Source organism: Nocardia sp. NPDC055165, assembly GCF_053606985.1.
Genome location: NZ_JBSGSS010000010.1, coordinates 1 through 57,110 on the forward strand (window position 1 = coordinate 1; position 57,110 = coordinate 57,110).

The window sequence follows — 57,110 nt, forward strand, 5'->3', positions numbered from 1 at the left end:
GGCGCCGCGGAATCGCTCCTTCGTCGCATCTCCGCGGCGCCTAACCGGCGGCCCGGCCGCGGACCGGCCACTTCGTGGCCGCCGCTCCCTAGGGGTCGCGGGGGCGGGGTTGGGAGTGCGGTCATGGCGGACCCGGGGTGCACGGTGTGGCTGGTGGTGTGGCGGACTTTGGGTGGAGGGCGTGGCTGGGGTGCGGTAGCGGGTCAGAGGCACGAGGCGGGTGTGGCTGTTTTTAGTGCGGTAGGCGCCTGGTTGGGGGCTGTGCGGAGGTGGTGGGGGTTGGGTGGCGGGGGTGACCCGCTGATCACGTGCGGACAGGGGTAACTCCGCAGCCACCTCCCAGCCGATACGCACATGACGTAAGGCCGAGGGCTGACGGTCGAGCTACCGGACGACACGCTGAAGACTCGGGGAAGGCGGCCCAGGCAGCCGAAAAGGCCGGTAGCGGGAGTGCTACCGGCCTTTTCGGGGCTGCTCTGTGCCTACATGGTGGTGATCAGTTGGTGCGGACCGACAGACCGGGGTTGTCCGAGAGGACGACGGTCAGGGGCTGGGCGAACAGCTGGGGGGTGTCGCCGGTGATGGCACCGATGATGTTCGGGATCTCGCAGATCGGGAAATCCGCGACCGAGGAGGCGCTGGAGATGCCGAGGGCCAGGCGGCCGGTGACGATGGCGCCGCCGGAGTCGCCGGGGAGGGCGCAGATGTTGGCCGAGAAGCTCTGGGTGAGCTGGCGGTCGCCGACCTGGACGGTCTGGTCGACACCGTTGATCACGCCGCAGCTGAAGCCGGTGCGGGCACCGGACTTGCAGACGGGGGCGCCGACCACGGGGGTGGCCACGCCGTCGACGGGGATGGGGGCCTGGCCGGGGATGCGGACCAGGTTGTTCTCGAAGCGGGCGCGCGCGTTGTCGTTGACGCGGATGATCGAGTAGTCCTGCTCGCCGAGCACCGACTTCTGGAAGGTGCCGAGCTGGGCGCCCGCGCGGTCGCCGTTGACCTCGTACACGGCGGCGGCGTTGCCGGTGCCCGCCGACTCGATGTCGGGGTTGCAGTGGCCCGCCGAGATGTTGATGACGTTGCCGGAGCGGTCGGTGCCGTTGAAGCCGAGCGAGCAGCGCAGCGAGCTGCGGCCGATCACCGAGGCGTAGCCGTCGCCGCCTGCCAGCGCACCGTTGCCGTCACCGGCGACGGGGGTGGCGGTCAGGTCGACGCGCTCGCCCGCCACCGGCGGTGCGGTGACGATGACGCGGGAGGGGTCGATGAAGCTGGGCAGCGGGAGCCCGGCCTGCTGCACGCGGACCGCGATCGAGTTGTTCACGGTGTCGACGACGACGCCACGCACCAGCGCGGAGATCTCCGGCGGTGCGGCGGCGAGCCAGTTCTCGAAGGCGGTCTTCTCGCCGCGCAGGGTGGACTCGCTCTTGGCGACGTTGCGGACCTCGAAACCGGCCGACTGCGCGGCTTCCCGGGCCTGGTCGGCGCCGGGGCCGTGCGACAGCGCGATGACGGCGTTGCCCTGGTCGCTCAGCCAGGAACCGGCGAAGACCTGCGGGAACTGACGCTGCGCGGTGGTGGAGAACGCGGCGACCTGCTGCGCGACGTCGGCGCGGCGCAGGTATTCGTCGGGGGAGATCTTCAGATCCCGGGTGACCGCCTCGATGAGCTGGGCGGGCAGATCTGCGCGCGCGGGCTGCGCGTCGGCAACCGCCATCGTGGGGCCGAACAGCAGAAACGCCGCCGAAGCGGCGATTATCGATTTCCGAGCTCTTCTCGAGCTTCGCGCGGACGGGGTACGACCCATACGTGGCAGGAGCATGATCGGAACTATATGGGCTCGAGCGACTTATGCCTACTCGGACCGGGCAAGAGATTTCGCTCACCCGGTCCGGTCGGTGATTTGTCCCCGCTCAGCCCGCGTTGGGCTTGGTGCGCACCATGATTCCGGTGCCGAGGCCGCCGCCCGATGTGGCCTCGATGTCGGCCAGGATGGGCCGGATCGGGACGCCGAGCGACGCGGTGCCGCCGTAGGGGGCGAGCTGGGTGTTGGCCTCGGTGCAGTTGGGCGCACCGGAGGCGTTCGAGCCGCTGGTGATGCCGAGGGCGAGCGTGCCGGACACGATGGCGCCGCCGCTGTCGCCGCCGAGGGTGCAGGCGGTGCTGGCGAAGCCGCGGATCGTCTTGCTGACGCCCGCCTCGGTGAACAGCTGGGTCTCCACGTGATCGGCCGAGACGAACCCACAGGTGAAGGTGGAGGACTGGCCGGTCTTGCAGACCGGTGCGCCGGTGACGGGTTCGGCGGTGCCGGTGATCGTCAGGGTGGTGCCCTCGGCGCCGCGCACGCGAGGCTGGTCCATGCCCGCGTTCACCGCGCGCTCGTTGAGCTTGATCACCGAGTAGTCCAGCGAGGCGGGGCCGCCGAGTACCGCGCGGGCGAAGGTGCCGACTTCGGGACTGTTGGGGATGTCGCGCACGTTCGGGACGTAGACCGAGGCCGTGCCGCCGTTGTCGACGTTCGGGTTGCAGTGGCCGGCGGAGATATTGAGCGCGTTGCCCGCGGCGTCGGTGCTGTTGAACCCGAACGAGCAGACGTCCACGCCGCGCAGGTCGGCGTCGTGCAGGTCCTTCTTCGCGGTGATGTAGGTGTCGCCGCCCATCGGCTTGTACTCCACCGGGCCGCCGCCGCCGGGCGAGAGCACCACCTTGATGGTGGCGATCAGGGTGGGCAGGTTGAGCATGTGGCCGGTGCCGGTGTTGGCCACGTTGAGCACGAGCTGACTGTTGAGCACGTCGATCGCGATCGAGCTGATCGGCGCGGAGATCGCGGGCGGCAGGCTGGCGACCCACTGACTCAGTTGCACCAGCGCGCCTTCCAGCCCGCCGGCCGAGATCGGCGCGAGGTGGGTCTGGTAGCCGGCGGCGGTGACGAGCTTGCCCGCCTCGGCATCGGTGGTGGCGACGACGGCCTTGCCCTCGGGCGTGAGCCAGGCGCCGGCGAAGGTGTCGGGGTTCGCGGCACGGAAGTCGGTCGCGTAGTCGCGCAACTGCTGGGCGCGCGCGGCACGATCGAGGTACTCGGTGGGGGTCATCCCGAGGTCACGCGACAGTGCGGTCACCAATTCACCGGGTAACGCATCGGCCGAAAGTTGTAGTGGCGCAGCAGGTTCCGATGACGCGATGCCGGATCCGAGCAGGGGTGCGAGAAGAACAGTCGCGGCGAACCCGGCGGAGGCTGCCTTGACCGCGGCGCGACGCGCCACCAACTTGCGCATGAAATCCCTTCGTCGACAACCAGTGACCGAGAACACCGCCGGCGGCGATCATGTCGGTCAGCGCATCACTCTAGGGCACGCTCGCCCAGCTGGCGCGGTTACCGTCCGGCTGCTGGATTCAGCGCTGCCCCGGGATGGTCAGGGGCGCGGGGAGATAGCCCGGCGGGTAGGTCCCGAAGGGCGACCGGGGCTTGGTGGTGGTGGGGCTCGGTGGGGTCGTCGGCGGGGTGGTGGTCGGCTCCGGGGTGGTCGTCGGCGGCGCCTCGGTGGTCGGCGGCTCCGGTTCGTCGGTCGTGGTGACCGGCGGGGGCGTGGTCGACTCGACGACCGGCGGCGGAGGCGGCGCGGGCGCCGAGGTGGGCGACAGCGTTTCCGGGCTGGCATCGGAAATCGTCGGCGGTGCGACGGTTTCGGAATCGCGGATCAGGACCGAGACCGCGACCCCGCCGAGCAGCAGGCCGATGAGCGCGGCGGCGGCGATCAGCAGCGGGGTCTTGTTGCGCGCGGGTTCGCGGGCGGGCACCACCGCGGGCTCCGCGATCGGGGCGGGCGCGATCGGCGCCATCGCCTTCGTCGGCAGCGGTGAGACCGGCAGCGCCGCCGAGTATGCCTGCGCGGTCACCGCGGGCGGCGGCAGCGCGGGCATCACATCGGTGGCGATCGTGGCGTTCTCGGTGACGATCGGGTCGGGCGGGGTCGCGCCGGCCGGGGTTGCCAGCACCGCGACCAGCGCCGCCTGGGCGGCGGCGTTGGCGAAGGTCTTACCGGGATCGGCGCCGTTCGCGGGCTGGGGCAGCTCGTCCTCGCCGAGCAGGGCCACCGACTTCAAGCCCAGATAGTCCAAAGCCTCGCGTACGCCGCGCACGACCTCGGTCGACCAGGCCGCGGGGTGGGTGGCGTAGAACTCGGCCGGGCCGCTGAGGTGCTCGGTGGTGAGATCGATCAGGCAGAACATCGCCGTCGCGAGGAGGTCTTCGGCACGGTAGGCCTCGCCGCCGTCGACATCGACACCGGCCGGATCCCCGATCGCGCGCACGAAACCGGCGATCGAGTGGGCATGCCCGGTGGGAGCTGGTCCGCCGAGGGCGGCGTCACCGTCGTCGGACATGTGCAGAACCGAAGCACGCTCGATCACCTGAACCGTGCCGTCCTCGGTGACCACCGCGGCGATGCATTCGTCATCGGCGATACGCAGGCCGACCCCAGTGGCCATCGGCGGAACACCCCTCACTTCGGCGTCGACATCGTCCGCGCGAGTCACACCAGCAATCGGCCGTGTCCCATCGCGCGCAGCATTGACAGTAATTCCGATCGTGAGCGCGCGCCTAGTCGACGTCGGATCCGCGCGACGTGATGCTCTACGGTCTTCGCGGAAATGTACAGCCTCGCGCCGATCTCGCGATAGGTCAGACCGAGCAGGACCAGCTCGGCCACCTCGCGTTCCCGGTCGCTCAGTGCGCCGGACTCGCCGGTCAGGGGCGTGGGACCGGCTGCGGGCGGCTGTGGTTGTGTGGTCGGTCGCAGCGGCTCGACCGGCTGGGCTTGCGTGCGCACCGAACGCGCGAGCTTGAGCAAGGCGGTGGCGGTGGTCGAGTCGCTCGCCGCGAGGGCTGCCTCGCTGGCCAGGCGGGCGGCGTCCCAGGTGAGCCCGAGCTCGGCCAGTGCCGAGACCGCGGCCTCCACATCGGCCGCCGCCACCTGCCCCCGCAGCACGAGCACCCAGGTGCGCCCGGCGTCGGCCAGCACGGTGGCCTGCCGGTCACCCGCTTCCGCCGCCGTCTTCAGCGCGTGGGCGTGGGGCAGCAGCGCTCGGGGCGACTCGTCGGCCAGCGCGGCCTGCACGCCGTACCAGTGAAAGGAATTGGTCCAGGCGGGTGCGCGGCCCACTTTGCGGACCAGCACCCTGGCGGCATCGACGAGCGGTTCGATCCGGCGCGCGTCGCCAAGGCGGATACCGGCCAGCCACAGTTCGCCGATCGGCAACAGGCTCAACAGGTCGGCTTCCAGCTCGTCGAACAGTGGGCAGGCCGCGTGCCACGCGCGAGCCAGGGCGGCGTGATCGCCGCCGCGCCGGGCCAGTCCCACGGTCAGGGCGTGGGCGAGGAGTTGATCGCGGGGCGCGAGGGCGGGGATGTCGATCTCGGCGAGAGTGCTCGCGGCACGGCGTTCGTCGCCGCCGAGCAGTGCGGTCCACGCCGTCAGCACCGGAAGTTGCCGGCCACCACCCATGCCCGCCGCCCGGCGCAGCGCGTCACCGGCGCGACGGGGCTCGCCGCTGCCGAGGCAGAGCAGCGTGGCGATCGAGACCGCCGAGCAGGGCAGATAGCGATCGTCGCCGGTGTCGGTGTTGCCCGCCTGGATCAGGGCGGAAATCGCCGCGGCCGTTCCGGTTCCGTGCGGGTCGAGCGATTCGTCGAGCGCGCCCGCGATCAGCCGAGCGCCCGCGTCGGCCTCGGTCGGCGGCCAGTGCTGTGCTGCTTCGGACATGCGCGCGGCGCCGGCCTGTTCACCGGCCAGGGTGAGGACCATCGCCGCGGGCGCCCAGTCGGCGCCGATGCGGTCGGGTCCGAGCCAGTTGTACAGGGCGGCCGCACGGCTCACCAGTCCTCGGCGGATGAGAACGCTCGCGCAGATGCGCACCGCGGCGACGAGGTCGGCGCGTGCGACGTTCTCGGCGGTCAGCAGCGGTTCGGCCAGGCGTAGCGCGGTGTCGGTGTCACCCGCGTGCGCGGCGGCCTCGGCCCAGCGCAGCGCGATCGACTCCATTGCCGCGCCTGCCGCGGCCGCCGCCGCGTAGCAGCGGGTCGCCTCGTCGGATTTCTCGGCTGTGCGACAGAGGAACTCGGCGAGCCGGGCATCGACGACGCCGGACTCGGCCAGGATCAGTGCGGTGCGGTCGCGGAGCAGACCCGCGTCGAGGCGCGCGGTGAGCAGCCTGCGCTGCACATCGACATAGCGACGATCGCCGAGCAACGTCCGCAGCGGACCGACGGCGGGCGCGAGGAGCAGGTCGGCATCGGTGACCAGGGCGCCCGACCTGGCCCGGTCGATCAGGTCGTGGGCGGTGGCGGTGTCGACACCGAGCACCTCGGTGAGTTCTGTCGCGTCCAGTCCGGTTCCGGTCGCCGCGATGACCAGCGTTTCGAGCAACTCGGGTTCGACCGCTTCCAGCAGCGTCCGCGTCCAGACGGTGACGGCTTCGTCGACCGCTGCCTCACAGGTTTCCAGCGACGCGGCGTGGGCGCCCTTCAACGCCGCGACGACACCGCCGGGAATGCCCGCCGTGAGCTGATGGATACGCGCCGCGAGCGGCTGGGACACGGCCACGCCGAGTTCCCTGGCGAACGAGGTGATGTGGGCACTTCCCAGTGCTCGCAGATCCACCGTGCGGCCGTTGCGTGCCACCGCGTCGGCCAGCGCGCGCAGCTGGGGATCGTGTGGCCGAGGCTGGGTGGTCAGCACCACCGAGCGTTGCCCGGTTTCGATGGCCTCGCAGAGTGCGCGAAGCTCGGCGTCGCTGTAGCTGTGGATATTGTCGGCGACGAGCACTGCCCGGTCGGGAACCCCGTTCTCGACATCGTCGGCGGCGGATTCGACCACCGGTATGCCGCGGCGACGCAGGCGTGCGCGAACGGCGTCGAGCAGGAAAGTCTTTCCGGTCCCGGCCCGGCCTCGGATCAAGAGCAGCACCGTCTGCTGGTCGGCGTTGTCGAGATCGCGGAAAATGGTTCGGGCATTCGGGAAGGTGTCGTGGGCGATCTCAGCCACCATTTCCTCCGAGGACCTTGCCGGGCAGTTGCGTACCCGATTCGAGGGTTTCGCCGACCGCGCCGCCCACGTCGTCGAGCAGGCCGCCGGGGTCGACCTTGATGGTGGGGACCTGCGGCCGGGTCGGTGCGGGAGCGGGCGCCGGGGCGGGTGCTGGTGCGGGGGCAGGCGCCGGCGCCGGAGCCGGGGCGGGCGCGGGGGACTGCCCTGCGGGCGGCGCCTGGGCCGGTTGCTGCTCGGTGGGGCCTGGCTGGCCCGCTGTCGCCGGTGTTCCGTCGGCGGGTGCTCCACCGGTGGGTGCTGCGGCGGGTGCCGGAGTTCCCGCCGCGGGCGTGCCGCCAGGAACCCCGGCGTCGGTCGTACCGACCGGGATCGCGCCCGATGGCGCTGGTGTGCCGACCGCGCCCGGCTTGGCCGGGTCGGTGACCACGGAGTTCGTGGCATTCGCCGTGCCGGCCGCACCGCCCGTGCCGGTCGCCGCGGGGGCGCCGGGGGCCGATGGGGCCACGGTGGTCTCGGCGGGTCCGGTGGGTGAGAACTGGGTGGCGCCACCGAGGGCGAGGGTGCCGGTGGCGAGCGCGGCCATGGTCAAGGCCGCCGCCGCGACGATCGCCGAGCGTTTGGCCGTGAACATCTTGGTCCGTACCGGCTCGGACGGTGGCAGTGCGAGTCCCTCGGCAACCGGTGCCGCAGCAGCCGATGCCGGTGCTACCGGCACGACCGGGATGGCCTCGGTGGGCACGCTGATCGCGGCGACATCGAGGGCGATCTCGGCCGCGCCGCGTGCCGTGCAGGTCGCCGGGTCGGCGCAGGCGATCACCGGCACGCCGAATTCGGTCGAGATCAGCTCGGCGACCAGGGGAATCGCGCCACCGCCACCGGTGAGCAGCACCCGGCCGACATCACCGAGGGTGAGTTCGGCGCGGCGCACCGCGTCCTGGAGCAGGCTCATCGAGTCGAGCAGGATCGGGCGCAGCAGATCTTCGAGTTCGCCCCGGGTCAGCCGGACCTGTTCGGTGTGGATCGCGGGGTTGAGCATGCCGACCGGAATCGCCGTCGCGGTAATTCTGGAGAGTTCTTCTTTCGCAATTCTGCAGCGTTCTCGCAATGCCGACAATTCTTCTTCGACAACGGGATCGAATGGATCTATGTCGTTTCCGTTCAGAACATTTGCCAGCACATAGCGCATGGTCAGTAGATCGAATTCGGAACCGGCGATCGCGGTGCTGTGCACCGGGGTGCCGAGCAGTCCGGCCTGCTCGCCGGTGCGCAGGACCGACACGGTCGAACCGCTCGCGCCGAGGTCGTACACGACCAGCGCGCCGTCTTCGAGCTGTCCGTGCTCGATCTCGTATCGGCGCACCGCGGCCAGCGGCTCGGGCACCAGCGTCACTTCGGGCAGGCCGGCGCGGGCCAGCGCGGACCTGGCGGCCTCGACGGTGTGCTCCGGCCACCATGCCGGGTAGCACGCGACGGTGGTGGGCACCTCGGTGGCGACACCGGAGAGTTCGGCGATCAGCGCACGGGTCGCGGCGGCGACCAAATCGGCTGCGTCGTGGGTGGAACCGTCCTCGGCCAGCAGATCCACCGGATCGCCGACCCTGGACACGTAGTCGTCGACGACAACCCCGCGATGGTGGCGCATGGTGTCGGCGAAGCTCACCGATCCGTCGGCGCCGAGCATCAGTGCGCTGCGATGAGTGCGAACGGTGGCACCGGTCCCGTCGGCTGTCGTGGCCGCGGCGGCCGAATTCGCCGCTCCGACAGTGATGCCGAGCGCCAGACGCTCTGTCATTGGACAACCCCGTTCGCAGGACTTCCGGTGGGCCGGTAAACGCTTGTGTACAGCGAGATCGCCGATGGCAGCGTCCCACTCGATCTGTCGGTTGCTAGGGGACAGCTGTTACCTGCGATGGGGCAAGTACGGGGAAATTCCCCTAATCGGTGGTCGGCCCCTAATGGGGTACGCCCGGCGGGACTAGGTATTCGCCCCGTTACCTGTAACGACGGGCCCGCCTAGCGTGAAAGACATTCCAACGACAAACAGATCGGGCATCACCGCCCATGATCTGGAGGAGCTGATCTCGATGACACCGAACGCGATTCTGGAGTTCATCCTCAATCTGCTGCGCGACCCCGAGGCCGCGGCAGGCTACTGCGCCAACCCGTGCCTCGCGCTGGCTGAGGCTGGCCTCGTGGTGACCCCGGAGGACATTTCCGCCGTCGCCCCCATGGTGGCGGAATCCGCGCTGGTCAGCGGCGGCTCCCAGTTGCAGGCGATCGTAGCCGCCGGCGCCGCGGCGAGCACGAGCGCGGCCCTGGCAGGCACGGCCACCGCTGCGGCCGCCGTCACCGCGGCCGCGGCGGCGGATGCCGAACTCGACCTCGGTCTCGACGCCGGCCTCGGCGCTGTGGCCTCGGTCGTCGCCGGCGCCGCCGCTCAGGTAGGCGCCGGCCTCGATGTGGCACTCGACGCCGTCACCGGCGCGAACGTCGATGTGAACGCCGGCCTCGGCGCCGACCTGGCCGCCGGTGTGACCGGCGCCCTCGGCGCGGGCCTCGGCCTGAACGGCGCGATCGACAGCGCCCTCGACCTCGGCGCGAACCTCGGCGGTGCGCTGAACGGTGCGGTGGGTGTTGGTGGTGATCTTGCTGCTGGTCTGGGTGGTGCGCTGAACGGTGCGGCCGGTGTTGGTGGTGACTTGGCTGCTGGTCTGGGTGGTGCTGTGAACGGTGCGGTGGGTGTTGGTGGTGATCTTGCTGCTGGTCTTGGCGGTGCGCTGAACGGTGCGGTGGGTGTTGGTGGTGACCTTGCTGCTGGTCTCGGTGGTGCGCTGAACGGCGCGGTTGGTGCCGGTGTGGATCTCGGTGCGGGTCTCGACACCACGTTGTCCGGTGGAATCGGTGCCGGTCTCGATGGTGCCCTGTCGGGTGCGGTCGGCGCGGGGACCGACCTCGCCGCGGGTCTTGGCGGCAGCCTGGCCGGCTCGGTCGGCGCGGGTGCTGGTCTCGGTGGGGCGCTCACGGGCGCGGCTGGTGTTGGTGGTGACTTGGCTGCTGGTCTGGGTGGTGCTGTGAACGGCGCGGTTGGTTCCGGCGCGGATCTTGGTGCGGGTCTCGACACCACGCTGAACGGTGGAATCGGTGCCGGTCTCGACGGTGCCCTGTCGGGTGCGGTGGGCGCGGGGACGGATCTTGCCGCGGGTCTCGGGGGCAGCCTGGCCGGCTCGGTCGGCGCGGGGACGGACCTTGCCGCGGGTCTTGGCGGCAGCCTGGCCGGCTCGGTCGGTGCGGGTGCTGGTCTCGGTGAGGCGCTCACGGGTGCGGTCGGCGCGGGGGCCGAACTCGAGACCGGGCTGGATGCTGCGCTGGGCGGTGCCGCCGGTGCGGGTGTGGGTCTGGGCGGTGCGCTCACGGGTGCGGCAGGCGCAGGCGCGGATCTCGCCGCTGGTCTAGACGGCGCGGTGGGTACCGGAGTCGGTCTCGGTGGCGAGCTGACCGGTGCGGCCGGTGCCGGTCTGGGTGGCGCGTTGTCGAGTGCGGTCGGTGCGGGCGCTGGTCTCGGCGGGGCGTTGGCCGTGGGCGGCGATATCGCCGCCGACTTGGATGGTGCGGTCGATGTCGCCGCTGGTCTCGGCGGTGGTCTCGATGCCGGTCTGAGCGGTGCGACCACCGCCGCGGGAGGACTCGGTGCCGGCGTCGGCGGTGGTCTCGGTGCCGCAGCCAACGCGGGCACGCAGGCTGCCGGTGGGCTCGGCGCCGCAGCCAACGTGGGGGCACAGGCCGCCGGCGGGCTGGGCGCGGCCGCCACCACGTCGGCGATCACTGGTCTCGACGGCGTGGTCGGCGCGGGCGCGGACCTGGGCACCGGTCTCGAAACCGGGTTGGGCGGCGCAGTGTCGGCGGGTACGGATCTGACCGGTGGCTTCACGGGTGGGGCAGGGTTCGGGGTCGACGAACTGCTCACCGGCGGCGGCTCCGGACAGATCACGACCGGAGTGGAATCAGCGCTGTCCACCACGTCGGGCATCGGGCTGACCACGGGTCTGCACGGCGGCCTCGAGACCGCGACGACTGTCGGCACCGACGTGACCGGTTCGCTCGCCTCGGGTGCGCAGGCAGGAGTGAACGGCGCAGTCGATCTGGCCGGTGGCGCCCACGCGGGCCTCAACGGTGTGGCCGACGCAGGCGCCGGCCTCGCGGGTTCCGCCGTCGGCGGTGCCCAGACCGGGTTGACCGGTGCCGTGGAGACCGGCCTGACAGGTTCCGCGATCGGCGGCGCCGAAACGGGAACCGGTCTCGAGACCGGCCTCGGCGGCCTCGGCGATGCGGGACTGTCGGGCGCGATCACCGGCGGCACCCAGGTGACCGGCGGCTTCACCTCCGCCGTCGACGGCGCGGCGCAGGGCGGCACCGCGGCGGTCGGCGGCCTCTCCGGCGAGACCACGTCGACCTCGACCACCCAGATCGACGCTTCCGGCACCACTCATGGCGCGGTCACCACCGCGGCCGACACCTGGTCCGGCGTCGACGTATCGAGCGCGTTCGGTTCGGGCCTGCACGGTTCCAGCCTCGGTGGTGCCGAGACGTCGCTGTTCGGTGAATCGAGCACCGTCACCGACAGCGGTGCCGACGTGCACACCGACGGACTGTTCCACTGAGCGAAACGGGCGAAGGCATGACTGTTCTCGCACCGAACGTGGTGCCGCTGACGACGGTGTTGTCCGACACCGTCGCGGCGGCCCACGCCGCGGGCCGTGACGACCTGGTCGGGCGTCTGGAGAAGGTGGCCGTGCGGGTGCGCGACCCGCGGCACCGGATCGTCGTCACCGGTCAGCTCGGTCAGGGCAAGAGCAGGTTCGTGAACGCACTGCTCGGGTTGGATGTGTGCCGGGTCGGCGACGACGCGACCACCGTGTTGCCCCTGCAGCTGTCCTACGGTGCGCAGCAGCGGGCGTACCTGGTGCTCACCGCGCCGGGTACCGACGAATCGCGGGTCGAGATCCCGTTCGACGAGATCGGAACCGTCGATACCCGCACGCCACTGGCGCAGGGCAGACAGGTCGTGCGGATCGAAGCCGAGCTGCCCAGTCAGCTGCTGGCCGACGGCATCGTCCTGATCGATACCCCTGGCGTCGGCGGCCACGGAAGTGCCGGCACCGCGGGCGTGCTCAGCCTGGCCGCGGCCGCCGACGCCGTGCTTGTGCTCTCGGATGCCTCCACCGAGCTCACCGAACCCGAACTCACCTTCGTCCGGCAGATCCGCGAAATGTGTCCCGTGGTCGCCGTTCTGCTCACCAAGACCGACCTCTACCCGCACTGGCGGCAGGTGCTGGAGGCCGACCGAGCCCATCTGACTCGCGCGGAAACCGATGTCGCCCTGATCCCGGTATCGGCGCTGCTGCGTGCGCACGCCCTGCGCTTGCAGGACGCGCAGCTGGGCCTGGAGTCCGGTTTCGGCGTGCTGTTCGGTTTCCTGCGCGATCGGGTCGTCGCCCGTGATCAGGCGGTCACGCGGCAGGCCGTGGCTCGGGAATTGCATTCGGCCGCAGAGCATCTGGCGCTGGCGCTGGGCAGCGAGCTGGTGGCGCTGCGCGATCCGGCCGGTGGCGCGGCAGCGGTCAACGAGTTGCAGTCGGCGCGTGCGGCCGCCGAGGAGTTGCAGCGGCGCACCGCGAGCTGGCAGCAGACCCTCACCGATGGCATCACCGACCTCGTGGGCGACGTCGATCACGACCTGCGCGATCGTCTGCGCGGTATCGCCCGCACGGGCCAGGAGTGGATCGACGAGAACGACCCGGGCAGGCATTGGGGCGCGATCACGGAATGGCTGACCGGCTCCGTCGATACCGCCCTCGGCGACAACCTTCTGCTGACCCACCGCCGAGCCGAGCTGCTCGCCGAACGGATCGCGGGCCATTTCGCCGAGGTCGGCGCGGTCGATCTGCCGGAGGTGCACTCCGGGATGGACGACGAGAGCGGCCTGGCCAGTTCGGGTTCCCTGGCCGATCTCGAGCCGGATATCGGCTTCACGAGCAAGGTGCTGGTCGGTATGCGCGGCTCCTACGGCGGCGTGCTGATGATCGGGCTCGCCACGACCTTCGCCGGCCTGGCCATGCTGAACCCGATCTCGCTCGGCGCGGGCCTGATCGTGGGCGGCAAGGCCTATCGCGACGACAAGTCGGCCCGGCTGGCGCGCCGCCGCGTCGAGGCCAACGGTGAGGTGCGCCGGTTCCTCGACGACGTGGCGTTCCAGGCAGCCAAGGACACCAAGGACCGGCTGCACCGCATCCACCGTGCGCTGCGCGACCACTTCGCCGGGGTGGCCGAGCGCAGCCTGCGGTCGATCGACGCTTCCCTGCGGGCCGCACAGGAGGCGGCGGCGATGGCCGCCACACACCGCGCCGAGCGCACCGTCGTGCTGGAACGCCAACTGCACGCGGTGGCCGAGTTGCGCCGCTACGCGGAATCGATGCAGATCGAACTGAGACGGGCCGACGGTACGGTATCTGGGTGACCCACCGTTTCGACACCGCCGCGCCCGGCGACCGGACCACATCGAGGATCCTGGCCGAAGCGCACGAGCTGATCGGCGCGGCGGCGCGGGCGTTCGGCCGCGACGAGTACGTGCGCGCGCTGCTGGCCGACTGCGAATACCGCTTGCGTGAGCCGCTGCGGGTCGCGCTGGCCGGTTCGATCAAGGCGGGCAAGTCGACGTTGCTGAACGCGCTGGTGGGCCAGGCCGTCGCCCCGACCGACGCCACCGAGTGCACCCGCGTCGTCACCTGGTACCGCGACGCCGCTACCCCCACGGTCACCGCGCACGCGGTCGACGGCTCGCGCGCGAATGTGATCGTGCGGCGCGGCAGCGGCGCGCACGGACTGACCTTCGACCTGAACGGTCTGAGCTGGGATGCGCGCGGTCCCCGGGCGGTGGACCATCTCGAGGTCGGGTGGCCGTCGGCCGCGTTGTCGCAGACCACGATCATCGACACCCCTGGCACGTCGTCGCTGTCGCGTGAGGTGTCGCTGCGCACCGCACGACTGCTCACTCCCGCCGATGTCGAGGATGATTCGCGGGCCGCGCCGCTGTCGGTGTCCGGCGCCGACGCCGTTGTCTATCTGTTGCGCCGTCTCGATGCCGCCGACGTGCGTTTTCTCGAGCAGATCGGTGCGGGCGCCGGTGGTTCGGGGCCGCTCGGTGTGATCGGGGTGGTGTCGCGCGCCGACGAGATCGGCTCCGGTCGCATCGACGCGCTGCATTCGGCCCGCGATGTCGCCGCCCGGTTCGCCGACGAGCTGGAGCGAACCGGCCTGTGCCAGGCGGTGATTCCGGTGGCCGGGCTGCTCGCGTTCGCCGCGGCGACCCTGCGACAGCCGGAGTTCGCGGCGTTCGAGGCGCTGTCCACGGTGCCCGCGGAGGATCTCGGGATCGCGTTGCTCTCGGCGGATCGATTCGCTCGCGCCGATGTCGCGCTGCCGGTCGATCCGGAACTGCGTGCGCAGCTGGTCGATCGCTTCGGCCTGTTCGGAATTCGCATGGCCACCATGCTGATTCGGCTCGGCGCCCGCGATTCTTCCGCGCTGGCGGCGGAATTGGCGGCTCGCAGCGGCATCGAGGAACTGCGCTCGGTCTTGGAGGTCCAATTCGGCCAGCGCGCTGAGGAATTGAAGGCGCATTCGGCGCTGAGCACGCTGGACCGGATCCTGGCCGCCTACCCCGGTACCGAAGCCGATCGCCTGCGGCCGCGCGTGCGTGCTCGGCTCGCCGATGTGCACGGTTTCACCGAACTCCGGCTGCTCGGGCGCCTGCGCACCGACGAATTGCCGTTGCCGCCACCGGTACTCGCCGACCTGTACCGCATGCTGGGCGGCGCCGGCGTGGCGGCGCATCTACGCCTCGGACTGCCCGCGGAGGCCGACTCGAATTCGTTGCGTGCCACGGCGTTCTCCGCCGTCCGCACCTGGCGTGCCCGAGCGGCCCACCCGCTGGCCGACCGATCGACCGCCACTGCCTGCCGCGCCGCGGCCCGCAGCGCCGAGGGAATTCTGGCCGAACTCCCTCAGTCGCGGACCACCTAGCCGGTCAGAGGAAGTAGGCGGTTCCCGAGGAGCTTCCGGTCCCGTACCCCAGGCTCTTCGCGAACTCCCGAATCGCGATCAACGCGTTCCCCACCGGCCCCGGGTCACTGCACGATCCCCCGACCGACGAGAACGTGCACCCGTCATCGGCCACGGCGACGCCGCTGTCGGCCACGGCGCTCCCGGCGGAGGCGACCATCCCCCCGCCGGTCAGGGCGGCGATCACGGCCACCCCGCCGAACGCCCGCTTCCACTGAACCTTGCCCATCGATGCACGCATGCTTCCGAAACTAGTGTCCGGCAAGACTGTTCGCAGCCCTATCGTTGCCCCGAATAATCGGGGCAACGAGCGCTGATCACTCACCCAGTGCCGGCATTACCTCCTCCGCGAGGTACTGCTCGATCCCGCGCCCGGCGCGCTGCGCCTGGATCACGGTGGCGCCGTGCTCCTGAGCCGCAGCCGTCAATTCCTTCCGGGACTCGGCTTCCACCCCACCTCCGATCACCAGCAGGCGAACCTGCTCACGCTCGAGGATCGCGAGCGCCTCCTCGTCGGTGGTCGACCCGAGGACGCGATATCCGAGCCCGCCCACATAGCCGAGCGCGGCATCGACAACTTCGCGCCCGCGCCCGACGGTCAGCAGATCGATTGTGTACATGTGCTTCCACCCTTCATATTTCATACTGTGACGATTTCCGGCTCATCATCGAGCACGCGCTGTTCCAGCTTTGCCTCCTTCGGCAGTGCGAAGAATCCGAGACACACCAGCAGCAGCATCCCGGCGCCGTAGAACAGCGTGTACCGGAACGTCTGAGCGAAGTTCACCGCGTTGGCCTCGGTGCCCGCTTCCGCGAGTACGCGCGAAACCGCCGCGTCGCCAACAGGATTCGACTGACAACTAGGGGGTGTCACGGCCGGGTCCTCTTCCGCCGACCGGTCGTGCACGCATGCCGCGAACCCGGCCACGATCTGATCCTGGAGCTGTACCGGCATTCCTTCGAGGGCCAGCTCGGCCCGGATCTCGGGCGTCACTGCGGCCACCCCGAGATCGGAATCCCGGTCCAGCGCGGTGAAGAACAGCACGCCGACCAACGCGACGCCCAGCGCGGTTCCCAACTGCTGTCCCGTGTTCAGCAGTCCGGAAGCCGACCCCGCCTCCCGTACCGGCACTTGACCGAGCAGCAGGTCCAGCGTCGGCGCCACCACCATCCCGAACCCCGCACCGGTGATCACCAACGGCAGCGCCATCTGCCAGGAAGTGAACTCGCTCCCGTATCGCACACCCATCGCGCCGTAGAGTGCGAACCCCGTCGCATTCACCAGCGCCCCGGCCATCAACACCCGCCGTCCGTACCTGGCGGCCAGCACGCCGACCGAAAGCCCCGCTCCCACCCCGGCGCCCACCGCGAACAGCGCGGAGGTGAGCCCGGCCCGCAGCGGCGACCACCCGAGTCCACCCTGCATGAACAACGTCCACACCAGGAAGAACCCACCCATGGCGATCCAGAAGAGCAGCCAGGTCCCCAGCCCGATCGCGAACGGCCGCGACCGGAACAGTCCGAGGTCGACCAGCGGCGAACGCCCCTTCCGCGCAAGGCCGCGCTCGTAGAACAGGAACCCGGCGAACACCGCGAGAGCCGCACCCATCATCACGAAAGTCCATGCGGGCCAGTCGAGTCGACGTCCTTCGGTCAACGGGTAGACCAGCAGCAGTACCGCGGATACCGACAGCGCCATGCCGACCGGGTCGAGCCGGGGCGGTCTGGCCGACTTCGAATCGCTCATCACGAACCATGCCGCGATGAACCCCGCGATGCCGACCGGAATGTTCACCAAGAAGATCGGCCGCCAAGCCAGCCCGAACAGGTCGGCCTGCACCAGCACGCCGCCGAGCGCGAGACCGACCGCCGAGGCCGACCCGCCGACACCGCTGTAGAGGGCAATCGCTTTGGCCCGCTCCTCCTTCGGGAATGTCGTCTGGATGATGGCCAGGATCTGGGGCACCATCAACGCTCCCATCGCACCCTGCGCGAAGCGGGAGCCGATGAGCACGGTGGGATCGGTGGCCAGCCCGCACGCCGCCGATGCGATCGTGAAACCGGCCATGCCGGTGAGGAACACGCGTTTGCGACCGTAGATGTCGCCGAGTCGGCCGCCGGTGATCAGCACCGCGGCGAAGGCGAGAACGTAAGCCGCGATGATCCATTCGAGCTGCGAGTACTCGGCGTGCAGGTCGTTCCGGATGCTCGGCACGGCCACATTGACGATCGTCACGTCGAGTAGATCCATGAAGCCGGCGGCCAGCACCACCGCGAACGCGATCCAGCGCCGCGGATCCGGGGCGGGGGGAGTGGGGGAGGTAGTCACGAGAGTCTCTCTTCGAGTAGGGGACCTCTCAAACTATGCACCTCGAGTGATTATCAATCAATAGGGCAATCATGAATGGTGCGTTAATCGGCGTATCGTAGGGGTGTGACCGACCCGACGCAGCTGTCGACCCACGCCGGATTCCTCCTCGGCCAACTGGGCTTCCATACCGCCTACCGCTTCAGCGATCTACTGGCGCCGCTGGGCATCAAGCCCCGCCACTTCGGCATGCTGAAACTCCTGAGCGCCCACGACGGCCGCACGCAGCAGGAACTCGGCGAGGCGCTGGAGATCCACCGCAATGTCATGGTCGGCCTGGTGGACGACCTGGAGAAACGCAACCTCGTGGAACGCCGCCGTCACCCCAGTGATCGGCGCGCATACGCGCTCCACCTCCTGCCCGCCGCCCATGCCCTCCTGGCCCGAGCCGAGCAGCGGGTAGCCGAGCTGGACGCCGAACTCCTGTCGCCCCTGTCTCCCGAGGACCGCGCGCTCTTCCTCGATCTCCTGCGCCGAACCGCCGAGGGCAACGGCCTTCGTCCCGGCATCCATCCCGGCCTCACCCGATAGCCCGCCGATGGTCTCCGGACCGTCACGATCGCGCATCGGGGGCTGCAGTTGAGCGCACTCGTGGCAAGAATGGCTCGGGGGCAGGGAAATTTTTTCGGGTGGCGGGAATGAATCGCCGCAGCTACTGGTTGTGCTGATCAACAACATGAGCGGACCTGACTCAACTTCGGGTTGACTCACGGTGGATCTCGAAGGCAGGATTGAGCCCACTGCGCTCAGCGTTGCAATAACCGAACGTCAAACAGGAGGAAACCACTATGGCTCGTGCGGTCGGAATCGACCTCGGGACCACGAACTCCGTCGTCGCCGTGCTCGAAGGCGGCGAGCCGGTCGTCGTCGCGAACTCGGAAGGCTCGCGCACCACCCCCTCGATCGTCGCCTTCGCGAAGAACGGCGAGGTTCTCGTCGGTCAGCCCGCGAAGAACCAGGCGGTCACCAACGTCGACCGCACCATCCGCTCGGTCAAGCGCCACATCGGCACCGACTGGAACGTCGAGATCGACGACAAGAAGTACACGCCGCAGGAGATCTCCGCGCGCACGCTGATGAAGCTGAAGCGCGACGCCGAGGCCTACCTGGGCGAGGAGATCACCGACGCCGTGATCACCGTCCCGGCCTACTTCGAAGACGCCCAGCGTCAGGCCACCAAGGAAGCCGGCCAGATCGCCGGTCTCAACGTGCTGCGCATCGTCAACGAGCCCACTGCGGCCGCGCTCGCGTACGGCCTGGACAAGGGTGACAAAGAGCAGACCATCCTGGTCTTCGACCTCGGTGGCGGCACCTTCGACGTCTCGCTGCTGGAAATCGGCGAGGGCGTCGTCGAGGTCCGCGCGACCTCCGGTGACAACCACCTCGGTGGCGACGACTGGGACGAGCGCGTCGTGTCCTGGCTGGTCGACAAGTTCAAGGCGTCCTCGGGCATCGACCTGACCAAGGACAAGATGGCCATGCAGCGTCTGCGCGAGGCTGCCGAGAAGGCCAAGATCGAACTGTCCTCGGGCCAGTCCACCTCGATCAACCTGCCCTACATCACCGTCGACGCGGACAAGAACCCGCTGTTCCTCGACGAGCAGCTCACCCGCTCGGAGTTCCAGAGGATCACCTCTGATCTGCTGGATCGCACCCGCGCGCCGTTCCAGTCCGTGATCAAGGACTCGGGCCTGAACGTGGCCGATATCGACCACGTCGTGCTCGTCGGTGGCTCCACCCGCATGCCCGCCGTCTCCGAGCTGGTCAAGGAACTGACCGGCGGCCGTGAGCCGAACAAGGGCGTGAACCCGGACGAGGTCGTCGCCGTCGGCGCAGCACTGCAGGCCGGCGTGCTCAAGGGCGAGGTCAAGGACGTTCTGCTGCTCGATGTCACCCCGCTGTCGCTGGGCATCGAGACCAAGGGCGGCGTGATGACCAAGCTCATCGAGCGCAACACCACCATCCCCACCAAGCGCTCGGAAACCTTCACCACCGCTGACGACAACCAGCCTTCGGTGCAGATCCAGGTGTTCCAGGGTGAGCGCGAGATCGCCTCGCACAACAAGCTGCTGGGCTCCTTCGAGCTCACCGGCCTGCCCCCGGCCCCGCGCGGCGTGCCGCAGATCGAGGTCACCTTCGACATCGACGCCAACGGCATCGTGCACGTCACCGCGAAGGACAAGGGCACCGGCAAGGAAAACAAGATCAAGATCCAGGACGGCTCCGGTCTGTCCAAGGAAGAGATCGACCGCATGGTCGCCGATGCCGAGGCGCACGCCGCCGACGACAAGGCGCGCCGTGAAGAGGCCGAGACCCGCAACCAGGCCGAGTCGCTGGTGCACCAGACCGAGAAGTTCATCAACGAGCAGAAGCTGAGCGAGGGTGGCGCACAGGTCTCCGCCGATCAGCTGGCGAAGGTGGAAACCGCGGTCGCCGAGGCCAAGTCGGCGCTCGAGGGCACCGACATCTCCGCGGTGAAGTCGGCCGTGGAGAAGCTGGCCACCGAGTCGCAGGCCCTGGGCCAGGCGATCTACGAGGCCAGTGCCGCCGCCGACGCGCAGTCCGGCAACGGCGCGGGCCCCAGCCAGGCCGATGACGATCAGGTCGTCGACGCGGAGGTCGTGGACGAGCCGGTCGACACGGACAAGAAGTGACCGAGGCGAACTCCTCGGAGCAGGAGTTGGTCGAGGAAATCCTGGACGACACTGCGGACGAGAACGCGGAGGCCGCCACGGCGGCCTCCGCCCTCGACGCCGAAGTCGTCGAGCCGGAGCACGACGAGCTGGCCGAGCGCACGGCCGACCTGCAGCGGTTGACCGCGGAATACGCGAACTACCGCCGCCGGGTCGAGCGTGACCGGCAGGCCAACATCGATGCCGCCAAGGCCTCGGTGGTCACCGAATTGCTCGCGGTGCTGGACGATCTGGATCGGGCGAGGGCGCACGGCGACCTCGATTCCGGCCCGCTGAAGTCCGTCGCCGACAAGCTCGAGACCGCGCTCACCAAGCAGGGTCTGGTCGAATTCGGTTCCGCCGGTGACCCGTTCGACCCCACGCTGCACGAGGCAGTGCAGCACGAGGGTTCGGGCGCCGACCCGGTGATCGGCATCGTCATGCGCAAGGGCTATCGGTTCGGCGACCGGGTGCTTCGGCACGCGCTGGTCGGGGTAACCGATGCCGAGGCCGCGGGGGCATCGGATCCGGATGCCGGCGACAGTCAATAAGAACGCGAAAGGAGGAGATGCCCGGTGAGCCAACGGGAGTGGATCGAAAAGGACTTCTACAAGGAGCTGGGTGTCTCCTCCGGCGCCTCGCAGGACGAGATCAAGAAGGCCTACCGCAAGCTCGCCCGCGACCTGCACCCGGACTCCAACCCGGGTGACACCAAGGCCGAGGAGCGGTTCAAGTCCGTGAGCGAAGCCAATGCGGTGCTGTCGGATCCTGCCAAGCGCAAGGAGTACGACGAGACGCGCCGCATGTTCGCGGGCGGCGGCGGTGGCGGACGAGCCTACGGCGGCGGGTTCAATCCCGGTGCCGGCGGCGGCTTCTCGCAGGACTTCAACATCGGTGACATCTTCGGTCAGGCCGGTGGTACCGGCGCCGCGGGCGACGGCGGGCTCGGCGATCTGCTGGGCGGGCTGTTCAACCGGGGTGGCGGCGGTGGCCGGGCGGCGGCTCGTCCGCGCCGCGGCTCCGACGTGGAGACCGAGACGACCCTGGGTTTCCGTGAGGCCGCCCAGGGCGTCACCGTTCCGCTGCGGATGACGAGTCCCTCGCCGTGCACCACCTGTCACGGCAGCGGTGCCAAGCCGGGCACCAGCCCGCGCGTGTGCCCGCACTGCAATGGTGCGGGCGTGGTCAGCCGGAATCAGGGCGCGTTCGGTTTCAGCGAGCCCTGCGACGACTGTCGCGGCACCGGGTCGATCATCGACGACCCGTGCACCGATTGCTCGGGCACCGGTATCCAGAACCGCACCCGCACCATCACCGTCCGGATTCCTCCGGGCGTCAGTGACGGTCAGAAGATCCGGCTGGCCGGTCAGGGCGAGGCGGGTCTGCGCGGTGCGCCTTCGGGCGATCTGTATGTCACCGTGCACGTCAGCCAGGACAAGGTCTTCGGCCGCCAGGGCGACGACCTCACCCTGGTGCTCCCGGTGAGCTACAGCGAATTGGTACTGGGGACAACAGTTTCCGTACCGACGCTGGACGGCCGGGTCGGCGTGAAGGTGCCCCCGGGCACCGCCGACGGGCGTATCCTGCGAGTTCGCGGTCGTGGCGTGCCCAAGCGCGGCGCGGCGGGCGGCGCCGGTGACCTGCTGGTCACGGTGAAGGTCGCGGTGCCGCAATCGCTCGACTCCGACGCCACCGATGCGCTCAAGCGCTATCAGGAGGCGGAGAAGGCCAGTGGCTTCGAACCGCGTGCAGGATGGGCGGGTGCTTGATGATGTCCGATGATCCGAAGTCCGTTTCGGGTGCTACCGCGCGTGCCGAGTTCTTCATGATCTCGGTGGCGGCTCAGCTGGCGGGGATGCACGCGCAGACGTTGCGTACCTACGATCGGCTGGGTTTGGTCACCCCGCAACGGACCTCGGGTGGCGGACGCCGTTATTCGGCCCGCGACGTCGAGGTGCTGCGCGAGGTGCAGCGCCTGTCGCAGGACGAGGGCGTCAATCTCGCCGGCATCAAGCGCATCATCGAGCTCACCAATCAGGTGGAGGCGTTGCAGCAGCGCGTCGAGGAGATGAGCGCGGAGATGGAGCGGTTGCGGGCGGGCTACCGGCCCGATCTGTCGCCGCCCGCGCGCAGTACCGCGCTCGTGGTGTGGCAGCCACGGCATCGGCGCTGAGTCGTCTTCGATTCGACGAGCCTCCGGTTCGCCCATCCGCTGTGGTGGATGCGAGCCGGGGGCTCGTTCGTCTCCGGTCAACCCCCGGCGACCGGCTGGTGACTCTCCAGCAACTCACTTATTCGTGATCTTGCTGATCGGAAGTCGCGTCGCGGCGCGCTGAGGTGGGGATTTATCACCGTGGACGTCCAAAAGTTTGCTGTCCGGATGCTGAATTCGGACCAATCGGAAGGCAATTCGCTCCCGGTTACCAGCCACTCCGGTGCGCCTACCATGCGTGTCATGGCTCGGCGCGCCGGTTTGCCGCATGCGGTCGACGTAGCGGAAGGGTCGCTCTACCAGGGCCATTGGTCACCAATTGCCTGATATTCCTGGTGGTTTCGAGAATCGTGAGCGGCTGTTCACCCGCAATTAACGGGCTTGAGGTATGTTTTCATGAGAAACTACTGGGAACCGCCTGGTATTTCGCGAATTACATGCGTGATGTTTAAGAGTACGATTCCTAAGCTGGCAAACCTCGCCTAGACTTCTCGCATCGGCTGCTGACGAGTGTCCTCCCAGCCCGTCACTCGCCGGCGCGGCTAGCGTTCGATGGCGAAACGAGGTTGTGACACATATGGATTCGCGGACTGTCGCTTTGATCCGTACTACGTTCAAGGCGGTTGCTGCGGAAGAAGGTGGACCCGAGAAGCTGTCGAGGTCGTTCTACTCGATCCTCTTCACGGACTACCCCGGTGTCCGCGACTACTTCCCGGCTGCCATGGATTCCCAGCGCGACCGGCTCGTCACGGCGATCTCCTACGCCCTCGACCGGCTGGAGGAGCCCGACAAGCTGCTGCCGTTCCTGGCCCAGCTCGGTCGCGACCATCGCAAATACGGCGTGCAACCGGCGCACTATGTGGCCGTGGCCAACTCGCTGAAATCCGCCATGCGCTTGTTCGCCGGTGCGGAGATGTGGACCGACGAGGTCGCCAGCGCGTGGGACGAAGGTCTGGCCACCATCAGCGGCGCGATGATCAGCGCCGCCGACAAGGAGACCACCCCGGCTACCTGGACGGGCACCGTCGTCGAACATCGCGAGGTGCTGCGCAATCTCTCGATCGTCCGGGTCCAGCTCGACGTGCCGATGCAGTACGCCGCCGGTCAGTACCTCAGCGTGCAGATCCCCTCGCGGCCACGGATGTGGCGCTATCTCTCACCCGCGAACCCGGCCAATCCCAACGGCGAGATCGAGTTCCACGTTCGCGGCGTGCTCGGCGGGTGGGTCAGCCCCGCCATGGTCGCGCACACCGCCGTCGGTGATCAGTGGGCGCTCGGCTCGCCGCTCGGCGGTCTCGGCGTACCGCGCAACACCAAACGCAAGATGCTGATGGTCGGTTGTGGCACCGGCATCGCCCCCCTGCGCGCGCAGATCATGGCGATGGCCCAGCGCCGGGTCAACCCGAAGGTGCACCTGTTCGTCGGCGGCCACCACCCCTGCGATCTCTACGACCTCCAGGTCCTGAGCCAACTCGCCATCGCCAACAAATGGCTCACCGTCACCCCCGTCACCGAGAGTGACGAAAACCCCTGGTGGTACTACGACTCCGGCGACCCCCAGCCGGATCTACCCGGCCTGGAACCCCGCATGACCGGCCAAATCGGCAAGGTCGTCGCCAGCTACGGCCCCTGGGCAGACCGCGACGTCCAAATCGTCGGCTCCCCCTCGATGGTCCAGACCACCAAGTTCCGCCTGATGGCGGCCGGTACCCAAGCCCAGTCGATCCGCCACGACCCCTTGTTCTGACCCGCGGGCTTGCCGCGAGCCCGTGGTCCTCAGGCGCCTTCGGAGATGATGTTGGCCGGGGGAGTTCCCGCTTCGATCAGACGGTCGACGGTGGTGCGGACCATCGCGGGCGAACCGCAGACCAGGACTTGGTGTTTGGTGAACGGGCCGTGGGCTGCGGCGACGTCAGCGAGGGTGCCGTGGAGCATTTCCTCGAGTCCGAAGCCCACGTCGGAGCGGGTCTGCTCGTGCCATTCATCGCGCACCGCAGGATCTTCCGGGCTTTCGACAACCGGAATGACCGAAAGCCATGGCAATTCGCCCGACAGCAGGAACAACATGTCGTTGGCGTAGAGGTCGCGGGGCGAGCGGCCACCGAAGAACAGATAGGTGCGCGGCGGAGTGTCACGACGGGCCAGGTCCAGGATCTGAGCGCGCATCGGCGCCAGCCCGGTACCGCCGGCGATCATCACCACCTCGACAGCGTCGGGATCGACCGCGAAAACCCCGTGGGGGGCGTTGATTCGCCACTGATCACCGGGTTTGGTGTCGGCGACGATGGAACTCGAACACCACCCGCCGGGCACCGTGCGCACATGGAACTCGAGCTTGCCGTCCAGCGAGGGCGGCAGCGCGGGGGAGAACCGCCGCCGCACCCCCGGATGCTGCGGCACCTCGACCTCCACCGAACCGCCCGCCTCGAACGGCACGAAATCGCCGATCAGCCGGATCACGGCGAGGTCGTGGCGCAGGCGGTGGTGACCGACGACGGTCGCCGTCCAGGCGGGGTCAGGAAAAGCGTTGCTCATCAGCCTCTTTCGCGATGTCGCGGGCGGGTTCAGACGGGGTCGGCGGCGATGATCTCGAGCGGTGTACCGGCCCGCTGGAGCGCGTAACGGGTGTTGGCGATCATCGACGGCGATCCCGCGATCTGGATCTGACGATCCGACCACGCGCCGAAGCTGGTCACCACCGCTCCCAGATTACCGACCAGGCGGCGCGGCATGCCCATCGGCGTCGCACCCGAATCCTGGGGATACCACCAGGGATTGGTGTGTTCCTCGCACACCGGCACCACGGTCAACCACGGATTGGACTGCGAGAGCTGCCACATGTTGTCCACGTCGTAGAGGTCGCCGGGATAGCGCCCGCCGATGAAGAAGTGCACGCGCGGATTGATCCCGCGCTGGCTCATCTCGATCAGCTGTGCCCGCAACGGCGCGATGCCCGTGCCGGAGCCGATCATCAGCACATCGCGGCCCGACTCCCGGTCCACGTGCAACCCACCGAGCGGCCCGGCGATCTTCCACCGGTCCCCGACCTTGGTGTCGTTGACGATCGCCGGGCTCACCCAGCCGCCACTGATCCGCCGCACATGGAATTCGATCTCGCCATACGGGTTCGCGGGGATGGCGGGGGAGAAGTAGCGCCACATATTCGGCCGCTGCGGCACCGCGACCGGCACATACTGTCCGGCCTTGAACGGAATGGGTCCGTCGGCCTGTAATCGCACGATCGCCAGATCGTCGAGCACCCGCCGGTGACCCACCACGGTCGCGTCCCAGTACGGCTGCGAGGTGTCCTCGTTGGCGCCGATCGCCATCGACGCCGAGATCAGCAGCGTGATGTCACGCCAGCCCTCATCGAGTTCTCTGGTCCAGCGATTGCCGTGGAAGGTTCGTAGCGCCGCGAGCAGCGCGCGTCCGGCCAGGTCGTAGTGGTCGGCCTCGACCCCGTACTTGCGATGGTCGCGGGCGAGTTGCTCGAGGAAGCGCTGGGCGCGTTCGAAGTCCTCGAGATGGTCGAGGACGAACTGCACCGCCGTCGTGATCCGCTTGGCCTGCATGTCCATGGCAGGCGGAAACAGCTCACGCAACCTCGGATCCTGCGCGAACAGGTGACCGTAGAAAGCGCTGATCAGCCGCTCGGACCCACCGGGTGTCTCCGACACCCCGCGGAAATCGGCGCGGACCAGCGCAAGCGAACGCGCATCCACGTCGTCAAGCTCCATTTCTCTGCAATTGCCGCAATGTGGCTCACCCGTCGGTGCCGCCGTCCCCAGTATCCCCCGAAACCGTCGTCTCGGTGCAGGGATGCTCGTCACGCCCGTTCCCAGCCGCACGGATCGTAAACCCCCCGTCTGCGATCAGCACGATCTCCCCATCATCGATACGCGTCGGTGATCTTGCGGGTCGCGCGCGAAGGTGCGTGAGAATCGAGGGATGGCGAGCGACAACTTCATGGAGATTCACGATCCCGAACTTCTGGCCAGGGGTGAACGGGTTCTCGGGGCCGAGTTCACGGCGATGCACGAGCGAGTTCTGCAGGTCAGCGCGTTGACGTCCCGTCTCAACGGTCTGCCCTTCGACGACGAGACCGGAAAGGCGGCGCTGCTGGGGGAGATCCTCGGCCGTCCGCTCCCCGCGGGTCTCACGATCTACCCGCCGTTCTATACCGATCACGGTCTGAACCTGGACCTGGCCGAGCGCGTGTTCATCAATCAGGGCTGCACGTTCCTCGACTACGCCGGAATCCGGTTGGGCCGGGGCGTGATGGTCGGCCCGAAGGCCACCTTCATCACCATGGGCCATCCCGTCGATCCGGAGGAACGACGCCGATTCCTCACCGGTGCGCCGATCGACGTGGCGGACAACGTGTGGATCGGCGCGGGCGCGATGATTCTGCCCGGCGTCAGCATCGGTCGCGACGCGGTGATCGCCGCGGGTGCGGTCGTCGCGGACGACGTCCCGGCGAACAGCTTGGTGGCCGGTTCCAAGGCGGCTGTGCATCGACGCTGGTAGTTCGGCCGTCGTGTTGCCCACGGAACGCCTGCGCTGACACCGCGTCAGCCGGTGACCTTCTGCACCGCCGCCTGCCGTGCCCCTTCGTCGACCTCTCCGATCTCGAACCCCTTGCCCACGATGTGCTGGACCAGCGCGGCCTCCGGCGGCAGCCCGTACTTGCGCAGGTAGTAGGGAACAGCGCCCGGCCAGACGAACGCACCGTCGGTGTGGAAGTTCAACGGCACGTCGCGCTGGGTGGGGTCGAACTCGTCGGCGTCGTGGCCGCGGGCGCTCAGAATCACCGGCGCGTGCTCGAGGTAGGACAGCACCTGATCCTGGATATCGGAGTCCACCGCCGACCGGTTCACCACCGGTTTGCCCTCGGGATTGCGCCCGTCGAACGGCGCCGAAAGTCGAAGTTCGCTCATGCTCCGACAACTTACGCGGCCCCGGCTCTGGTCGGTTGACCGTGCTAATGTGCCTGGTCAAGGCAGTACTCGGCCGGAAGGGGTGGGGATGAAACGCGCAGGTACGGCGATGGTGGTTGCCGGTTTGGCGGTTGTCGGGCTGGTCGGGTGCGACTCGGGGGAGTCGACGTCGAAGGGGGCGACGACCACGGCCAAGCCGGTGTTGTGGAATCCGTGCACGGAGATTTCGGATGCTGCGTTGACGGAGGCTGGGGTGGATCCGGCGACGGAAGAGAAGGGTGTCGCGGGGGTTCCGCAGTCGGGGTGGGAGATCTGTGGATGGGAGGGGCGCACATTCGCTATCACCGTCTACTCCACCAACAAGGCTGCGGATGAGTTCGAAACGAAGCCGGGCAACGTCGACTTCCGCGACGTCACGATCGGGGGACGGCCCGGACGGGAGTTCCGGGTCGAGGGCGCATCGAAGCAACTCGATTGCGACGTGGTCTTCCCTGCTGGTCAGGGCGTCATCCAACTGCAGGTGCTGAACCGCGCGAGCCTGGACGGGCTGACTGACCCCTGCGTATCTCTGGCACGCGTCGGGGAAACGCTGGCGCCGACATTTCCGAAGTGACCGGGGAGGGCACATAAATGACAGGAACGTCGCCGTATACGCAACTGCTGGGGCAGGTCCGCTCTGGCGAGGTTTATCTGAACAGCGAGGATGCGGCCTTCCATATGTACAAGGCCTGCGATAAGCGGATCGCCGACCTCGATTCGCTCCGCGGCGCCACACGCCGAGCGCAGGCCGTCAGCGGATTCGGTGATTTCCAGATCGCCAAGGACCTCGAGAAGAAGTTCCTGTTGCAGGCGACCGGCGACGAGAACTCGATCGATAACGTCATCCTGAAAGATATCGAAGCCGTGAAAGAGCTTCGCGAGGTTTTCGCGATCTCCTTCAAGCGCATCGCGGGCAAAGACATCGAGAACGCGAACGCCCTCGACTACGTCGCCGGGCAGGTGAGCTGAGTGACCGGTTTCCACAGCATCAACGGCCTCGACCTCCTCGGCGGCCTCAAGAACTTCGTCACGGCTCCGTTCGGCGACGATGGTGAACTCGACAGCTCCGAAATCGCTGACATTCAGAACAAGTACAACTCGCAGCGAGACGGCAACCGAAAAAAGGCGGGCGACCTCGGTTTCGACGGCGAATACCGCCCCACCGTAGTGACGAAGAACGACAGCTTTCCGGGGACCGTCGCGGAACTGCGCGACAAAGTCGACAAGATCGATCTCGACGCTGTCAACGATCTGATCACCGCGTGGAACGAAATCTCAACGCGCAACAGCACATCCCTCGACGAGTTCCGCAAGCAGATATCCCGCGGCATGTCCCCCGACGTCTGGGCAGGTTCCGCAGCGAACGCGGCCGCGCAAACTGTTGCGGCATATGACGCTACGGGAAAAAAGGTCACCACCGCCGCCGCGCTCACCAGCACCAAACTGGACGAACTCCGCACCGGCCTCGAACCGACAAAACGCCTCGTCCCCCACGAGCCCGAGCACCGCAGCGGTCTCGACAATGTCGGAGCCCTGCTCACCGGCCGTGGGTGGCGCAATGATGATGTCGCGCAGGAGAACGCGCGAGTCGAAGCCGTGCGCATCCTCCAAACCGTCTACGCCCCGGTCATTTACGAGTCCGACAACAAAGTCCCGGTGATCCCCATCCCGAAGACCGTCGAAGACGGCGGCGGCGAGCCTGAAAAAAAGAGCAGCACAACACAATCCACCACTCAGGGTTCTACTACGCAGCCCACTACCCAGGCGACGACGACGCAGCCCACCACCCCGGCGTCGACCACTCCCACCACCGAACCGGACGACACCGACGACTCCACAGACGATTCGACCACCCCCGAATCGACCACTCCCGAGTCGACGGAGCCCGCCTCGACCACCCCCGCCTCGACCACCCCGAGCTCGACCGTCCCCGGTTCGGGCTCGCCGTCCGGATCACCGAGCGGCGCAGGCTCCCCCGGCGGTGGGTCGCCGGGTTCGGGAACGCCGGGCGCGGGAACGCCGGGTGGTGCGGTGGCCGGAAGCCCCACGTCTACCGGCGGCGCCGGGGGCCGTGGCACCGGCGCGGGCACAGCGGGCCGTTCCGGCATGCCCGGCATGATGAGCCCCGGCGCGGGCAAGGGTGGCGGCAAGGACGACGAATCGACCAAGGGAATCCCCGACTACCTCATCACTCAGGAGAACGGTGACGAACTCACCGGTCTGGACACCCTGCCCAAGATGGTCCCGCCGGTCATCGGCGCCGACTAGTCGCCGATCCTGATGGAACAGAGTAGATCTCCCGTGCGTACCTGGCATTTCACCGCGTTAGATTTCCGCACCCTGTGGGAAGCCGCGGGCCGCGACGTCCTCCCGTACCCGCTGCATCATCGCCATACCGACGTCGAAACCCACGCCGAGGTCCTGCGCCTGCGCAGCAAGGCCGCGGAGAACCTGATGGCCGAGTTCGACAGTGATCTCGACCGTGCCATGGCCGCCCTGCTCGCCCCGCACGCCCGCGTCGAAGTGGCGGGAGCGTCCAAGGGCGTCAAAACGATCCGGGCCCACGGCGGCGCCCGCGATACCTACGCTTCCCTCGCCGTCCAAGCCCCCGGCGACGAGACCAACCCCGGCGACATCACCCTGCACCTTTTCGACCCGGACGCACTGGCCGCCGCCGTCCTGTCCACCCTCCCCAAAGTCGCGCCCGGCAAGGGCCGCGAAATCCGCGTCACCGCAGCGGAACTCGCGGCCCCTCGCCCGCACGTCCGCGACCGCTGGAACCCCACCCCCCGGGAACAACTCGAATCTTTCCTGGCCAAACCCACCACCACCCTCACCCACATCGGCGTCTACGCCCACGGCAGCGTCGACAACCGCCACACCGAAGGCCGCGACGACTTCCAACTCCACGACATCCCCGGCGACGGCCGCTACGTCTTCTACGGCGAAACCACCTTCATCGCCAAACCCACCACCCCCACCCGAATCCAATCCACCCTCGCCACCATCCTCACCACCACGGCCACCAAGGCCCGCACCGGCACCTACCTCCCCCGCTGACCGAACACTCCTCGCCGCGGCACCTTGTTTCGTTTGTTTCGATTGTTGCGTATGATTCGTTTAGGAGAGGAGGTAATCATGGCTGGAATCCAAGCCAAGCGGATCGAGCCCGGCGAGATCGATGCCGAGGTAGCCGATCGTGCGCTGCGTCGTGTGAGGGGCTATCTGGCGAGCCACCCAACTGACCAGATCGTTCAGGTCGCCGGCGAAACCGGCGCGGAAAACGCGCTGATCCTGCCGCGGTCGGTCGTGAACATGGTCGCCTTCATCCTTGCGCAGGCAGCAGATGGTCGGGGGGTCTCGATCGTCCCCTCACATGCGGAGTTGACCACTCAGCAGGTAGCAGACCTGCTCAACGTCTCGCGACCGTTCGTCGTCAGCTTGTTGGAAGCCGGCGAGATACCCTTCCGTTTGGTGGGAACCCATCGACGCATCCGCTACGACGATCTCAAGGACTATCAGCGCCGCAGTGCTTCCCGTAGTCGCGCCGCAGCTGATGAACTCTCCGACCTCGGCCAGGAACTCGGCATCTGACCATGGCCTTCACCGTGCTGTTCGACGCGAACGTGCTGTACGGAAACACTTTGCGGGACATGATGATCCGACTGGCGAGGGCAGGTCTGGTCCAAGCCAAGTGGACCGAGACCATCCTCGACGAAATGACGTCCAACCTGGCCGTGAAGCGGCCGGATATCGAGCCGGCGAAGTTGCGTCGGCTGCGTGAGCTGATGATCGCAGCGGTCCCCGACTGTCTTGTGTCCGGATTCGAGCCGTTGATCGAGGGTTTGAAGTTGCCGGATCTCGATGATCGTCACGTTCTCGCGGCCGCAATCAAGATCGGTGCGCAGGTGATCGTGACCGCGAACTTGCGCGACTTTCCTGCCGACATTCTCGCTGACTGGAACATGGAAGCGAAGAGTCCCGACGAGTTCGTGCTGGACCAGATCGCGCTCGATGACCGGATCGTGTGGGCGTGCGTTCAGCAGATCGCCGATTCGCGACGCAATCCACCTGAGTCCGTCGAGGACGTCCTCGATGCGCTGGAAAGCGCGGGCTTGGTGGCGTCGGTATCTGCGTTGCGAGCCGGCCGACGCTGGACGTAAGGGTTACTCATATCCTCGAAGCCGCGCCTGGGTTCGTTGAGGTCCCAACAGACCTGACGACGACCCTGTCGGACGCCCGTGGATCAGATGGCGAGGACGGTTTTTCCGCGTGCGCTGCCCTGGCCGAGGACGGCGGGAGCGGCCTCCAGTGGGACCGTCATCTGCACCGGCACCACCACATCACCGGCGGATACCCGGGACAGCAGGCGGCTCAATTCTGGTGAGCGGCCTTTGGATTCGAAGTTTCCGCCGGTGATGTCGCGGTCGCGCAATTTGGCTTCGTCGGCTGACCAGATCGTCGAGTAGGCGTGTCCGCCGCGCCGGACGAGCGTGGCGTGCGAGGCGAAATCGCCTGCTGAGCTGACCAGGTCGAACAGGACGTCGATGCCGTCGGGGTGGGTGAAGCGCACGGCGTCGGTGATGCTCGAGTCCTGGTGGGTGGCCGGGTCCGGATCGTCGACATTCGGGTCGGCGGGGCGGATCTGGGTGTAGTCGACAGTCTCGGCCGCGCCGAGGCGCGCGACCTGGTCGGTGGCGTCGCCGCGGGCGGTCGCGATCACATGGCCGCCGGCGATATTGGCCAGCTGGACGAGGAAGGAACCCACACCGCCGGTCGCGCCGACGATCAGCACTGTCTGGCCGGGCTGGATATGCGCGGCGTCCACCAGATCCTGGGCCGTCACGCCGGCGACCGGCAGCGCCGCCGCGGCCACCGTGGTGACGCCGTCGGGGATGGGGACGAGGGTCGCGTCCTCGGGGACCGTGGCGTACTGCGCCCAACTGCCGTGTCCCGCAGGCGCGGTCAGGAATTTGCCGACCACCTTGTCGCCGACCTTGAACTTGGTGACGCCCGTGCCGATCGCCGAGACGGTGCCCGCGCCGTCGACGCCGAGGATCATCGGGAAGTCGGTGGGCATCTTGCCCTCCAGGATGCCGTCGGCCATTTTCAGGTCGAACGGGTTGACCCCGGCCGCGTCGAGCGCCACTTGCACCTCGCCGGGACCCGCGTCGGGTACCGGGACATCGGCGAGCTCGGGTGTGGCGCCGAACTTCTGAACCACGATCGCGCGCATGGGGGTGAACTCCTCGCATCGGGGGTGAGCCGGGCATCGCAATCCTAGGCGGATAGCCGTTCGACATGCGGTGATTGGTCGTCTTCGGTGGTGTCGCGGCGTACCGTGAAGCGCGGATTCGCAGTCGGTGAAATTTTTTGTAGTTGAGCGGAACAGACTCAACTTTGTGAGCGTTGAACAAGTCGATACCGGACACACACAAGGGAGATTCGTGGACTCGTTCAATCCCACCACCAAGACGCAGGCGGCATTCAACACCGCCCTTCAGGCCGCCGCGGCGGCGGGCAATCCGGAGATCCGTCCGGCACACTTGCTGGTGGCGTTGCTGGATCAAACCGACGGCATCGCCGCACCGTTGCTCAAGGCCATCGGGGTCGATCCGGCGACAGTCGAACGTGAGGCAGGTGCCCTCGTCGACCGCCTGCCGCGTGCCACCGGCGCCACCACCAAACCGCAACTGGGCCGTGAGGTCCTCGCCGCGATGACCGCCGCCCAGCAGCTCGCCACCGAGCTCGGCGACGAGTTCGTCTCCACCGAAAACCTGCTGGTCGGGTTGGCTGAAGGTGATTCGGATGTCGCTCAGCTGCTGCGCAAGCACGGCGCAACCCCGGAGGCCCTGCGCGACGCGTTCACCGCGGTCCGCGGCGGCAGTGGCCGGGTCACCTCTGCCGATCCGGAAGCCAGCTACCAGGCGCTCGAGAAGTACTCCACAGACCTCACCGAGCTGGCGCGCGCGGGCAAACTCGACCCGGTGATCGGGCGCGACACCGAGATCCGGCGCGTGGTGCAGGTACTGAGCAGGCGCACCAAGAACAATCCCGTCCTCATCGGCGAACCCGGCGTCGGCAAGACCGCCATCGTCGAAGGGCTGGCGCGGCGCATCATCGAAGGCGATGTGCCGGAGTCGTTGCGCAACAAGAAGGTTGTCTCGCTCGACCTCGGCGCGATGGTGGCGGGCGCGAAATATCGCGGTGAATTCGAGGAGCGGCTCAAGGCCGTGCTCGACGACATCAAGAACAGCGCGGGCGAGATCATCACCTTCATCGACGAGCTGCACACCATCGTCGGCGCGGGCGGCACCGGCGACTCGGCGATGGACGCGGGCAACATGATCAAGCCGCTGCTGGCCCGCGGTGAGCTGCGGCTGGTCGGCGCGACCACCCTCGACGAGTACCGCAAGTACATCGAGAAGGACGCCGCGCTCGAACGGCGATTCCAGCAGGTGCTGGTCGGCGAGCCGTCGGTGGCCGACACCATCGGCATCCTGCGCGGCATCAAGGAGCGCTACGAGGTGCACCACGGCGTGCGGATCACCGATTCCGCGCTGGTGGCGGCGGCGACGCTCTCGGACCGCTACATCACCTCGCGATTCCTGCCCGACAAGGCGATCGACCTGATCGACGAGTCGGCTTCGCGGCTGCGGATGGAAATCGACTCGCGGCCCGTCGAGATCGACGAGATCGAGCGGGCGGTGCGGCGCCTCGAGATCGAAGAGGTGGCGCTCGAGAAGGAGACCGACGCCGCGTCCAAGCAGCGGCTGGAGAAGCTGCGCCAGGAATTGGCCGACGACCGCGAGAAGCTCAGCCAGCTCACCACCCGCTGGCAGAACGAGAAGAACGCGCTCGATTCGGCGCGCGGGCTCAAGGAGCGACTGGAGGCCATGCGCGGCGAGTCCGAGCGGGCAGAGCGCGACGGCGATCTCGGCAAGGTCGCCGAGCTGCGCTACAAGCGCATTCCCGACTTGGAGAAGGAACTCGCCGACGCCGAGAAGGCCAGTGCCGGAGCGTCCGACGGTGACGTGATGCTCAACGAGGAGGTGACGCCCGACGACATCGCCGATGTTGTCTCGGCGTGGACCGGGGTGCCGGTCGGCCGGATGCTCGAAGGCGAGACCGCCAAGCTGCTGCGGATGGAAACCGAGGTCGCGGGCCGCGTCGTCGGGCAGGAAGAAGCGGTGCAGGCCGTGTCCGACGCGGTCCGCAGGGCGCGCGCCGGTGTGGCCGATCCGAACCGTCCGACGGGCTCGTTCCTGTTCGTCGGCCCGACCGGTGTCGGCAAGACGGAGCTGGCGAAATCGCTCGCCGACTTCCTGTTCGCCGACGAACGCGCCATGGTGCGTATCGACATGAGCGAGTACAGCGAGAAGCACTCGGTGGCTCGCCTCGTCGGCGCGCCGCCCGGATATGTCGGCTACGACCAGGGTGGCCAGCTCACCGAAGCGGTGCGCAGGCGACCGTATTCGGTGGTGCTGTTCGACGAGATCGAGAAGGCGCACCCGGACGTCTTCGACATTTTGTTGCAAGTTCTCGACGAGGGCAGGCTCACCGACAGCCAGGGTCGCACGGTCGACTTCCGCAATACGATCCTCATTCTCACCTCCAATCTCGGCGCCGGTGGCGACCGCGATCAGGTGATGGAGGCGGTGCGGCGCGCGTTCAAGCCGGAGTTCATCAACCGGCTCGACGACGTGGTGATGTTCCACGCGCTCGACGCGAAGCAACTGGAGTCGATCGTCGACATCAACCTGCGTCAGCTGCAGAAACGGCTCTCGCAGCGCAGGCTGACCCTCGATGTCACGGAGGAGGCCAAGCAGTGGCTGGCCGTGCGCGGCTACGACCCGGCCTACGGCGCGCGACCGCTGCGCAGGCTGATCCAGCAGGCCATCGGCGACAGCCTGGCCAAGGAACTGCTCTCCGGTTCGGTCGCCGACGGTGACACGGTGAAGGTGAGTGTGGACGACGCCACCGACAAGCTCGTCGTCGAAGGCGAAGTTGTCCACAGCTCGTGATTTATCCACAGCCCGGTGCGTAGGGACCTCCCAAACGCACCGGGCTGTCCTACCCTGGAGCCCATGACGAACCCGAACGATCCGTGGGGGCAACGCCCGGAGGATTCGCCGACCGAACGGCTGGGTTCGCCGGGCACCGACTCGACCACGCCGTACGGAGGCAATTCGTTCGACGAGTGGGGGCAACCGTCGAACCCGACGCAGGCGTTGCCGCCGCACGACGCGCAATGGGGTGACTACGAAAGTGGTTATCCGGCAGCTCAACCACCGCCGCAGCAGGCGCCGCCGGGGTACGACCAGGGTTACCAGGCGCCGCCACCCGGCTACGGCCAGGGCTATCCCGCCGCGCCGCCGCCGGGGTATCCACCGCGGCCGCAGGACGGTGACCAGGAGGAACCTCCCAAACGTCACATCGGTTTGTGGATCGCGCTCGGCTTGGGCGTGCTGGCGTTGATCGCGGTCGGCGGGGTGCTCGCCGGTCTCGTGCTGAGCGGTAACGACTCGGGCGGCAACACCGCATCGGCACCGACGACGAGCCAGCTGCTCGTCCCGCCGACACCGAAACAAACCACGCCGGGTTCTCCGCCGAGCACGAGCGGGCTCCCCGGCTTGCCCGGTCTCGGCGGCGGCGAAGATCTCGGCGCCACCATGGGCAGTATCACCGCCAATACCGGCACCGAGATCACCATGAGCACCCTCGGTGGATCCGATGTGCGGGTGCTGATCGACGATGCCACCCAGGTGATCTCGCTGACCAGCACGAAGGCGAGCGAGCTTCCCGTGGGCGACATGGTTATGGTGCAGGGCGACAAGAACCCAGACGGGTCGATCCACGCCAAGATCATTATCAGTACGGCGTTGCCGGGCGGCCCCCGATGAGCGACCCGCGCGTCGAATCCCCGGTGCTACCGGGCAATCACGGCGACGGCTGGATAGGCTAGGCGACGATGACGGCTATGTGGTTCGGGTTAGCAGCGATCGCACTCGTGGGTGCGGTCGTCCTGCTGTATTTCGATCGGGTCCAGCGGCAGCGCACCGGACACGCGAGACAGGTGTGGGCGAAGTCCCAGGGCTACACCTACGTGTCGGTGGAGCCCGCGCTCGCCTCGACGTGGCGCCGTGGCGCGCTGGCCAAGCTCGGCTATCTCTCGGCGGTCGACGTGGTCTCCGGTATTCGCAAGGGCGAGAAGTTCGTGCTCTTCGACCTGGAGGACGCCGCGACCCTGGTGGCCGTGCGACGCCAGATCGGCTCCGAGATCGATGTCGACATGCGGCTCAAGACCGCCGCGCCGCCGAAGGACCACGATCTGGAACTGCTCGGCGCCATCGGCGACCGGGTCGTGTTCGCCACCGACCCCGAGATCGCGCGCCACGCGGTGGATCAGCGGATGGTCGGCTTCATCGAGTCGCTGTCCGACACCGTGCAGATGCTGTGGAGCGAGGGCAACTGGACCCTCGGCATGCTCCCCGTCGGCAGCGGATCCAAGGACTGGGAGACCGCCATCGACGTGGTGCTCCGCCTATCCGGCCTGCTGCACGTGCTGCCCCCGGTGGCCGAGCCGAACGAGTTCACCCGGCCGCGGTCGAGTGCCAATCTCGCACCCGGTTTCCGACCCGAGTACGACGACGAAGACGACGATCGCGAATTCGCCGCGGGCCGTGCGGAATACACCGATGTGGAAGAACGTGGCCGCGCCCGTTTCCCCGGCCCCGACGAACTCGACTCCGATGACGAGCCCTTCGCCCCCCGTGGTTCCGCGGCCCGCCTGCCCGATGACGACGAGCCCTACCGTGGCGCCCGCTTCCCTGAAGTCGACGCGCCCTCCGCGCCGCGTGGCTCTGCCACCCGCGACGTAGACGATCGCGCACCGATCGGCGGCCGCGCCCCCGCTCTGCCCGCCGACTACGATCCCGATCTCGACGACCCCGAGTTCGAAGACCAGCCCGCCCCCGGCCGCCGCCCGCTCGGCGAACCGCCGAAGCGCCCGTCGCTGGCCGTCGTCCCCGAGCCGCGTCCCCGCCCCGAGCCACCGCTCGACGACGCGGAATCGGGTCAGCCGGGCGGACCGTTCCACCCCGGTTTCCGCCCTTACCAGGGCCCTGTTCCGAAGTGATCCACCTGCCGCGGTAGTCGTCGCGGCACCCCGTCGACCGGAATCGACCAGCGATGTCTGATAGTCCTTCACGTCTGCCCGGCGTGCACCGCCCCGTCGCGATGATCACCGGACCGACGTCCGGCATCGGGCAGGGTTTCGCCCACCGTCTCGCCGCCCTCGGCTACGACCTGGTCCTCGTCGCCAGGAACGAGGAACGCCTGCGCGCACTCGCCGACGATGTGGCCCGCCGTTTCGCCACGTCGGCCGAAGTCGTGGTCGCTGACCTGGCCGATGACGACGATCGCGCTCGCGTCGCGGCCAGAGCCGCCCAGGGCATCGCATTCCTCGTGAACAACGCGGGTTTCGCGCATTCGGGTGAGTTCTGGACCCTCGAGCCCGCGGAGCTGCAGGCCCAGCTCGACGTCAACGTCACCTCGGTCCTGCAACTCACCAGGGCGGCCCTGCCGCCGATGGTCGCGGCGGGCGCGGGTTCGATCGTGAATGTGGCGAGCGTGGCCGGGTTGATCCCCGGACGGGGGTCGACCTACTCGGCCTCCAAGGCCTACGTCGTATCCTTCACGGAGGGTTTAGCGGGTGGATTGGTGGGCACCGGTGTCCGCATCCAAGCGCTGTGCCCCGGATTCGTGCACACCGAGTTCCACGAGCGCGCGGGCATCGAGATGAATTCGCTGCCCGAGCGCCTGTGGCTCGACGTCGACCAGGTCGTCGACGGGTGCCTGCAGGATCTGGACTCCGGCCGGGTGATCAGCGTGCCCGGCGTGCAGTACAAGGTGCTCACCGCGGTAGCGGGCTTCATCCCGCGCACCCTGGTGGCCCGCATGAATCGCGGACTCTTCAACGCACGCGGAAGGACATGACTTAGATGATCGACCAAGCACGTCAGGCGCTCACGAAGGCCGATCGCGACCACTTGGCCGCCCTCGTGCGCGAGCTCGCGGTTGTGCACGGCAAGGTGACGCTGTCCTCGGGCAAGGAAGCCGACTACTACGTCGACCTGCGCCGCGCGACCCTGCATCACCAGGCGGCGCCGCTGATCGGAACGCTGCTGCGTGAGCTCGTCGCCGACTGGGACTTCGACGCTGTCGGCGGGCTCACCATGGGCGCCGATCCGGTCGCGATGGCCGTGATGCACGCGCCGGGCCGTCCGATCGACGCCTTCGTGGTCCGTAAGGCCGCCAAGGCGCACGGCATGCAGCGCCAGATCGAGGGCCCCAATATCGTCGGCAAGCGCGTGCTCGTCGTCGAGGACACCACCACCACCGGCAACTCTCCGCTCACCGCGGTGCGCGCGTTGCGCGACGCGGGCGCGATCGTGGTCGGCGTTGCCACCGTTGTCGACCGGGAAACCGGTGCTGACCAGGTGATCGCCGAGGAGGGGCTGGAATATCGATCCATCCTCGGTCTCGACGATCTCGCCCTGGGATAGCCTGAACAACGCCGAACCCGGATGACGACGTGGTCTGTCCGGAAAGTCTGAAGGACGTGTGAGTCACCTGTGGTGAGCATTGCAGTAAACAAAGGTCGCGACAACGTTGCGATGCTCGGGATCGGTGCCTACCGTCCGCAGCGCATCGTCACCAACGCCGAAGTGTGCGAGACCCTCGACTCGACGCCCGACTGGATCTTCGAGCGCACCGGTATCCACAACCGGCGCTGGATCAGTGGCGACGAGACGATCCGGTCGATCGCCGCGGCCGCCGGTGAGCGCGCGCTGAACAACACCCCGATCGATCGATCCAAGATCGGCGCGGTCGTCCTGTGCACGTCGAGCTGGCTCAAGCTCACCCCGCACGGCGCCCCCTCGGTGGCCTTCGACCTCGGGCTCAACGGGGTTGCCGCCTTCGATTTAACGTCCGGCTGCGGTGGCTTCTGTTACGGGCTCGGTGTCGCCGCCGACCTGATCCGCGCCGGCTCGTTCGACTACGTGCTGGTGATCGGCGCCGAGACGATGACCGTCGGCCTCGACCCCACCGACCGCGGCACCGCGATGATCTTCGGTGACGGCGCGGGCGCTGTGGTCGTCGGTCCGGCCGAGGACAACGGCATCTCCCCGACAGTCTGGGGCAGCGACGGTGAGAACGCCGAAGCCATCGCCCAGGACGTCGATTTCCTGGAGTACATGAACAAGGCGCAGGCCCTGCAGGGCACCGATCCGGCGGTCGAGGCCGTCGGCCGGATGTCGCTGCACATGGAGGGCCCCAAGGTCTTCCGGTGGGCCGCGGTCACGTTGCCGCGGGCGCTCTCCGCGGCGCTCGAGACCTCCGGCGTGGCCAAGGAAGACATCGAGGTGTTCGTCCCGCACCAGGCCAACGCCCGGATCAACGAGCTGATGAAGAAGAACCTCGGCCTGGCCGAGAGTGTCCCGATCGCCAACGACATCGAGAACACCGGCAACACCTCCGCCGCCTCCGTGCCACTGGCGATCGAGGAAATGCTGGTCACGGGCAAGGCGAAGGGCGGTCAGCTCGCGCTGCTGCTCGGCTTCGGCGCGGGTCTGAGTTACGCGGGCCAGGTAGTGACGCTGCCGCCCGCCCCGAAGGAACCGAGCTTCTGACATGCGAGGGCTGCGCGCCGCTTATCTAGGCGCGGCGGCGGTCACCGTGTTCGGTGCCGTCACCGGCCGCGACCGCCTGCAATGGGTCGCCAAGCCACTGCTGATGCCGCTGCTCGCCGCCGACACGGTGGCCGGCGGCGTCGATCTCGATCCGGCCGAACGCCGGCTGCTGCTCGGCTCGCTGGCCGCCGCGACGGTCGGCGATGTGCTGCTGCTCGACCCCGACGACGACCGCCGCCTCATCGCGGGCGCGTCGTCGTTCGCGGTCATGCAAACCGGCTACTCCCTGCTGTGGTGGAAGCGCGGTGCCCGGCCGCGTCCCGAGATCGCCCTCCCGCGCGTGCTGGCCTGGGTCGGCGCGGCGGGCTTGCTGCGCGCCAAAGCCCCGAACCTCGTCCTGCCGCTCACCGTATACGGCGCGACATTGGGCACGGCCGCGACTCTCGCTTCGGACCCGGCTCTCGCCCCGGATGCGAAAAACATCGCGGGCCTGAACATTCCGAACGCGGACCCGCGCAGTCGCTACGGCGTCGGGGCCCTGCTGTTCACGATCTCGGATGCGCTGATCGTCGTGCGCCGCCTCTTCGCCCGCGACGACCGCACCCGCCGGATCGCCGAGGGCGTCATCCTGGCGACCTACGCCTGCGCGCAATACCTGCTCACTGTCCCGCCTCCCCGTGATCGGGGCCGAACGTAGGATCTCGCACCGGTAGCGTCTCGCGTTCCCGCTCGCCGGCGAGTTCGTGATACTCGGTGTCACACGGCGCTAACTCAGGTGTCGCCGGGCCGCAACACCTCGCGCGCACGCTTCCTAGATGAGTGGGGAAGCGCAGTTCATCGAGGTGCACGGGTATCGCCGGGCGTTCCGGATGGCCGGAACCGGTCCGCCGCTGCTGCTCATCCACGGCATCACCGACAGTTCGGGGACGTGGGCGCCGGTCTTCGACGCGCTCGCCGAGCATTACACCGTGATCGCACCTGACCTGCTGGGCCACGGCGAATCGGACAAACCGCGCGGTGACTACGCCGTGGCGGCCTACGCCAACGGCATGCGCGATCTGCTCAGCATCCTCGGCATCGAGCGGATCACCGTAGTCGGGCACTCGCTCGGCGGCGGTGTCGCGATGCAGTTCGCCTACCAGTTTCCCGAGAAGGTGGAGCGGATCGCACTGGTGTGCCCGGCGGGAATGGGTGCGGGGGTGCATCCCGCGTTCCGGCTCGCGACACTGGCAGGCGCAGGCCCGGCGCTGATGGCGATCACCAGCTGGCCGGTCCGCACCGCGGTGACGGCCGCGGTGCCGATCGTCACCGCACTGGGTGGCCTCGGCCTCGGTCCCGACGCCGAATACGTGCTCCGCCTCTACGGCCACCTCTCCGACTCCGGCGCTCGCAACGCCTTCCTGCGCACCATCCGCGCGGCCGCCGACCGCCGCGGCCAGACGATCACCATGCTCGACCGCGGCTATCTCGCCGCCCACCTGCCCACGCTGGTCGTCGGCGGCACCCGCGACACCGTCATCCCGTCGGGTCACGCGGATCGCGCGCACCGTGCCTTTCCGGGCAGTCGCATCGAAATCTTCGCGGGCGCAGGTCATTTCCCGCATCATTTCGACCCCGACCGCTTCGTGGCGCTGATCCGCTCGTTCATCGAGGAGACCGACCCGGCCGTCTTCGACCCCTTGCGCTGGCAGCGCACCCTCCGCCGCGGTCGCCCGATCGTCGGTCTCCCGTCACCCGCGCCGTCGAACAACCCGGAGCCCGCTGTCGATCCCGCGCGGACGAACGGACACGCCCCGCTCACAGCGCCAGGATGATCCGATCCCGGTCCTGCGGGTCCACCCGAATCGGAACTGTCTGTCCGACAACCATTCTGGGCTTGTGCACCGGCATCACGTCTACCACGATCGTCCCGTGGTAGCTCTCGGACCCGGGCACCGTGAGCTCCACCTCGAACTCGGTGAGCTCACTCGCGTGATCGGTCCGGCTCAACGGGTGCACCCCGTCGATGCGCGCCCACCCCTCGAGCCCGTGCCTGAGCAATCGCCGATCCGCCCGCGTCGGCATCGAAGCCCACGTCATCGCGATCCCGCACGCCGAACCGAACAGCCCGACCATGATCATCACCTGAAACGGTGCGGTGCCCGGCGGCGCGTGCGGAGCCAACCACCCCAACCACACCGCGAGCGCGATCAGATACCCCGCCACGACGCCGATCAGCGCCCGCGAAACTCGCGCATGATCCATCACGCTCACCACCGAAAAGACTCTGTCCCTCCAGGATAAACGGCGATTCGGGGCGGTCGCGATTACGCTTCGGTCATGAGTTACCCGGACAACGGGCCCCAGGGCTACCCGCAGGGCTATCCCCAGGGCTACTACGGCCCGCCGCCCGAGCATCCGCAGGCCACCACGGTCCTCGTCCTCGGCGTGCTCGGCATGTCGCTGTGTGGGTTGTGCGCTCCGTTCGCCTGGCTCAAGGGTCGCGGCGTGCTCGCTGAAATCGATGGCTCCGGTGGGCAGATCGGTGGTCGCACGCAGGTGTACGCCGGCTACATCCTCGGCATCGTCGGTACGTGCTTGCTGGCCTTCACCGTCCTGATCTTCGGCGTCGCCCTGGTGCTGATGATCGTCGGCGCGATGGCCGATTCCTCGTCGTAGCGAGGCCCCGCCTAGCATTGCCGGGTGAATGAAGCAGAGGTCGCGGGCCCGACCGAGTGGGGCGAGCACCCGCACGGCCTCGGTCCGTGGGAGCAGGAATACGACACCCCCGTCCCCACCGACGCGCGCTATGACCCTGTTCTGCTGGCCGAGGGCGACCGCCGCAACGTCGTCGACACCTACCGCTACTGGACCCGCGAGGCGATCGTCGCCGACATCGACGCCCGCCGTTTCCCCTTCCACGTGGCCATCGAGAACTTCGGCCACGACGCCAACATCGGCACCGTGGTTCGTACCGCCAACGCCTTCGCCGCCGCCGCGGTGCACATCGTCGGCAGACGGCGCTGGAACCGGCGTGGCGCCATGGTCACCGACCGCTACCAGCACCTCGTCCACCACAGCGACCTCGCCGAACTGCGTGAGTTCGCCGCACGCGAGGGCTTGACGGTGGTTGCCGTCGACAATGTGCCCGGCGCGGTCCCACTCGAGACCGCCGAACTGCCACGCGAGTGCCTGCTGCTGTTCGGCCAGGAGGGCCCCGGCGTCAGCGACGACGCGAAAGACGCAGCGGCCCTGACCGTTTCGATCGCCCAGTTCGGCTCGACCCGCAGCATCAACGCCGGTGTCGCCGCGGGCATCGCCATGCACGCCTGGATCCGTCAACACGCCGACCTGTCTGCGGCCTGGTAACGGAATGGGCACGGAATGTCGGTACCACCTGGCACCATGGAGCCATGACCTCGCGCAGCGGCCGGCGCCCCCAGCCCTCTGATCGCGCCGGATCCGTGCCCACCCCGGCGCTGTGGTCCGAGCGTGCCGACATGGCCGAGTCCGCGATCGTCTCGCGGCATCTGCGGACGCTGTGGGGTTGTCCCGGAACGGAATTGGGTGTTGTCGGCTGGCCGGCGACTCGTCGCGAACGAGCGTTCGCGGGCTGGCACTACTGGTGGCAGGCCCACCTGCTCGACGTCGCGGTCGACGCCGCCAATCGTGTCCCCACCCCCGCCCGCCGCAGGCGCATCGGCGCGATCGCCCGCGGCATCCGGCTACGCAACATCACCGGCTGGACCAATCGCTACTACGACGACATGGCCTGGCTGGCCATTGCCCTGGAACGCGCCGAGCGCACCCAGGAACTCACCTCGGCGCGCAGCGGCCTGCTCGCCCTCGAACAGAAGCTCTACGGTGCCTGGGAACCCGAGGTCGGCGGCGGTATTCCGTGGCGGATCAAATCGGACTTCTTCAACGCCCCCGCCAACGGCCCGGCGGGCATCGCGCTCTTACGCCTCGGCCGGGTGGAGCGCGCCCGAGAGATGGCCGACTGGCTCGACGCCACCCTCCGCGACCCCGAATCCGGCCTGATCCTCGACGGGATCCACCTACCCTCGGGCGAGGTCGAACGCCCGGTGTTCAGCTACTGCCAGGGAGTCGTGCTCGGTCTGGAAACCGAGCTGGCCGTGCACACCGACGACGACGAACGTCACATCGAACGAGTCAGCGGCTTGCTGGCCGCGGTGGAAGAACACATGACCACCCGCCTGGTGATCAATGGTGGCGGCGGCGGTGACGGTGGGCTGTTCAACGGCGTATTGGCGCGCTACCTCGCGGTGGTCGCCCTGATGTTGCCCGGCGAGGGCAAGCAGGCCGAAACCGATCGGCGCACCGCCGCGGCCATCGTCAAAGCCTCGGCCACCGCCGCCTGGGCCAATCGGCTCGAGTTCGAAGGCGAGCCGCTGTTCGGATTCGACTGGAGCAAGCCGGCCAGGCTGCCGGGCGGCACCGCGGGCGCGGGCAAATTCACCGCGGGCGGTTCGGTGACGGCCTCGGCGGTGCCCGAACGCGACCTGTCCGTGCAGCTGGCCGGCTGGATGTTGATGGAAGCGGCCTACCAGGTCACCGCGGCCGGGCTGTAGCTCAGCGCTCGGACTCGACCGCGACGCTCGGCTCGAGGTCGTAATCCTCGACCGGCCGCGCCATCTCCTGGCGATAGTGCCGTATACCGAGGACGGTGCCGACGATCAGACCGACGACCAGCGTGCCGATCACCGCGGGCATCAGCCACGGAACCTGTTCGAGGAACTCGCCCGCGTAGTACCCGATCAGCAACAGCACCGGCGCCCAGATAACCGCGCCGAGCGTGCTGGCGACGGTGTAGCGCCGATGATCCATCCCGGCCGCACCCGCCACCATCGGGCACAGCGTGCGCACCCATGGAATCCAGCGGGCCACCAGTACCGCGAGGAACCCGTGCCGTTCGAGCAGATCGGTGACCTTGGCCAGATTCTTGGTGTTGATATATCGGCCGTTCTTGCGCGCGACCAGGCGGTGCCCGGTTCGCGCCCCGACGACATAACCCACCTGATTACCCGCGATCGCGGCGAGCATGGTGCCCACCGACAACGCCCAGACCTGCGCTTCGCCATTGGCGTGCGAGGCGAGCACGATGCCCGCGGTGATCAGCATGGAATCACCGGGCAGGAACAGCCCGATGATGAACGCGCATTCGAGAAAGACGAAAACTAGCACCACCGTGCAGACCACAGCGGGGCCTGCTGAGATCAGCGGATCGAAGCTGCCCATAGCGAGGGTCGACGGTACTGCGGTCACAGGGATCAGTGCGTCTCGTTCGTCGAAGCAGCCAGCTCGCCGCTCTCCGCCGACGCGCCCGGTGCGTTGCGGCGCTCGAGCACCTTCTTACCGACCGTGATGATCGCGGGCAGGATCGAGACGAACACGATCAGCAGGAAGATTCCCTCGATGTGGTCGCGGATGAACGGCACATTGCCGAGGAAATAGCCGAGGATCGTGACGCCGCCACCCCACAGGACCGCGCCGACGATGTCGAACGCCACGTACTTGCGGTAGCTCATCTGCGACACACCGGCCAGCACCGGCATGAACGTGCGCACGATCGGCACGAACCTGGCCAGGATGATGGTCTTGGGGCCGTGCTTCTCGAAGAACTCGTGCGTCTCGGTGACGTAGTGCTTCTTGAAGAAGCGGCTGTCTTCCTTCTTGAAGATGGCCGGACCGATCTTTCGGCCGATCCAATACGCACACTGGTCGCCGAGGAAGGCTGTGAGAATCACCAACGGCACGAGGACCCAGATCGAGAGGGTCGAGCCCGGTTGCGCGGCGAGCATGCCGCCGGTGAACAGCAGCGAGTCACCCGGCAGCAACGGGAACAGCAAACCGGTCTCGATGAAGACAATCGCCAGGATGGCGGGCAGCACCGCGTTCGCGAGCCAGGTCTCCTGGAGTAGATACATCGGGTCCAGCAACTGGGTCAACGCAAGGTTGGTCGTCACCGCATCGGATACCGCCAGCAAAGTCACGGCCCCCACAGTACCGGTCCGATCTGTGACATGAGTGCCCTGCGGGTGAACCTCAGCCCACCGGGTGATCTCGCGTTCGCCTTCCTAATTTAGGGTGTGGCCTGACAGAATTGGTTTTTGCTCCCCACAAGACGGAGGTCACTGCTGTGCCTATCGCGACCCCGGAGGTCTACGCCGAGATGCTCGGCCGGGCCAAGGCGCACTCGTTCGCGTTCCCGGCTATCAACTGCACGTCGTCGGAGACGATCAACGCCGCCATCAAGGGCTTCGCCGACGCGGGCAGTGACGGCATCATCCAGTTCTCCACCGGTGGTGCCGAGTTCGGCTCCGGTCTGGGCGTGAAGGACATGGTCACCGGCGCGGTGGCACTGGCCGAGTTCGCGCACATCGTCGCCGCGAAGTACGACGTGACGATCGCGCTGCACACCGACCACTGCCCCAAGGACAAGCTGGACACCTATGTGCGTCCGCTGATCGCGATCTCGCAGGACCGCGTGAACGCCGGTCTGAACCCGCTGTTCCAGTCGCACATGTGGGACGGCTCGGCCATCCCGATCGACGAGAACCTCGAGATCGCCCAGGAGCTGCTGAAGGCCTGTAAGTCGGCCAACATCATCCTCGAGGTCGAGATCGGTGTGGTCGGCGGCGAGGAAGACGGCGTCGAGGCCGAGATCAACGACAAGCTCTACACCTCGCCCGAGGACTTCGAGAAGACCATCGCCGCGCTCGGCGCGGGCGAGAACGGGCAGTACCTGCTGGCCGCCACCTTCGGCAACGTGCACGGTGTGTACAAGCCGGGCAACGTGGTGCTCAAGCCCGAGGTGCTGGCCGAGGGTCAGCGCGTCGCGGCCGAGAAGCTGGGCCTCGAGTCCGGTGCGCAGCCGTTCGACTTCGTGTTCCACGGTGGTTCGGGCTCGCTGAAGTCCGAGATCGAGGACTCGCTGCGCTACGGCGTGGTGAAGATGAACGTCGACACCGACACCCAGTACGCCTTCACCCGCCCGGTCGCCGGTCACATGCTCGCCAACTACGACGGTGTGCTGAAGATCGACGGCGAGGTCGGCAACAAGAAGGTCTACGATCCGCGCAGCTACCTGAAGAAGGCCGAGACCTCGATGGCCGCGCGCGTGACCGAGGCCTGCAACGACCTGAAGTCGGCCGGACGCTCCGTGAGCAGTTTCTGATTTTCGTACCAACCAACGGGGCCCGAGCTCATGAGTCTTGATGTCCGTGTGCTCGGGCCCGTCCGACTGCTCGTCGGCGGCGAGCCGGTAGCGGTCGGCGGGCCCAAGCCGCGCGCCCTCCTTGCCGCGCTCACCGTCAATCGGCGGCGCGCGGTGTCTTCTGCTGTGCTCGCCGAGATGGTCTGGAACGAGGACCCGCCGGATTCCTACGCGGCCAGCCTGCAGGTGTTCGTGTCGAACATCCGTAAAGCGCTGCGCAACGCCGGGATCGACTCCGCGCAGGTGCTGCGGACCGAGGGTGCGGGTTATCGGCTCGAAATCCCCGATACCGCATGCGATCTCGGACGTTTCGAGAGCGCGCGCGAAGCGGGCTCGCGGTGTTTGGACGTCGGTGACCACCCAGGTGCCGCCAACCTTTTCGGTGCGGCGCTGCGGGAATGGACCGGGCGGGCACTGGCCGACCTGGCCGGATTGCAATTCGCCGACGGGTTCGCCACCGCGATGAACGAGGAGCGGCTACTCGCCGTCTCCGCGCGCGTCGATGCGGAAATCGCCTGTGGCCGGGCGTCGTCGGTGATCGGCGAGCTGGTGTCGATGACCAACGAGCATCCGCTGCGCGAGCCGCTGTGGGGGCAGTTGATCACCGCGCTGTATCTGTCCGGGCGGCAGGCGGACGCGCTGGAGGCGTGCCGGCGGGTGCGCAACGTGCTGGCCGAGGAGCTGGGAATCGACCCGGGGGCCGCGCTGATCGAGCTGGAGCGGCAGGTGCTGCGCCAGGAGCCGTTGAATGTGCTGGCGTCCAGGCGATCTGACCAGGTGGCCGCGGCGATGACCGAGACCGTCACCGAGGTGCCGCAGTCGATTCGCAACGGCAATCTGCGGTTCGCCGATGGGCGGACGCTGCCGATTCCCCACGGGGGGATCAGGATCGGCCGGATGACGGATAACGAACTCGTTCTCGATGATCCGAAAGCGAGCCGGTATCACGCGCACATCATGCCCAGCCGTGCCGGGCTGCTGATCAAGGATCTGCACTCGGCCAACGGGGTTTATGTCAACGAGGTGCCGATCGACAACGGGGCACTGCTGGCCGACGGGGACGTAATCCGTATCGGCGGAACGGTTCTGGTGTTCATCGCGGTGAAGTAGGGGTGGGTCTGCTCGGCCTGGGTCGACGGTCGGGTGCGGCGCAGCTCGATTGATTGCCACTCGGGATCAGGGGCTGGTCACTGCGCTCTGTCGGTTGGCTCGGTAGCGGCCAGGAGTGCTGCCGATGATGTTCGTGAAGGCGGTGATGAAGCCGCTGGGGTTGGCCCATCCGCAGGCGTAGGCGGTTCGAGTGATGTCGTATCCGTCGGCGAGAAGCACGAGGGCGCGGTAGATGCGTAGCTGGGTGCGCCACTCGTAGAAGGTCATGCCGAACTCGTTGCGTAACAGCCGGCTGAGGGTGCGGGCGCTGGCACCGATCGCCCTGCCGAGCTCGGCCATCGAGCTGTTGTCTGCCGGGTTGTCGGACAGTTTTCGCGCGAGGGCCCGCAGGCGGTCGTCCCGTGGTTCCGGCAGGTAGAGGGGCTGCTCCTGCGTCTCTCTGAGTTCGTCGACGAGGACCCGAAGGAGACGGGTGCGCGCCGAAAGGTTATAGCCCGGCTCGCCGTCGCCGTAGTTGTGCGGCCCGGTCAGGGCGAGCAGGAGCTCACGCGCGAGGTCGGTGGCCGAGAACACCGCAGGCCGGTCCGGTATGCGCCTGGCCAGGGACGCCGAGACGAAGACGATCCGCATGTCCGTGTTGCCGTGGGCGCTGTGCCGGTGGGAGATTCCAGCGGGTGTCCACGCAATCCGGTCGGCGGGAACGATGGAGATGCCGTGGTCGGTGTGGACGGTCAAAACGCCGGTGGCAGCGTAGACCAGGTGCCCGCGTGCGTGCGACTGCACGGAGCTGGAGCCGCCCGACAGCCACAGGTGCCGTCCGCCGGACGGCCACACAAGCGAGGTCACGCCCGTGGGATCGGTCGGTTGGCGAGGAATGGGCATCAGGAGGCAGTTTATCGGTGGCGCGCCGGCCTGCGGAAGTGGTGATCTGGTCTGGTCCTTCGTGAGTGATCCAAAAGGGAGATCTGCCATGGCAACGTTCATCCTCGTCCCCGGCGCGTGGCACGGCTCCTGGACGTTCGAGGCGGTGACTCCGCTGCTGGAGGCCGCCGGGCACACCGTCCACGCCCTGACCCTGACGGGACTGCGGCCCGACGAGGATGACCTGACTGTGGCACGCGCCAACCTCGACACACACGCCGATGACGTCGTGCGCCTGCTGGAGACCGCGCAGATCACCGACGCGACGCTCGTCGGACACAGCTATGGCGGGATGGTGATCTCAGCCGCGGCCGACCGCGCCGCGGGCCGCATCTCTCGTCTGGTTCATCTCGACGCCTACGTTCCGCGCGACGGCGAATCGTGTTGGTCCTTGACCACCGAGGCCTACCGGCAGTCGTTCGTCGATGGCGCGGCAGACACGGGTTACGCTGTGCGCCCACCGTTTCGGCCCCCGCACGGCGGCGAACCTCGCCGCCGCCCCCACCCACTGGCCTCCCTTGTCCAGAGCATCCGACTCACCGGCGCCGTCGATCGCATCCCCCGGCGCGACTTCATCTATTGCTCCGGGTGGGAAGACGACACTCCCTTCGCCGGACTCCGCGCCCGGCTCCGAGCCGCGCCCGGCTGGCACGTCCACGACATCCCATCCGGCCACAACGCGATGCGCGAGGCCCCAGGTGCCGTCGCCGACCTACTGCTGAGGTGAAGAGTGGGCGTGCCGCACCGCAACAGCCTGCCGACCGCAGAAGGTCCGAGCGGCCGGTGGGGCTGCGTGCGCCCAGGAGTCGTGGGAGCGGGCCGGGTGGTGGGTTACGTCAGGCGGATTTCGGCTACCGCTCGGCCGAAGAGCTTGCGGCCCTCCGAGATTCCGCTCAGCAGGACGGTTGCCGCGCGGCGATCGCTGTCGATCGACTTGATCTTTCCGGAGAATTCGATGACGCCTGCCTCGGCGGGGGGAACCGGAACGAACCCCGAGAAGCGGACGCTCAGTTTCTCGATGGCGGTCGGGTCGCCCAGCCAGTCGGTCAGGTACTGCGCGGCCAGGCCCATGGTGAGCAGGCCGTGCGCGACCACGGTGGGGAGCCCGGCCAGTTCGGCGGCGCGGTCGCTGAAGTGGATCGGGTTCGGGTCGCCGGAGACGCCCGCGTAGTTGGCCAGGTCGCCGCGAGTCAGGCGGGCGGTGGCGGGGGGAAGTTCGGTTCCCTTTGTCAGAGAGTCGAATTCGGGGGTGGTGTTGACCGCGACGGTTTCGCGCGCGGGGAGCGCGGGGGCAGGGCCGGTGTGGCGGATCAGGAGATCGCCCGCGCCGACGCCGCCGATGGTGTCGGGGCGCGGGTGCATGCTGATGTTCTCGACGGCCTCGACGATATTGGGGTCGACCTCGATGCCGCGGCGGGCCACGATCGTGGTGGTGCCCTGCACGGCGACCTGGTCGTGCTGGTTGCGCAGCTTGAAGCCGACGTTGATGAAGTCGTTGTCGCCGAACTGGCGGATCGACTCGATCTCGATCTCGGTGCTGATCCGGTCGCCGGCCAGCATCGGGTGGAACAGCTCGAAGACCTGGTCGGTCTGCAGCACCTGCGACAGGTCGTACTCGGTGAGCACGCTGTCGAGCAGGGCGCGGGTGGCGGTCATGCCGATCACCGACGCGAAGGTCGGCGGGGCGATCACCCCGTCGTAGCCGAGCTTGCGCGCGTCGACTTCCTGCTGATGGGCGGGGTGCAGATTCTGCACCGCGCGAGCGAATTCCCGGATCTTCTCGCGGCCGACTTCGTAGTGATCGCGGAACGCGAAGCGCTGACCGACCAGCGTCGCATCCGGGACCACAGCATCGATGTCCGGCTGCTCCACTGTCTGTTCCCTGCTCATGATCCGGAAAACATTACTTGTTCACCCATCTGGATCACCAGTTATGTGTGACCCGTCATAGCAGGCAGAACTGCCCACTACGACGGGTCTACGCACGATCAGGGAGTGCCCGCGGGATCACACACCTTCCAGCTACCGTCGGTGCGCTGCAGGTCGAACGTCCGCGCGGTCCGTTTCGACGGATCCGCCGTGGTGTACACCGTGGCCTGGGCCAGGGCGGTGTCACCGGTGATCCGGACCGCGTCCACGCTGTCGACGACCGGAATGGAACCGCGCTCGGTCGAGACATCGTGCACGCCCTTGAACTGCTCGGGACTGATGCCCTGATAGAACGTGTGCAGCTCGCCACACGTGCTCGCCCGCAGGTCCTCCAGGTCACCGCTGCGCAGCGCGTCGGTGTAGTCCCCGATCACCGCTTTCACCTGTCCCTCGGGCGAATCGTCCGCACCGCCCATCAGTGCCACGACCGTCGCGATCAAGGCGACGACCAGCACCGCGGCGCCACCGGCAGCCAGCAGCCACTTCTTGGACCGCTCGGCGCCGGGCGCACCGGCCTCCTCGCCCTGCGCGACCCCGATCCGCTGCGGCGGCGCCACCTGCCGCTGACCCTCGGCCAACTGCTGGGCGGGTCGAGTCGGCTGGATATCCGCGGGCGAAGGCGCCGATCCACCTGTCCGCTGCGGCGCACCCGGGCCGCGAGGCGGCGACGGCTGAGTCTCCTCGACTCCCTGCTGGTCGGAATCGGCCGGGGCGGTGCCACCGGGGGACTGGTTGCCCGCAGCCGCGAGTCCTGACAGACCGGCCGCAGCGGGTCCGAACTGCTGGGGACCGGCGGGTCCTCGCTCGCCGGCAGCCGCCGGGCCCTGCTGACCGGCGGGCCCGTGCTGGCTTCGGCCCTGTTGTCCTGGACCGACAGGCCCGGGTCCGCCGGGCCGCGAGCCGGCAGGCCCTTGCTGGCCGCGTGCTGGTCCCTGCCCGTATTGGCCGGGACCCGACGGTCCCTGCTGTCCCGGACCCGCGGGGTGCTGTCCGGGGCCGGTAGGACCGCCGAGCCCGGGCTGTCCGGCCTGTCGGGGACCGGCGGGACCGCGGGGCGTATTCGGCGGCGGCGTCATCGCGGGCCGCCCACCGGCGGGTGGCACCACCCGGTCGGTTCCGCCCGGCCCGGCGGTCTTCGCCCGCTGCACCGGCATCGCGGTGGTCGGCGCATCCGCCGCACTCACCGTCCGCATCGCCACGGTCCGATCATCGGACCCGGAGCCCGCGTCCTCGGGCCCACTGGTCTGGAACTTCTCGGTCGAGTCGACATCAACCGGCTTGTCGCCCCGCGAGTCACCCTGTCCCACAACAGCACCGGACTGCACGGCCCCGGACCCTGCTGCCCCGGACCCGGCGGCTGCGGACCCGGCGGCTGCGGACCCGGCTGCCCCGGACCCTGTGGCTGCGGACCCTGTGGCCGCGGACTGTGCGGCCGTGGATCCTGCGGCTGCGGACCCGGCGGCTGCGGACCCTGTCGCCGCGGACCGTGCGCCTGCTGCCTCGGCGTCCGCCGCTTGCTCGGCAGGTGAGGGTGCGGTGCTCGCGGGCCGTGAAGCTGTGGACCCGGTGGTCGTGACCGAGTCGGCTTCGGTGTTCGTCTTCGCCGCGGCGGTCGGGTCGTCCTTCTGCTCTGCGGTGGCGGACGCATTCGAATCAGCTTCGGCTGCGGTCCCTTCCGCGGAGCTGTCGCCGTCCTGCGCCCGTGTGTCGGAGCTGTCCTCGGCGTTCGACGCCGAGCCTCGCGCATCCGACGTCTCGTCGGATGCGCCGCTCGCCGCCGCGGCACCTGCGGCGACGGCGCCTGCCGCCGCTGCTCCCACCACCGCGCCACGTGCGGTGGTGTCATTCGGTGTGGGTTCGTCGCCGTACTCCGCATCCGACGCCGCCGCGAGATCGGCCCTGTTCATCGCGGCAGTCGGCACATCGGCCTGAGCCGATTTCGCCTGGGAGCCACCCATTTTCACCGTGCGGTCATCTGCCGAACCCCCGCGCCCCACCGACGGGTTCCGCCCGGGAATCGGCATCGCGGTCGTCGGCGCGTCCGGTCCGGCGATGTCGGAACCCTGCTCGTCCCGAGCCGCTGGGCCCGAAACCTTCGCTCGGTCGTCCCGGCTCCCGCCGGGCAACCCCTTCGACAATCCGGCCAACGGCGAGCCGCCGTCAGCTGAATCCTGTTCCGCCCCTTGGTCCGCTGATCGGCCATTCGATCCCGAGGGCGCGTTCCCCTGCCGCCCGGCGGAAGGCGAGCCACCACCGGGTCCGCCGACTCGCGCCTCGCCACCCGGTCCGGCGGGCTGCGATCCACCGCTCACATTGCTCGGTGCGCCCGCCTGCCGAGCGCCGGGCGCACCGGCGTTTCCACCCTCGACGCGAGGTCCACCGGCCCGCTGCGAATCTGGACCACCGCCCGGTCCGTACCCCGGATTCGGTCCACCACCTTGAGGGCTGGGCCCGCGCCCCGCTTGCGGCGATCCCGGGCCACCCGGCCCACGGCCCGCGGGCGGTCCACCCGCTTGCGCTGAACTGGGCCCGCCGCTCGGTCCGCGTCCCGCCTGCGGTCCACCCGCTTGCGGCGAACCCGGGCCGCTCGGCCCGCGTCCCGCTGGTTGTCCACCTGGCTGCTGCGAACCGGGACGACCGCTCGGCCCGAAACCCGCCTGGGGTCCACTCGGCCCGCGTCCCACGTGTGGTCCGCCGCCCTGCGGCGAACCGGGCCCGCCGGCCGGGCCCGCGGCACGCGGCCCGTTCTGGCCCGAATACGGTTGTGCACCGGGCGTATTGCCCGGGCGGCCTGAAGGTTGTTGAGTACCAGCAACATTGCCCGGCTGTCCCGTTCCCGGCCGCGCCCCACCGGGCGTGAACCCCGGGCGGCCCCACGACTGCTGTGCACCCGGTCCCGAAGACTGTTGCCCGCCAGGCACAGTGCCTTGTCGCGCGGAACCCTGTCCGGCGCCGGGCGCAGTGCTGTCCGGCCGCCCACCAGCGGCGTTACCCTGCGGCGCGCGGGGTCCTTCTTGTACAGATCCACTCTGCGCCCGCGATCCACCGGAAGCCATGGGCCCACCCGGGCGCTGAGGAGCACCGGATGCATCGGGACCACTCGGGCGCTGAGCACCACCAGGTGCATCGGGACCACCCGGGCGCTGAGCACCTCCGGGTTGATCGCCCTGCCCCGCGGCGGGCTGCGTCCCACCGGAACGTGCGTCCTGCACGCGCGCACCGTCATCGGGTCGACCCGGCAGATCTCCTCGCCGGATCACCACGGTCTCATCAGGACCCACCGGCGGTCTCGTCGCCCGGTCCGGCTCGGTGACCGACTCCGGTGCGCCGGGAGGGGACGCGGACGAATCGTCACGCTGGCCGGGCGCGCCGGGACCGGCGGACTCTGCTGCCGGGTTGTTCTCGTCGGTCGGGTCGGACACCTCTGTACCCCTCGCTCAGGCTCGAACGTTGCACTCTGCGCTCAGCCTAATAGGCACAGCGGCGAAGCGGTCCCAAGTCTCGCGCGCACGGCGGCGGCGAAGAGACAGGCAGGCTCCCGAGGTGCGACCGCCGAGTGGTCGCGAGCTTGCGCGCGCGATCGGAGCGAAGGGCGACAGCCGACGTCGCAGGGCCGGGTTCCGGGCGTGCCGCGCACAGCCCGAGCGAAGGTGAAGGCATGCGTGACGGGCGCTGCGCGGGCGAGACCGCCGGTCGCTGAGCGGCGGGCCGGTCGGCGACTGCCACAGCCTCGGTGCACAATGAACCCATGACCTCCTTCGGTGACCTGCTCGGACCGCAGCCGGTCCTCCTTCCCGAACTGATCGACGCCGAGGACGCCATTGCCGCGGGCACCGACCCGGTCGATGTCGCCGCGCAGTTCCCGGCCGCGTCGATCGCGTGGGCCCAGCTGGCGGAAGCCGCTCTGCAGCGCGCCGGCGGCGAGGTGAACCACGACACCGTCGCGGCATACGCCTTCGCCCGCACCGGCTACCACCGCGGCCTCGACCTGCTGCGGCGCAACGGCTGGAAGGGTTTCGGCCCCGTCCCGTGGAGTCACGAACCCAACCAGGGCTTCCTGCGCAGCGTCGGCGCGCTGGCGAGCGCCGCGAAGACGATCGGCGAGACCGAGGAGTACGCGCGCTGCCTCGACCTGCTCGAAGACTGCGACCCGCGCGCGGCGAACGAACTCGGCCTGGACTGAGCCAGTGGCCGGGTCCGAGTCGTAGGTGAGCGAACACAAGCCTTTCGTCGCCGTCGCCACTCCGGTTGTCGCGGCCGCCAAGGTCAGTACCGTCGGCCGGTACCGGGCGTCGATCGAGCGCCTGCGGCTCTCGGCGATTCCGATCATCCAGTGCGCGCTCGGCGCCGGGCTGGCGTGGTTCATCGCCCACAACCTCGTCGGCCACATCGAACCGTTCTTCGCCCCGACCGCCGCGGTGGTCTCCATCGGTATCTCGTTCGGTGCGCGAGTGCGCCGGTCGGTGGAACTGGTGGTGGGTGTCGCGGTCGGCATCGGCATCGGCGACCTGTTCATCGCGCAGGTCGGGACCGGCGTCTGGCAGGTGGCCCTGGTGGTCGGCGGCGCCATGTCGGTGTCGGTCTTTCTCGGCAGCGGCGCGCTCATGACCATGCAGGCGGCGGGTTCGGCCGTGCTGGTCTCGACCTTGAATCAGGCGCCCGGCGCGGGTCCGAACCGCATGATCGACGCCTTGATCGGCGGACTCGTCGGTGTGGTGATGGTCGCGCTGATCCCCCTGCACCCGGTGCGCCGCGCCCGCGAACACGCTGCCGGCGTGCTGTCGGTGATGAGCAAATCGATGATCACCTGCGCCGAGGGCCTGCTCGAACAGAACTCGACGAAGGTCTCCGACTCGCTGTCGGCGGTGCGCGACACCCAGCCCCAGATCGACGCCCTGCGCGACGCGCTCGCGGGCGGCCGTGAGATCAGCCGCATCTCACCGCTGTACTGGAACTCCCGAAAGCGTTTGGAACGCATCCACAACGCGGCCGATCCGCTCGACAACGCCGTTCGCAATACCCGCGTGCTGCTGCGCCGTTCGCTCACTCTGGTCCGCGACGACGAGGTCCTCGATCCGCGCCTGATCGACCTGGTCGACCAGCTGGGCCACGCCACCGACGTGGTCCGCAAGATGATGCTGGCCGATCCGGGCGAGCAACCCGATCAGGCCGAAGCTCTCACCTCGTTGCGCGGCGTCGCCAAGGCTGCCCGCCCCGAACTCGTTGTCGGGGCGGGCTTGTCGGCGCATGTGGTGTTCGCGCAGCTGCGCTCGATCGTGGTGGATCTGATGGTGGTGTGCGGAATGCAGCGCATCTCGGCGATCGCCCTGCTTCCGCCCACTGTGCCCAATCCGTATGTGACGCCCGAGGAGTGACTTCAGTTGCCGACGGGGGAAACGCGCGGGCGCCCCGATCGCAGCGAGAAACGCTTGCGATCGAAATCCCACGCCCGGTAGATCGGCCACTGCGAGGTGTGCATGATCCAGGCGCCGGTGATCACCGCGCGGTGGAACGGCACGATGGCGTAGCCCTGATTGGCGATGGTCTGCAGGCCGCGCAACTGGTACTGCCACCACACGTCCGGCGGGGTCTTGCGACGGCGCGCGGAGATCTCGGCCCGCAGCGTCGGCAGCTGGTCGATGCGCAGCTTCGCCTTCGACAGGCACAGCGCCAGGTCGAGGTCTTCGTGCAGGTCGCGACGGGTGGTGGTGGCGGCACGCACCTGGTCCCACGCCGAGCGCCGGATCGCCATATTGGCGCCGTGCACATTGCCGACGGGCTGGGTCTTGATCATCCCCAGCCGTTCCTGGCCGCCGATCGCGGCCGCGAGGAAGATGCCGATCGGGGAGT

General features: G+C 68.5%; 52 protein-coding genes (1 of these 52 running past the window's edge). 33 read left to right on the forward strand and 19 right to left on the reverse strand.

Going from position 1 to position 57,110, the window contains the following annotated elements:
* Nucleotides 1-496 precede the first annotated feature (496 nt).
* The 5 genes from ACWFRF_RS21000 to ACWFRF_RS21020 all read right to left on the reverse strand — a co-directional run bounded on the left by ACWFRF_RS21000 (nt 497) and on the right by ACWFRF_RS21020 (nt 8,835).
* Entirely contained in the window at nt 497-1,819 is a 1,323-nt protein-coding gene (locus ACWFRF_RS21000; protein ID WP_449967951.1) for a S1 family peptidase, read from the reverse strand.
* A 91-nt stretch (nt 1,820-1,910) separates the two neighbouring features.
* Entirely contained in the window at nt 1,911-3,272 is a 1,362-nt protein-coding gene (locus tag ACWFRF_RS21005; RefSeq protein WP_378995809.1) for a S1 family peptidase, read from the reverse strand.
* A 118-nt stretch (nt 3,273-3,390) separates the two neighbouring features.
* Nucleotides 3,391-4,485, reverse strand: a complete 1,095-nt coding sequence (locus ACWFRF_RS21010) for a hypothetical protein (RefSeq protein WP_449967948.1) — start codon at nt 4,483-4,485, stop codon at nt 3,391-3,393.
* Nucleotides 4,486-4,529: 44 nt separating this feature from the next.
* The gene (locus ACWFRF_RS21015) at nt 4,530-7,043 is read right to left on the reverse strand and encodes a LuxR C-terminal-related transcriptional regulator (protein ID WP_452451798.1); all 2,514 of its coding nucleotides are present in this window, start codon (nt 7,041-7,043) and stop codon (nt 4,530-4,532) included.
* Entirely contained in the window at nt 7,033-8,835 is a 1,803-nt protein-coding gene (locus ACWFRF_RS21020; protein WP_452451799.1) for an Hsp70 family protein, read from the reverse strand. The genes ACWFRF_RS21015 and ACWFRF_RS21020 overlap by 11 nt, the downstream gene beginning before the upstream one ends.
* 292 nt (nt 8,836-9,127) lie before the next feature.
* Between ACWFRF_RS21020 and ACWFRF_RS21025 the strand changes: the two genes are divergently transcribed.
* From ACWFRF_RS21025 to ACWFRF_RS21035, 3 genes are read left to right on the forward strand one after another with little or no spacing between them, the layout of a single operon-like run.
* Entirely contained in the window at nt 9,128-11,701 is a 2,574-nt protein-coding gene (locus ACWFRF_RS21025) for an IniB N-terminal domain-containing protein (protein ID WP_452451801.1), read from the forward strand.
* 17 nt (nt 11,702-11,718) lie between these two features.
* Nucleotides 11,719-13,557: a dynamin family protein gene (locus tag ACWFRF_RS21030; protein ID WP_452451803.1), complete on the forward strand. Its 1,839-nt coding sequence runs from the start codon at nt 11,719-11,721 to the stop codon at nt 13,555-13,557.
* A complete protein-coding gene (locus ACWFRF_RS21035; protein ID WP_452451805.1) occupies nt 13,554-15,122 on the forward strand; it encodes a dynamin family protein in 1,569 nt (522 codons plus the stop codon). The genes ACWFRF_RS21030 and ACWFRF_RS21035 overlap by 4 nt, the downstream gene beginning before the upstream one ends.
* Before the next feature lie 4 nt (nt 15,123-15,126).
* Here the strand turns inward: ACWFRF_RS21035 and ACWFRF_RS21040 are convergent, their stop codons facing one another.
* The 3 genes from ACWFRF_RS21040 to ACWFRF_RS21050 all read right to left on the reverse strand — a co-directional run bounded on the left by ACWFRF_RS21040 (nt 15,127) and on the right by ACWFRF_RS21050 (nt 17,490).
* A complete protein-coding gene (locus ACWFRF_RS21040; protein ID WP_378995824.1) occupies nt 15,127-15,402 on the reverse strand; it encodes a hypothetical protein in 276 nt (91 codons plus the stop codon).
* Nucleotides 15,403-15,478: 76 nt separating this feature from the next.
* Nucleotides 15,479-15,781 carry a hypothetical protein gene (locus ACWFRF_RS21045; protein ID WP_452451807.1) on the reverse strand — a complete coding sequence of 101 codons (303 nt, stop codon included), beginning with the start codon at nt 15,779-15,781 and terminating at the stop codon, nt 15,479-15,481.
* A 20-nt stretch (nt 15,782-15,801) separates the two neighbouring features.
* The gene (locus tag ACWFRF_RS21050; protein WP_378995828.1) at nt 15,802-17,490 is read right to left on the reverse strand and encodes an MFS transporter; all 1,689 of its coding nucleotides are present in this window, start codon (nt 17,488-17,490) and stop codon (nt 15,802-15,804) included.
* 105 nt (nt 17,491-17,595) lie between these two features.
* Between ACWFRF_RS21050 and ACWFRF_RS21055 the strand changes: the two genes are divergently transcribed.
* From ACWFRF_RS21055 to ACWFRF_RS21080, 6 genes are all read left to right on the forward strand, one after another.
* Entirely contained in the window at nt 17,596-18,060 is a 465-nt protein-coding gene (locus ACWFRF_RS21055; protein WP_378995830.1) for a MarR family winged helix-turn-helix transcriptional regulator, read from the forward strand.
* Between the two features lie 257 nt (nt 18,061-18,317).
* Nucleotides 18,318-20,183, forward strand: a complete 1,866-nt coding sequence (dnaK, locus tag ACWFRF_RS21060) for a molecular chaperone DnaK (RefSeq protein ID WP_452451810.1) — start codon at nt 18,318-18,320, stop codon at nt 20,181-20,183.
* Complete coding sequence (gene grpE, locus ACWFRF_RS21065) at nt 20,180-20,752, forward strand: nucleotide exchange factor GrpE (RefSeq protein ID WP_452451812.1); 573 nt, start codon at nt 20,180-20,182, stop codon at nt 20,750-20,752. The genes dnaK and grpE overlap by 4 nt, the downstream gene beginning before the upstream one ends.
* A gap of 24 nt (nt 20,753-20,776) precedes the next feature.
* Nucleotides 20,777-21,970 (forward strand): molecular chaperone DnaJ, encoded by a 1,194-nt coding sequence (gene dnaJ / locus ACWFRF_RS21070; protein ID WP_378995836.1) that lies wholly within the window; start codon nt 20,777-20,779, stop codon nt 21,968-21,970.
* Nucleotides 21,971-21,972: 2 nt separating this feature from the next.
* Nucleotides 21,973-22,374, forward strand: a complete 402-nt coding sequence (locus ACWFRF_RS21075; protein WP_378633530.1) for a heat shock protein transcriptional repressor HspR — start codon at nt 21,973-21,975, stop codon at nt 22,372-22,374.
* A gap of 616 nt (nt 22,375-22,990) precedes the next feature.
* Nucleotides 22,991-24,160: an FAD-binding oxidoreductase gene (locus tag ACWFRF_RS21080; protein WP_378995838.1), complete on the forward strand. Its 1,170-nt coding sequence runs from the start codon at nt 22,991-22,993 to the stop codon at nt 24,158-24,160.
* 29 nt (nt 24,161-24,189) lie between these two features.
* Here the strand turns inward: ACWFRF_RS21080 and ACWFRF_RS21085 are convergent, their stop codons facing one another.
* Both ACWFRF_RS21085 and ACWFRF_RS21090 read right to left on the reverse strand, forming a co-directional pair.
* Nucleotides 24,190-24,948, reverse strand: a complete 759-nt coding sequence (locus tag ACWFRF_RS21085; RefSeq protein WP_378995840.1) for an FAD-binding oxidoreductase — start codon at nt 24,946-24,948, stop codon at nt 24,190-24,192.
* Between the two features lie 29 nt (nt 24,949-24,977).
* Nucleotides 24,978-26,135 carry an FAD-binding oxidoreductase gene (locus ACWFRF_RS21090; RefSeq protein WP_378995843.1) on the reverse strand — a complete coding sequence of 386 codons (1,158 nt, stop codon included), beginning with the start codon at nt 26,133-26,135 and terminating at the stop codon, nt 24,978-24,980.
* 226 nt (nt 26,136-26,361) lie between these two features.
* Here ACWFRF_RS21090 and ACWFRF_RS21095 point away from each other — a divergent pair, with 226 nt between their 5' ends.
* A complete protein-coding gene (locus ACWFRF_RS21095) occupies nt 26,362-26,940 on the forward strand; it encodes a DapH/DapD/GlmU-related protein (RefSeq protein WP_452451815.1) in 579 nt (192 codons plus the stop codon).
* A gap of 44 nt (nt 26,941-26,984) precedes the next feature.
* Here the strand turns inward: ACWFRF_RS21095 and ACWFRF_RS21100 are convergent, their stop codons facing one another.
* Nucleotides 26,985-27,350 (reverse strand): hypothetical protein, encoded by a 366-nt coding sequence (locus ACWFRF_RS21100; RefSeq protein ID WP_378995847.1) that lies wholly within the window; start codon nt 27,348-27,350, stop codon nt 26,985-26,987.
* 88 nt (nt 27,351-27,438) lie between these two features.
* Between ACWFRF_RS21100 and ACWFRF_RS21105 the strand changes: the two genes are divergently transcribed.
* The 6 genes from ACWFRF_RS21105 to ACWFRF_RS21130 all read left to right on the forward strand — a co-directional run bounded on the left by ACWFRF_RS21105 (nt 27,439) and on the right by ACWFRF_RS21130 (nt 31,552).
* Nucleotides 27,439-27,963: a DUF3558 domain-containing protein gene (locus ACWFRF_RS21105; RefSeq protein ID WP_452451817.1), complete on the forward strand. Its 525-nt coding sequence runs from the start codon at nt 27,439-27,441 to the stop codon at nt 27,961-27,963.
* Nucleotides 27,964-27,980: 17 nt separating this feature from the next.
* Nucleotides 27,981-28,358, forward strand: a complete 378-nt coding sequence (locus ACWFRF_RS21110; RefSeq protein WP_387445417.1) for a hypothetical protein — start codon at nt 27,981-27,983, stop codon at nt 28,356-28,358.
* Entirely contained in the window at nt 28,359-29,657 is a 1,299-nt protein-coding gene (locus tag ACWFRF_RS21115; protein ID WP_452451819.1) for a hypothetical protein, read from the forward strand.
* Nucleotides 29,658-29,690: 33 nt separating this feature from the next.
* Nucleotides 29,691-30,449, forward strand: coding sequence for an ESX secretion-associated protein EspG (locus ACWFRF_RS21120; RefSeq protein WP_378995856.1), 759 nt, complete (start codon nt 29,691-29,693; stop codon nt 30,447-30,449).
* A 78-nt stretch (nt 30,450-30,527) separates the two neighbouring features.
* Nucleotides 30,528-30,983: a helix-turn-helix domain-containing protein gene (locus ACWFRF_RS21125; protein ID WP_452451821.1), complete on the forward strand. Its 456-nt coding sequence runs from the start codon at nt 30,528-30,530 to the stop codon at nt 30,981-30,983.
* Between the two features lie 2 nt (nt 30,984-30,985).
* Nucleotides 30,986-31,552 carry a PIN domain-containing protein gene (locus ACWFRF_RS21130; protein ID WP_452451823.1) on the forward strand — a complete coding sequence of 189 codons (567 nt, stop codon included), beginning with the start codon at nt 30,986-30,988 and terminating at the stop codon, nt 31,550-31,552.
* Between the two features lie 83 nt (nt 31,553-31,635).
* Here ACWFRF_RS21130 and ACWFRF_RS21135 read toward each other — a convergent pair whose 3' ends face one another.
* On the reverse strand, nt 31,636-32,625 hold the full coding sequence (locus ACWFRF_RS21135; RefSeq protein WP_452451825.1) for an NADP-dependent oxidoreductase: 990 nt from the start codon (nt 32,623-32,625) through the stop codon (nt 31,636-31,638).
* Between the two features lie 211 nt (nt 32,626-32,836).
* On the opposite strand from ACWFRF_RS21135, the gene clpB reads away from it, so the two are divergent.
* The 8 genes from clpB (at nt 32,837) to ACWFRF_RS21175 (ending at nt 41,898) form a co-directional block, all read left to right on the forward strand.
* Complete coding sequence (clpB, locus tag ACWFRF_RS21140; RefSeq protein ID WP_452451827.1) at nt 32,837-35,413, forward strand: ATP-dependent chaperone ClpB; 2,577 nt, start codon at nt 32,837-32,839, stop codon at nt 35,411-35,413.
* Between the two features lie 63 nt (nt 35,414-35,476).
* Nucleotides 35,477-36,292: a DUF5666 domain-containing protein gene (locus ACWFRF_RS21145; protein WP_378995862.1), complete on the forward strand. Its 816-nt coding sequence runs from the start codon at nt 35,477-35,479 to the stop codon at nt 36,290-36,292.
* A gap of 68 nt (nt 36,293-36,360) precedes the next feature.
* Nucleotides 36,361-37,527 (forward strand): hypothetical protein, encoded by a 1,167-nt coding sequence (locus tag ACWFRF_RS21150; RefSeq protein ID WP_452451828.1) that lies wholly within the window; start codon nt 36,361-36,363, stop codon nt 37,525-37,527.
* Nucleotides 37,528-37,580: 53 nt separating this feature from the next.
* Nucleotides 37,581-38,387, forward strand: coding sequence for an SDR family NAD(P)-dependent oxidoreductase (locus ACWFRF_RS21155; protein ID WP_452451830.1), 807 nt, complete (start codon nt 37,581-37,583; stop codon nt 38,385-38,387).
* A gap of 5 nt (nt 38,388-38,392) precedes the next feature.
* Nucleotides 38,393-38,956: an orotate phosphoribosyltransferase gene (pyrE, locus tag ACWFRF_RS21160; protein ID WP_452451831.1), complete on the forward strand. Its 564-nt coding sequence runs from the start codon at nt 38,393-38,395 to the stop codon at nt 38,954-38,956.
* 69 nt (nt 38,957-39,025) lie between these two features.
* Nucleotides 39,026-40,084, forward strand: coding sequence for a beta-ketoacyl-ACP synthase 3 (locus ACWFRF_RS21165; RefSeq protein WP_378633570.1), 1,059 nt, complete (start codon nt 39,026-39,028; stop codon nt 40,082-40,084).
* Between the two features lies 1 nt (nt 40,085).
* Nucleotides 40,086-40,781: a lysoplasmalogenase family protein gene (locus ACWFRF_RS21170; protein WP_452451833.1), complete on the forward strand. Its 696-nt coding sequence runs from the start codon at nt 40,086-40,088 to the stop codon at nt 40,779-40,781.
* 118 nt (nt 40,782-40,899) lie between these two features.
* On the forward strand, nt 40,900-41,898 hold the full coding sequence (locus ACWFRF_RS21175) for an alpha/beta fold hydrolase (RefSeq protein ID WP_379313159.1): 999 nt from the start codon (nt 40,900-40,902) through the stop codon (nt 41,896-41,898).
* Here ACWFRF_RS21175 and ACWFRF_RS21180 read toward each other — a convergent pair.
* A complete protein-coding gene (locus ACWFRF_RS21180) occupies nt 41,882-42,328 on the reverse strand; it encodes a hypothetical protein (protein WP_379313160.1) in 447 nt (148 codons plus the stop codon). The genes ACWFRF_RS21175 and ACWFRF_RS21180 overlap by 17 nt on opposite strands.
* 75 nt (nt 42,329-42,403) lie before the next feature.
* Between ACWFRF_RS21180 and ACWFRF_RS21185 the strand changes: the two genes are divergently transcribed.
* The 3 genes from ACWFRF_RS21185 (at nt 42,404) to ACWFRF_RS21195 (ending at nt 44,655) form a co-directional block, all read left to right on the forward strand.
* Nucleotides 42,404-42,742 carry a DUF4190 domain-containing protein gene (locus tag ACWFRF_RS21185; protein ID WP_379313161.1) on the forward strand — a complete coding sequence of 113 codons (339 nt, stop codon included), beginning with the start codon at nt 42,404-42,406 and terminating at the stop codon, nt 42,740-42,742.
* A gap of 24 nt (nt 42,743-42,766) precedes the next feature.
* The gene (locus tag ACWFRF_RS21190) at nt 42,767-43,432 is read left to right on the forward strand and encodes a TrmH family RNA methyltransferase (RefSeq protein ID WP_387445450.1); all 666 of its coding nucleotides are present in this window, start codon (nt 42,767-42,769) and stop codon (nt 43,430-43,432) included.
* 131 nt (nt 43,433-43,563) lie between these two features.
* A complete protein-coding gene (locus tag ACWFRF_RS21195) occupies nt 43,564-44,655 on the forward strand; it encodes a glycoside hydrolase family 76 protein (RefSeq protein ID WP_379313162.1) in 1,092 nt (363 codons plus the stop codon).
* 1 nt (nt 44,656) lies between these two features.
* Here the strand turns inward: ACWFRF_RS21195 and ACWFRF_RS21200 are convergent, their stop codons facing one another.
* A complete protein-coding gene (locus ACWFRF_RS21200; RefSeq protein WP_378995916.1) occupies nt 44,657-45,322 on the reverse strand; it encodes a DedA family protein in 666 nt (221 codons plus the stop codon).
* A gap of 32 nt (nt 45,323-45,354) precedes the next feature.
* Nucleotides 45,355-46,011: a DedA family protein gene (locus tag ACWFRF_RS21205; protein ID WP_387445877.1), complete on the reverse strand. Its 657-nt coding sequence runs from the start codon at nt 46,009-46,011 to the stop codon at nt 45,355-45,357.
* Nucleotides 46,012-46,223: 212 nt separating this feature from the next.
* Here ACWFRF_RS21205 and fbaA point away from each other — a divergent pair, with 212 nt between their 5' ends.
* Complete coding sequence (gene fbaA, locus ACWFRF_RS21210) at nt 46,224-47,261, forward strand: class II fructose-bisphosphate aldolase (protein ID WP_378633585.1); 1,038 nt, start codon at nt 46,224-46,226, stop codon at nt 47,259-47,261.
* A gap of 30 nt (nt 47,262-47,291) precedes the next feature.
* Entirely contained in the window at nt 47,292-48,410 is a 1,119-nt protein-coding gene (locus tag ACWFRF_RS21215) for a BTAD domain-containing putative transcriptional regulator (protein WP_378995878.1), read from the forward strand.
* 66 nt (nt 48,411-48,476) lie between these two features.
* Here the strand turns inward: ACWFRF_RS21215 and ACWFRF_RS21220 are convergent, their stop codons facing one another.
* Nucleotides 48,477-49,292 carry an AraC family transcriptional regulator gene (locus tag ACWFRF_RS21220; protein ID WP_452451836.1) on the reverse strand — a complete coding sequence of 272 codons (816 nt, stop codon included), beginning with the start codon at nt 49,290-49,292 and terminating at the stop codon, nt 48,477-48,479.
* A gap of 88 nt (nt 49,293-49,380) precedes the next feature.
* On the opposite strand from ACWFRF_RS21220, the gene ACWFRF_RS21225 reads away from it, so the two are divergent.
* Nucleotides 49,381-50,058, forward strand: coding sequence for an alpha/beta fold hydrolase (locus ACWFRF_RS21225; protein WP_452451838.1), 678 nt, complete (start codon nt 49,381-49,383; stop codon nt 50,056-50,058).
* A 104-nt stretch (nt 50,059-50,162) separates the two neighbouring features.
* On the opposite strand, the gene ACWFRF_RS21230 is transcribed toward ACWFRF_RS21225, so the two are convergent.
* On the reverse strand, nt 50,163-51,221 hold the full coding sequence (locus tag ACWFRF_RS21230; RefSeq protein ID WP_452451840.1) for a fused (3R)-hydroxyacyl-ACP dehydratase subunits HadA/HadB: 1,059 nt from the start codon (nt 51,219-51,221) through the stop codon (nt 50,163-50,165).
* A gap of 98 nt (nt 51,222-51,319) precedes the next feature.
* Entirely contained in the window at nt 51,320-52,567 is a 1,248-nt protein-coding gene (locus ACWFRF_RS21235) for an Rv0361 family membrane protein (protein ID WP_452451842.1), read from the reverse strand.
* A 127-nt stretch (nt 52,568-52,694) separates the two neighbouring features.
* Between ACWFRF_RS21235 and ACWFRF_RS21240 the strand changes: the two genes are divergently transcribed.
* From ACWFRF_RS21240 to ACWFRF_RS21250, 3 genes are all read left to right on the forward strand, one after another.
* The gene (locus tag ACWFRF_RS21240; RefSeq protein ID WP_452451843.1) at nt 52,695-53,192 is read left to right on the forward strand and encodes a hypothetical protein; all 498 of its coding nucleotides are present in this window, start codon (nt 52,695-52,697) and stop codon (nt 53,190-53,192) included.
* A 1,816-nt stretch (nt 53,193-55,008) separates the two neighbouring features.
* Nucleotides 55,009-55,443, forward strand: coding sequence for a DUF3151 domain-containing protein (locus tag ACWFRF_RS21245; RefSeq protein WP_378633595.1), 435 nt, complete (start codon nt 55,009-55,011; stop codon nt 55,441-55,443).
* Nucleotides 55,444-55,468: 25 nt separating this feature from the next.
* On the forward strand, nt 55,469-56,635 hold the full coding sequence (locus ACWFRF_RS21250; RefSeq protein WP_378995891.1) for an FUSC family protein: 1,167 nt from the start codon (nt 55,469-55,471) through the stop codon (nt 56,633-56,635).
* A gap of 2 nt (nt 56,636-56,637) precedes the next feature.
* On the opposite strand, the gene ACWFRF_RS21255 is transcribed toward ACWFRF_RS21250, so the two are convergent.
* A protein-coding gene (locus ACWFRF_RS21255; RefSeq protein ID WP_378995893.1) for a glycosyltransferase family 2 protein crosses the window boundary here: on the reverse strand, nt 56,638-57,110 show its 3' portion. Its footprint extends 382 nt past the window's final position; only the last 473 of its 855 coding nucleotides appear in the window; its start codon lies off the right edge, out of view; its stop codon occupies nt 56,638-56,640.

Excerpts from the sequence above, each read along its gene's own strand:
- ACWFRF_RS21075 (WP_378633530.1), top strand. The coding sequence starts at position 21,973 with ATGTCCGATGATCCGAAGTCCGTTTCGGGTGCTACCGCGCGTGCCGAG.
- ACWFRF_RS21085 (WP_378995840.1), bottom strand. The coding sequence starts at position 24,948 with ATGAGCAACGCTTTTCCTGACCCCGCCTGGACGGCGACCGTCGTCGGT.
- ACWFRF_RS21205 (WP_387445877.1), bottom strand. The coding sequence starts at position 46,011 with ATGTATCTACTCCAGGAGACCTGGCTCGCGAACGCGGTGCTGCCCGCC.
- ACWFRF_RS21175 (WP_379313159.1), top strand. The coding sequence starts at position 40,900 with ATGAGTGGGGAAGCGCAGTTCATCGAGGTGCACGGGTATCGCCGGGCG.
- ACWFRF_RS21245 (WP_378633595.1), top strand. The coding sequence starts at position 55,009 with ATGACCTCCTTCGGTGACCTGCTCGGACCGCAGCCGGTCCTCCTTCCC.
- ACWFRF_RS21105 (WP_452451817.1), top strand. The coding sequence starts at position 27,439 with ATGAAACGCGCAGGTACGGCGATGGTGGTTGCCGGTTTGGCGGTTGTC.
- ACWFRF_RS21180 (WP_379313160.1), bottom strand. The coding sequence starts at position 42,328 with ATGGATCATGCGCGAGTTTCGCGGGCGCTGATCGGCGTCGTGGCGGGG.
- ACWFRF_RS21215 (WP_378995878.1), top strand. The coding sequence starts at position 47,292 with ATGAGTCTTGATGTCCGTGTGCTCGGGCCCGTCCGACTGCTCGTCGGC.
- dnaK (WP_452451810.1), top strand. The coding sequence starts at position 18,318 with ATGGCTCGTGCGGTCGGAATCGACCTCGGGACCACGAACTCCGTCGTC.
- ACWFRF_RS21170 (WP_452451833.1), top strand. The coding sequence starts at position 40,086 with ATGCGAGGGCTGCGCGCCGCTTATCTAGGCGCGGCGGCGGTCACCGTG.
- ACWFRF_RS21135 (WP_452451825.1), bottom strand. The coding sequence starts at position 32,625 with ATGCGCGCGATCGTGGTTCAGAAGTTCGGCGCCACACCCGAGCTCGCC.
- ACWFRF_RS21200 (WP_378995916.1), bottom strand. The coding sequence starts at position 45,322 with ATGGGCAGCTTCGATCCGCTGATCTCAGCAGGCCCCGCTGTGGTCTGC.
- ACWFRF_RS21155 (WP_452451830.1), top strand. The coding sequence starts at position 37,581 with ATGTCTGATAGTCCTTCACGTCTGCCCGGCGTGCACCGCCCCGTCGCG.
- ACWFRF_RS21150 (WP_452451828.1), top strand. The coding sequence starts at position 36,361 with ATGACGGCTATGTGGTTCGGGTTAGCAGCGATCGCACTCGTGGGTGCG.
- ACWFRF_RS21080 (WP_378995838.1), top strand. The coding sequence starts at position 22,991 with ATGGATTCGCGGACTGTCGCTTTGATCCGTACTACGTTCAAGGCGGTT.
- ACWFRF_RS21040 (WP_378995824.1), bottom strand. The coding sequence starts at position 15,402 with ATGCGTGCATCGATGGGCAAGGTTCAGTGGAAGCGGGCGTTCGGCGGG.
- ACWFRF_RS21095 (WP_452451815.1), top strand. The coding sequence starts at position 26,362 with ATGGCGAGCGACAACTTCATGGAGATTCACGATCCCGAACTTCTGGCC.
- ACWFRF_RS21010 (WP_449967948.1), bottom strand. The coding sequence starts at position 4,485 with ATGGCCACTGGGGTCGGCCTGCGTATCGCCGATGACGAATGCATCGCC.
- ACWFRF_RS21125 (WP_452451821.1), top strand. The coding sequence starts at position 30,528 with ATGGCTGGAATCCAAGCCAAGCGGATCGAGCCCGGCGAGATCGATGCC.
- pyrE (WP_452451831.1), top strand. The coding sequence starts at position 38,393 with ATGATCGACCAAGCACGTCAGGCGCTCACGAAGGCCGATCGCGACCAC.
- ACWFRF_RS21015 (WP_452451798.1), bottom strand. The coding sequence starts at position 7,043 with ATGGTGGCTGAGATCGCCCACGACACCTTCCCGAATGCCCGAACCATT.
- ACWFRF_RS21100 (WP_378995847.1), bottom strand. The coding sequence starts at position 27,350 with ATGAGCGAACTTCGACTTTCGGCGCCGTTCGACGGGCGCAATCCCGAG.
- ACWFRF_RS21220 (WP_452451836.1), bottom strand. The coding sequence starts at position 49,292 with ATGCCCATTCCTCGCCAACCGACCGATCCCACGGGCGTGACCTCGCTT.
- ACWFRF_RS21030 (WP_452451803.1), top strand. The coding sequence starts at position 11,719 with ATGACTGTTCTCGCACCGAACGTGGTGCCGCTGACGACGGTGTTGTCC.
- ACWFRF_RS21185 (WP_379313161.1), top strand. The coding sequence starts at position 42,404 with ATGAGTTACCCGGACAACGGGCCCCAGGGCTACCCGCAGGGCTATCCC.
- ACWFRF_RS21005 (WP_378995809.1), bottom strand. The coding sequence starts at position 3,272 with ATGCGCAAGTTGGTGGCGCGTCGCGCCGCGGTCAAGGCAGCCTCCGCC.
- ACWFRF_RS21130 (WP_452451823.1), top strand. The coding sequence starts at position 30,986 with ATGGCCTTCACCGTGCTGTTCGACGCGAACGTGCTGTACGGAAACACT.
- ACWFRF_RS21145 (WP_378995862.1), top strand. The coding sequence starts at position 35,477 with ATGACGAACCCGAACGATCCGTGGGGGCAACGCCCGGAGGATTCGCCG.
- ACWFRF_RS21045 (WP_452451807.1), bottom strand. The coding sequence starts at position 15,781 with ATGTACACAATCGATCTGCTGACCGTCGGGCGCGGGCGCGAAGTTGTC.
- ACWFRF_RS21230 (WP_452451840.1), bottom strand. The coding sequence starts at position 51,221 with ATGAGCAGGGAACAGACAGTGGAGCAGCCGGACATCGATGCTGTGGTC.
- ACWFRF_RS21225 (WP_452451838.1), top strand. The coding sequence starts at position 49,381 with ATGGCAACGTTCATCCTCGTCCCCGGCGCGTGGCACGGCTCCTGGACG.
- ACWFRF_RS21025 (WP_452451801.1), top strand. The coding sequence starts at position 9,128 with ATGACACCGAACGCGATTCTGGAGTTCATCCTCAATCTGCTGCGCGAC.
- ACWFRF_RS21110 (WP_387445417.1), top strand. The coding sequence starts at position 27,981 with ATGACAGGAACGTCGCCGTATACGCAACTGCTGGGGCAGGTCCGCTCT.
- ACWFRF_RS21195 (WP_379313162.1), top strand. The coding sequence starts at position 43,564 with ATGGCCGAGTCCGCGATCGTCTCGCGGCATCTGCGGACGCTGTGGGGT.
- ACWFRF_RS21000 (WP_449967951.1), bottom strand. The coding sequence starts at position 1,819 with ATGCTCCTGCCACGTATGGGTCGTACCCCGTCCGCGCGAAGCTCGAGA.
- ACWFRF_RS21020 (WP_452451799.1), bottom strand. The coding sequence starts at position 8,835 with ATGACAGAGCGTCTGGCGCTCGGCATCACTGTCGGAGCGGCGAATTCG.